Genomic DNA, 57,671 nt, shown 5'->3' with positions numbered 1-57,671 from the left:
CAGGGGGCATGCCCATCATTATTCCAGTGGGCAATAGAATAATGGCCCGGCAATGCATCGAACTTTGTGACGGATTGTTTTTAACGAGTGGAGAAGATGTTTTTCCGATGTTTTATGATGAAAAACCCACCCACTTAATAAAAATGATAAATGTGGGAAGAGATCATATGGAACGAATGTTGATTAAATATGCAATGAAAAAACGGATTCCGATTATCGGTGTGTGCCGCGGATTTGGCTCATTAAATACTGCGCTGGGTGGGTCTATGGTCCAGGATATCGAATCCGATGTACGTTATATTCAACACAATCAAATGATATCGAGAAAGGAACCGACCCACGATCTACATATCAAAGAAGGGACACTGCTTCATCGTTTAATGGGTATCTCGCATGCAAAGGTGAACAGCAAGCATCATCAGGCAGTGAAAAGAGTCGCCGACCCATGCCGGGTAGTTGCCACGGCTCCCGATGGAATAATCGAAGCGATTGAGGGGAAAGATCCCACCCATTTCATCCTTGGTCTGCAATTCCATCCAGAAGAACTCTATGAAAAGGATGATAGTATGAGACAATTGCTGAAAGGATATATTGAAGCGTGCCATCAGGCGAAGAGCAGCCAGTGTGAACAATTTGCATAAAAGAAAGGGCCTGTCGAAATAGATGACAGGTCCTTTCTTCTGCAATTGCTAATAGGAGCAACTGACATTGTCTATATTCCTGCTATCCAAGGCAATAAAGAAAGGGCGGTTTTGTACCGAATTCCATGTGAATCCTCCCACTGCGTTTTTCCCGATGGCAATTGGGAAGAACCAGAAATGGTTTCCGTTATTCAGCCATACATAGGTGTAGCGAAATAAACAAAACTGCAGCACATTGGTATCGACTAATGCCGTTGCCCCTCCTCCTCCTTGTTTTTGCGGTTTGGCCGGAATAAAGGCTGGAGGAGGGCCTTGGGGCGCTTGACTGCTTGCGGGTGGTCCCTGAACGCCTTGTCCTCCTCCTTGGAATGGAAAGCCGGGCGGAAAGGAAGTTCCAGGTCCAGTAGAAACATGAATGAATGGAGTAGGATTGCCCGGAATGATTACCGGAAAAGGAAACCCTGCAGCGGGGTTAGGCTGGGCGGGAGAAACAAAGACGGGATCGGGATATCTTTCACTGTACATAGACAGATAGGGGTGTCCGTATACAGCGTAATCACTTCTATTCATGGAATACATCTTTTTCTTCCTTTCAGGTTCTAATTCTGCGGGGAAAGAACCGTTTATTTTTGCATGTGAATATCGGTTAGCTGTCAAGCATCGATCTATACTATATGTTATTCAACCATGTATTGACCGCCACAGGAGGATTAGCCTGAAAAGAGATGCAGGAAAGCCAAGTTGCCCCATTCCTTTCTTTTGACTGTATTTCAACCATTGTCTAAACGATTTGTGAATTTCCTTTTCCATATGTTTATTTCATGTATACTGGACTTGCCTAGAAATTCAAGCTCTATAATCTGATTCCTGCCTATAGCCTGCTTAATCATCATGCGAAGGAGATGTGACAGATGGATACTAGACAATGCACCTATTGCAAAAAAAAATGTAACTGCAGCCAATTGACCCCTATGCAAGAAAAGAGAAGCTCAGATGTTCATTATTATTGCGAGCGTTGCTTAGCCATCGTCAAGAAATCAATGGGCCACCAAGCGTATAGCCATTTATTCGCATGGGGCAAAAAAGGGGACACTGCCGTTTCTCCCTTTATATACCGCAAAATGAACGATTAGATCTATACACAGATGGTCGTTAAAATGCGTCTGTTAAAGAGGGGCCNGAGCCATTTAGGGGTTACCAGCTAATTCATTGATGAGGAGGAGATATCATGAATCCAGTCATTGGTCTGGATGTCGCAAAAGGAGAAAGTCAGGTTCAAGCATTCTTGGAGAAAAAGAAACCATACAAAAAGAGCTTTAAAGTCGCACATACACTGGATGGATTACAGGAATTACACGCCTTTATCAAAGAAGTGGAAGAACAATCAGGTTCACAGCCACCCATTGTTTTGGAATCTACGGGACATTATCACCTGCCTGTCGTTCAGTATTTTGAAAAAAGAGGATACCTGTTAATCGTTGTGAATCCACTCATTTCTTACAAAGCGAAAAGTTCGAGTTTACGCAAAGTCAAAACAGACATAATTGATGCTCACCATCTCTGCGAGCTGTATTACAAAGAGGATTTAGAGCCCTATAAAAAGCGTGGCATTCAGCTTTTGAACTTGCGTAATCTGACGAGACAGCACGAGAATTTGACGGGTATGTTTGTCCAAGCTAAGCTACAATTTCAATCTGTGCTGGATCAAGTATTTCCTGAGTATGTAGGTGTGTTCGGAGAATTGTACTCGGATGTCTCTTTACGTACTTTATCAACCTTTCCAACCTCTAAAAAAGTGTTGGAAGCTGGTGAAGAGACCCTTACCGTGAAGATTCATGAACTGTGCAAGAGCCGATCTCAGAAATGGGCCAGTAATCAAGCGAATAAGCTCATACAAGCAGCTAATCGAAATCCGTTTCAGCAGACCCTGTATCATAGCCATCTGATTAGTTTAGAGATGCTTATTAACATTCTTCTTGAATATAAAAAGCATCTATCCGTACTTGAAGAAGAGATAGATGCCTTAGCAAAAAATATAGAAGAATATAAGATTATCCAATCCATTCCTGGTATCGGCGAAAAAATCGCGGCCACGATTATTTCCGAGATTGGAGAAATAGATCGGTTTAATCACCCTAAAAAGTTAGTAGCCTTTGCGGGAATTGACCCCAGTGTATTCGAGTCTGGTACCTTCAAGGGTACCAAGAATCACATCACGAAAAGGGGTTCCAGCAGGCTACGGCATGCCTTATTCACAGCTGTCCGTTGCGCCATTCGAGATGCCCGTAAAACTAGAACGACCAAAGAACTCATCCCTCGAAATAAGAGATTACGTGAGTTTTACGACAAAAAGCGAGACGAGGGAAAACCTTATCGAGTAGCCATTATTGCCTGTGCTAATAAGCTTTTACATTGGATTTACGCTCTTTTGAAAACCAAAACAACCTTCCAAGATGTTGCTTAAAATAAATTTTCACATATCTTCAAGGAACTTCCATCTTGTTGGAGGAAGTTTATTTGTCATGCCTTATTTTCAGTATAGCATGCTTACATTATATTTTTGAGTGAAATGATTGACAAACTATTAGCTGGTTTAGTTTAAGTACAATACTTCACAATACTTAGGTTTTCATTTGCGAGAACTAAATATTAATATGCCTAAAGATAGTCCTATTGCAATAGAAAAAGAAGTTAATACTTCAAAATTAGATTTAAGGAGCTTATTACTAACTAAACCAATAAGAAAAAAGATTAAAAAATTCTTTAAAAACTGATTAATGTATTTTTTCACACAATAAAACCCCTTTTTTTGTCCTTTGTAACTCTCTCTATATTTATCGATACTAACAATAATGAAAATGAAACAATAAATATATAAATAGTAATTTTCACCAAGAATTTCTCCATTTCTATCCCTTGTATTATTTTACCACGAAAGTTAGAAGCTTTCTTTCACTAAACTGCCACGTTAGCCGCATAAGAAAAAACTATCTAAATGACAGCTCTGATTTTCTGCTATGTAACTTTAGGTTAATTGAAAAAGACTGCTTATTAGCAGTCAGTTATGTTTACATTTAAAAAGACCACATCTCATCTTCTGAAATCCATTTTTTATTAATTAAGTCATATGATTTATATTCATCGTGAAAAGAGAAATAGGATGGTAATCCAGATTCTTGACCGTTGTTTGCTGTTATCCAACAATCCTCAAACCAGTCTTTTATTACTTCCTGTTCTTTAGGAACAATCGTTTCTGCATTTTCCTCATAAAATGTAGAAAAAAGATTCATTTGATTATCTGATATCTGATAATATTTAATATTATCAATTATATTCATACTACCAGAAAATAAATTAGAATCATTACCTTCATAAAAAACTTCATTAGCTTCTTTATCCATCGAGAACATAACGATTGATAAGGTATAGTGTGTCGGATCAACAAAAGTTGAAAAATCTAACAGTTCTACTTCAGAATAAAAAGTTAGGTTATCTATTTCCTTTAATTTATCAATTAGATTTTTAGAATTCAATTCAAGGACATCCTCTATATCTTGTAGATAGGCATCAATCGTAAACATATTTTTCTCCTTATAATCGTCTGTTTTAGTTTCTTCTAAACTTTCTTCTTTAATGTTACTATTTGATTCTTGACAACCACTCAACAATAGTAAAAAAAGAAAAAGGTATAGCATCTTTCTCATTCATCCAACCCCATACTCTAAGTATTTTTACCTTTTAACTCAATAGTATCAATTTAAAAGTGTGCCATTTAAGTTAATTGTATTTATTTTCTAATTATTATATCACTAACTCTTCAACTGTTCATCTTCCACTAACCTGCCACGTTAGTTGAGTAAGACAAGATAAAACAACAATCGTTACGAACCAGTATCATAACAAAAAAGACCGAACATATTTTATATGTATAATATGTTCGGTCTTTTTATTTACATAGGTTTGAGAGTTGTCACCCTTAGATAATTTACAAGCGGCCTTTTTGTTGTGTATAAGCATATTGCTTATGGGATCCTTCACAGACAGAAGTAATTCCATGATGGGTGCAGTTATTTTGCTGTCAGATATTTGGTGGAAGATTTTTTTGAAATTGATATGGTGTTCCGCCTGCATATAAGGAGCTTGATGCAGGAAGGGAAGAAATGGTACGTCCTATTTTCGGCTGTAAGGGAGCGGGTTAATAGAAAAATACAAAAAGGATAGAAAAAGCCATTTAATCGCTTTTTCTATCCTTTTTGCTATATGAAGATATTATTGAATCGGTCCGCCAATCTCTTTGATTTCAAATGATACATGATCGAATTTTAAGAAGTTGTCGCGGAATTTACCGGCAAGTTCTTTTGCTTTTTTCAGGTAAGCAGAGTGGTCACTCCATGTTTTATGCGGCTGCAGCACTTCATCCGGCACACCGGGTACATGCAAAGGAATATCCAGGCCAAAAATACTGTCTTTCACTGTTTCAATGTTATTCAGATCGCCTTCAAAAGCGGCATGGATCATCGCCCGGGTATAAGCCAGTTTCATCCGGCTGCCCACGCCATACTCTCCGCCTGTCCATCCGGTGTTGACCAAAAATACATTTGCATTATGCTCGTCAATTTTTTGTCCGAGCATTTCTGCATAGACAGTTGCCGGCAACGGAAGGAATGGCGATCCAAAACAAGTTGAAAAAGTTGCCTCCGGTGATGTGACGCCCCTCTCCGTACCGGCTAATTTAGAAGTATAGCCGCTAAGGAAATGATACATTGCCTGCTCTTTGGAAAGTTTAGAGATAGGAGGCAATACGCCAAAGGCATCAGCGGTTAAAAATATAATGGTATTCGGATGGCCGGCGATGCTTGGATTGACAATATTATCAATGGCATCAATCGGATAGGCGGCACGCGTGTTTTCTGTCAAAGATTTATCGCTGTAATCGGCAACTCTTGTTTCAGCATCCAGAACGACGTTTTCCAGAACGGCACCGAACCGGATGGCATCGAATATTTGCGGTTCTTTGTCTCGTGAAAGATCGATGCATTTTGCGTAGCAACCGCCTTCAATATTAAATACACCATTAGAAGACCAGCCATGTTCATCATCGCCGATCAATTTGCGGTTGGGATCGGCAGAAAGGGTTGTCTTCCCAGTGCCGCTCAGCCCGAAGAACAAGGCGACATCGCCTTCTTTCCCGACATTGGCTGAACAGTGCATTGGAAGGATATCTTGTTCAGGCAGTAGATAGTTCATGACGGAAAAGATTGATTTTTTCATTTCCCCCGCATATTCGGTACCACCAATCAATACCGTTTTATATTCAAATGAAATAATGATGAACGTTTCTGACTTTGTTCCATCAACAGCAGGATCCGCCTTGAAATTCGGAGCTGAAATGACGGTGAACTGGGCATCATGCTCAGCTAGTTCATCCTTATCGGGACGGATGAACAATTGATGGACAAATAGGTTATGCCATGCATATTCATTCACGATTTGGATCGGCAGGCGGGTCTTTTTGTCGGCACCGGCAAATCCTTTGAAGACAAATATTTCATCTTTTTCCTTCAGATGTTGAATGACTTTATGGTAAAGCTTCAAGAATGCATCCTGGGAAATGGGTTCGTTGACAGAGCCCCATGCAATTTTGTCTTTAGATAATTCTTCTTCCACGATATATTTGTCTTTCGGGGAACGCCCCGTATATTTCCCTGTTTCAGCTTTGACAGCACCTGTGGATGAAAGGACTCCTTCATTACGGTGCAGCACTTTTTCCACCAATTGGGGAACAGATAGTTGTACGCTTACATTATTGCCGTTTACTAATTCATGTAGCTCATTTGAAACCTCGACCGTATTCATATATGAGATACCTTCCTTTATTATAATGTGATTTTTCCATATATTGTTTAACATGTAAAATAGTATAACACATATAATTCAATAATCCATACTAATGTGAAATAAATGAAGAGAAATAATCAAAAAGCATAATTAATTACCGGGTTCCTACTTAATGAAAGGATACTCGATCTTTACAAGGAAATTATGAATTAATTTTCTTTATTTTTCAACTATTAATCTAGATATAGTTGAATGTAGAGGTAAAACGAGGCAGCCGAACCACTATCCCATTTTTTCATATACAACGGCACCCCAGAAAAAAGGAAGCAAACGCTTGATCATAGTGCTTTGCTTTTGGTATCTCTTCCAAGGGATGTTTTGCTACAATAAAAAACATCCTTTTGACGGCTGTAAAAGGACTAGATTGCTATAGGGCAATAGTAACGGCCAAAAATAGAACGAAAAGCAAGCCAGAGTTTTCGGACAGCCTTCCATTTTTAGGGCGGGGGGGTTAAAATGTTGACAATCATAGTGTTTATGTTATCATTTATTACTGAACGGATTCTCTTATCCCGAGCTGGTGGAGGGACAGGCCCTTTGAAGCCCAGCAACCTGCTGTCATTGCAGCATTATCTTGTTTATCATGCAGCGCATGGTCAAAGATTCTGCGACAGCGAAGGTGCTAACCTGATGCAAGGCATTGGTCCTTGAACGATAAGAGCGAAAGGCTAGACGTACAATAACAAGTACCCTTTCCTCACATCAAGGAGAGGTTTTTTTTATGGTTTTAATTCCTCTCATTAACCAATTTTATTCCTTTGTATAGGGAAATGAATTCCGTCGACAAAACAGGGGAAGCTGAATACAATACTATTCATAGTAGCCTCTACTATTATTGAGGAGGGTAATTTGATGTCAAAAAAACGTAGACTTTTTACTTCAGAGTCCGTTACGGAAGGTCATCCGGATAAAATTTGTGACCAAATCTCTGATTCCATATTGGATGCAATCTTAGATAAAGATCCTAATGCCCGTGTCGCTTGTGAAACAAGTGTCAATACCGGACTTGTACTGGTTGCGGGTGAAATCACTACATCGACTTATGTCGACATTCCGAAAATCGTACGCGGCACAATCAAAGACATTGGCTATACACGTGCAAAATTCGGTTTCGACTCAGAAACATGTGCAGTTCTGACTTCAATCGATGAGCAGTCTCCTGATATTGCTGCAGGGGTGGACCGTGCTCTTGAAGCAAGAGAAGGGAATATGACGGAGGAAGAGATTGATGCGATCGGTGCAGGGGACCAGGGCCTTATGTTTGGATTCGCCTGCAATGAAACGAGTGAGCTTATGCCGCTTCCGATTTCATTGGCCCACAAGCTTGCACGCCGTTTAACAGAAGTGCGCAAGAATAACACGCTTGATTATTTACGCCCGGACGGCAAAACCCAAGTAACGGTTGAATATGATGAGAATGACAAGCCTGTCCGCATTGACACAATTGTTATTTCAACTCAACATAACCCGGAAGTGACTTTGGAGCAAATCCAAAGAGACCTTAAAGAACATGTTATTAATGCGGTCGTGCCTTCTGAGTTGATCGATCAGAATACAAAATACTTTATCAATCCGACTGGACGATTCGTAATTGGAGGGCCTCAGGGGGATGCTGGGCTTACTGGCCGCAAGATCATTGTCGACACATATGGCGGTTATGCCCGCCACGGCGGCGGTGCGTTTTCCGGTAAGGATCCAACCAAAGTGGACCGTTCTGCTGCGTATGCTGCCCGCTATGTTGCCAAAAACATTGTTGCAGCTGGTTTAGCTGACAAAGTGGAAGTCCAATTGGCCTATGCCATCGGTGTAGCAGAGCCCGTATCAATCGCAATCGATACATTCGGAAGCGGAAAAGTAGACGAAGAAGTACTGGTGGATGTGGTTCGCAAACACTTCGATCTTCGACCTGCCGGCATTATCAAGATGCTTGACCTGCGCCGCCCTATCTATAAAGGGACAGCGGCTTACGGACATTTCGGACGCAATGACCTTGATCTTCCTTGGGAGCGTACGGATAAAGCGGAAGCGTTGAAGCAAGATGCATTGAATGCCTAATGCCCAAAAACACAGAAAAGCGCCATCTAAACAGATGGCGTTTTTTTTACGCCTAAAAAAAAGTTAAAATTTTATTGACAATGATAATCATTATCAATAAAATAATTTACTATATCAGTATAGTAAATTGGAGGCTGATCCGTATATGTTTTTTTGATCATACATAAATGTGCCCTCGTCATAACCATTTTGTCGGGGGCCTTTCTGTGCCGAAAGGGCAAGGTGTGGAAAAAAGGCCATTTTGCCATTGGGTTGGCGGCCGTTTTAGCTCTTTTGTTATATATGTTCACCGCCTATCCGGTGCCAACTGGCTATATAGGATATGCTCTACTGCTCTCACTTGCTTTGGGGATTGGATGGGGAGCCAGAGGCAAACCGTATTTACATATCATACTGGCCATTGTGGCGCTCGTTTGGCTAGTTTTAATCCACATTTTATAAAGAGGTGAATAGAATCGTGAAAAAAATAATACTATGCAGCCTTGGCTGGATTTCCTTTGCGCTTGGTTTGGTCGGCGTTGTTCTTCCAGTCTTGCCGACTACCCCTTTTATCCTTTTGACCGCTTGTTTATTTGCCAAAAGTTCTAAAACATGCGAAGCCTGGATTAAGAGAAGAAAAGTGTACCGAAAGTATGTGCTGGAATACAAACAAAATAAGGGATTGACGCCGAGACAGAAGGCAGAGATCTTAGGAATGGCGACAACCCTTCTTTTGGTAAGTGGCATTCTCATCGCCCATATTCATTTACGTGTGTTTCTGGCCGTCCTTGCTATTTGCAAATGGATTGTTGTATGGCGGTTCATCCCCACAGTTTCAAAGAAAGAGGTTTTACAATGATTCAGAAAGAAATGATGGTTTATGCAAAGCGATATTCTTTACGCAAAATCCTTGTATGGATTACATTCCTTCAGGCGATCAACTTAATTTTGAATATTACGATTGCCTTTGTAATCGCCGATGTTATATCTGATTTGTTCGAAGGCTCGCCGGTTTCAATCGGATGGAATACATTGGGTGCATGTATGCTGGTTCTAGTGTTGAAAGGGATTTGCCACTACTATTCTACGAAATGGACGCATTATACATCCCACGAATTAAAATCGCGGCTAAGGAGAGAGTTGTTAGAGAAGTTATTTTCGTTGTCTCCGCAGGAAATTGCAGGATTGCAAATAAGTAAAATCAGCCAGCTTAGCGTGGAAGGCATTGAGAATATTGATGTCTATTACAGCCGCTATCTGCCCCAGCTGTTTTACAGCCTAATAGCTCCTGTTTTATTGTTTATGGCATTGGCAGCCATCGATTGGAAAATTGCATTATTCCTTCTTTTCGCAATGTGCATGATTCCTGTCGCTATAGTCGCCTCTGTCAAAGTAGGAAAAAAAATCTTCCGGACTTATTGGAATAAATATTTGGATGTAGGCAAGAAATTTGTTGAAGGAATTGAAGGCATTTCTGTTTTAAAGGCGTTTGACAGCGACGAAGAATACCAGAATATCATGCGAAAAGAATCGGAATCATTTCGGGTCATGACCATGAAAGTGCTTCGCATGCAGCTCCAATCGATCACCGTCATGGATTTGGTCTCCTATCTAGGGACAGCAATTGGAATTGTCATGGCGGCAGTTGCGTTCAACAATGGCCGTATTACATTGGCAGGCTTTATCTGTTTTGCTTTATTGACAGTGGAATTTTTTGTCCCGATGCGGCTTCTGGGTTCCTATTTCCATGTTGGTTTAAACGGGGTGAGTTCTTTAAAACGCCTAACGGATATTCTAAGCCTAAAGAGTGCTGGTAAAACATCTCCCCTTTTGCCTGCAGGCGGAGATATCCGTTTTGACCATGTGTCATTGATCTATAGTGAGGAAGAAAATCGGAAGGCTGTCCAAGATATTTCCTTCGTGATCAAGAAAGGGGAATTAACCGGAATCGTCGGAATGTCAGGATCAGGGAAAACGACAGTTAGCCGGTTGATGGAAGGGTTCTTGCTTCCGACAGAGGGGACCGTCACAATTGGGCAGGATAACTTGGCCATGCTAAATCTTGAATTGGTCCATGCCTATATCGGAAGTGTATCAGCCCATACCCACCTATTTGAGGGAACTGTTTTCTCCAATCTGAAGGTAGGATCTAACAAATTGACAGAAGATAAAGCGGTTGAAGTGTTGGAAAAGGTCAAACTGCACGAATTATCCAAAGATATCCATGCGGTTGTCCGCAGCGGCGGTGCAAACCTGTCGAGCGGCCAAAGACAGAAGCTTGCCATTGCAAGGCTGTTGCTGAAGGATCCGGATGTCTATTTGTTTGATGAAGCAACAGCTAATATCGATCAGCAGAGTGAAAAGGATATTTTCAGCTTGATAGATAAATTGCGTGCATCTGGTAAAACGGTCATCGTCATTACTCATTATCTGAAGAATGTGAAGGAGGCCGATCAGATTCTTGTCTTTAAAAAAGGGCATCTGGTGGAGAGTGGAAGACATGATTCACTCATGAAAATCGATGGAGAATATGCACGCCTCAAACATGCCCAGGATACGCTGAAGGTGGAAATGCTATGAGAGATATAAATCGACTTTTGACATTGTTAAGACCATTACTGCCCCATATGGCGCTAACCGTCCTTCTTGGGACGCTTGGCTATTTATCCATAACAGGGATATCCGTCGTAGGAGGAATGGCAGTGATTCAAGGAGCGGAAGCAGGCCATTACGGCTCCATGAGGTTCTTGCTCGAAATTATTATAGTAAGCGGTATTGCGCGTGCTGTTTTTCGGCTTAGCGAACAATACTGCACGCATTATATCGCTTTTCGGCTGCTTGCTATTATACGCGACCGCATTTTTACGGTGATCCGGTCTTTAGGCCCTCAACAACTGAAGGATTTCCGTAAAGGGGAATTCATGAATATTGTGACCAAAGACGTGGAAATGCTGGAGGTATTCTATGCCCATACAGTTGCTCCTGTCTGTATCGGCCTATTGACGACAGTCGTTTATGTCAGTGCATTTTCATTTCTCCATCCTTTATATGGAGCCGCTGCACTGGCTTCCTATGTGTTTATTTCCTATTTAGTGCCGATGGCTGTGTATCGATATGGAAGGGAGGCAGCGGAAACATACAGGTCCCGATATGGCCAGGTCAGTGATTTTTTAATGGATTCTTTAAAGGGCATTAAGGAACTAGTTGTTTTTGGCCAAAAGAAAAAGACCATTGAGAGGATTGAACAGTTCAGCGCACAGTTGAATGATACCTCCAAACGATTGAAAGAGCATGAAGGCCTGTTAAAAGCATTGACCGATTGCACTCTGTATGTGGCTGTATTCAGTAACATTGCCATTTCTCTATTGTTGGTGAATCGACAATCCATTTCGGCGGCAGAGGCATTATTGTCGATCTTATTGCTGTTTTCGTCTTTTGGGCCAAGTCTCGCTCTATCCCATTTAAGCGCCAGTCTGGTGCACACATTTGCGAGTGCGAAACGTGTGCTGACGTTAATGGATCTGGAAATAGCCGAAAAACCGGAAGGCTCTGAACCTATCGGTGCTATCGATACAATTGAGTGTGCAGGTCTTTCTTTTGGATATCGTGGAAAAGAACTGCTTTATGAGGACATCCATATGAAATGGGAGAGAGGAAGAATAATCGGAATAAAAGGGAAGAATGGAACTGGAAAATCAACATTGATATCACTGATGCTAAGAGAGATGCCTGCACTATCAGGAGAAATCCTTTTCAATGGCCGCCCGGCAAGCGTCTATTCTGCTGAAAGTTTAAGGGAACAATTTAGTACAGTCGATGCCAGCACGTTTGTATTTTCGGATACTCTACGCAGGAATTTGACGATGTTCAAGCAACACTATACAGATCAAGAAATAATGGCTGCATGTTCCAAAGCGGGCTTGACCAGTTTCGTGGAATCTATGCCCGAGGGCCTTGACTCCTATGTGCAAGAGTATGCAGCCAATATTTCTAGCGGCCAGCTGCAACGGATAGCAATGGCAAGACTGTTTCTTAGAAACACCCCTGTTTATATATTAGACGAGCCGACAAGTAATCTGGATTCGTTGAATGAACGGTATATCCTGCAAAAAATCAAAGAAAACAGCAACGGTAAAATTGTTGTGATCATTAGTCATAATGATGCTGTTTTGAAGATGGCTGATCGTGTGTATCAGATCCAAAATAGACGGGTTAATTCTATATAATATCCAAAACAGGAACAAAGTCATAGTACTTGTTCCTGTTTTTTACTTTTTATTCTGCTTGCAGCGATTTGTAATATTGCGCTTTTTCTGCGTATTCCCGGCTGATCCGGAGCATATCCGCGATATCCTCTTCGTTCAGATCACGGATTACTTTTGCGGGACGTCCGAACGCCAGCGTATTCGGCGGGATGACTTTGCCTTGGGGCACCAGGCTTCCAGCTCCGATGAAGGCGCCTTCACCGATGACTGCTCCATCTAGGATGATGCTGCCCATGCCGACAAGGGCTCCTTTTTTAACCGTACAGCTATGTAAAATGACGCTGTGGCCGATTGTGACGTCGTCTTCTAGAATTAATGGATTCTTTGGGCTTTGGTGAAGGACCGAATGATCTTGGACATTCACTCGCTTGCCAATGACAGTTGGTGCTACATCGCCGCGGATGACAGTATTGAACCAGATGCTTGATTGTTCGCCGATTGTCACATCGCCTGTGACAACGGAATGGTCTGCCAGAAAAACACTCTTATCGATAGTGGGTTTTTTATGGTGATAGGGATACACTAACATAACAAAAACATCTCCTTTTGTTAAAATGTCCTTTTTTTAGTATTCTTATATTAGTTTATAAGTAAGATTTCAATCTGTACAATATCTTTAATTAAATGAACCGATGTTTTAAAATAAGAATAAACATTAAACTGCCCATGCATGATTATGAACCGGGCTGACCAGACGGTCTTTTATGTTCTGGAATATCAGCTGCATGCAAAGGGGCAGATGATGGAGAAATGGCCTCACTAATGATTGGAAACCGTATTGGAAGATCTCGAGATTAGTCTCCATCCTTTCTATAGGAATTTATCCGTACCAATGGGTGCCAAACAGTGGTGAGCCAAGATGGCGTTCTGCTGAATAAGGAGGTTTGTTGCAACATGTATAAATGGGAAGCCGAGGGCGATGCAAAAGCGGTTATTGTGATAGTACATGGAGCTATGGAGCATCAAGGCCGTTATAAATGGCTGGTTGAGATGTGGCGTTCTGCCGGCTACCATGTCATCATGGGGGATCTACCGGGCCAAGGGTTGACGACTCGGGCAAGAAGAGGGCATATTAATTCCTTCGATGAATATCTGATTGAAGTAAAAGATTGGATACAGGAAGCATATGAGTACCATTTGCCGATTTTCCTGTTGGGGCACAGTATGGGCGGTTTGATTGCAATCCGTCTGATACAGGAAGCTGAAGTAAATATAGCAGGTTTAATCCTGTCTTCTCCTTGTCTTGGACTGGCTACATATCCGCCAAAAGCCATGCAGGCGGCTTCTGCCATATTGAATTTTGCCTATCCTAAATTCAAGGCTACTACAGGGATTACAATCGATATGATTACCAGGGACCCGGAAGTAAGGGAATCCGGCCTCAATGACTCATTATATATTACAAAGGTATCCGTACGGTGGTATCATGAATTATTGACGGCTGTGAAGGAAGCTTTTGAAAATATCCCTGATTTGGGGGATCTCCCTATTTTGCTGATGCAGGCCGGGGATGACAAGATTGTCGATAAAGCGGCAGTGAGAGAATGGTTCAATTTTATTATGGTTAACGAAAAGTTATTCAAAGAATGGCAGGGCTTGTACCACGAATTATTCAGTGAGCCAGAAAAAGAAGACGTCTTTTATTACGCAGAGTCTTTTGTCAAGAATCGGCTCCGTAATTTGGGTTACGTTGTGCAATAGAGGGGGAACTTTGGTTGGCGATTCCTACTACACCGCTAGCATTGATGAACAGAGTGTATAAAGATATATTTCCGATGGTTCAGAAAGAACTGCACTATTGGAAAAACCAAGCGATGCAGATTCCAGATCCGGAATTAAGAAAACAAGCGATCGACAGTATCGAGAATAAAGAGTTTCACTGCGAGGGCGGTTCGATCCTTGCATTACTGGCCGAGGAAAGGCGGACGGAGGCCATTTCCTTCATCGTGGCTTATCAGACTATCAGCGATTATTTGGATAACCTATGTGACCGAAGCACTTCTCTTGATGATACTGATTTCCGGGCGTTGCATGAATCGATGCTGCATTCTTTGCAAAAGCAATCGCCAAAAGTAAATTATTATCGATTCCGTGATGAGCAGGATGACGGCGGCTACCTGTTTAATCTGGTGAAGACGTGCCAAACACTGATGAACCATCTTGTACATTACGATACAATTCAACCTTATCTAAACGAGTTGTGTTCGTATTATTGCGATCTGCAGGTACATAAACATGTCCGGAAGGAAGAGCGGGTTCAAAGGCTGCAAACGTGGTTTGACCAATACAAAGAGAATCTCCCGAAGATGTCCTGGTTTGAATTTTCGGCATGTTCCGGTTCAACCTTGGGGATTTTTAGCTTGATTTCATATGCCTTGCGAGAGGATTTCCAGGATGATTACGCAAAAGAAATCCGCAATGGGTATTTTCCATACATACAAGGGTTGCATATCCTCTTGGATTATTTCATTGACCAACAGGAAGATCTGGAGGGAGGAGACCTTAATTTCTGTTTCTATTATCAGGATAATGATGAATTGTATCAGCGGATGTCCCACTTTGTCACGAAGGCAGAGGAACATTTGGATAAAATTCCAAACCGTGATTTCCATAAGCTAGTGTATAGGGGGCTGCTGGGACTATATTTGTCGGACACTAAGGTTGATTATGAACCTGAAACGAAAGCATTGGCGAAAAAAATGGTCAAACTTGGGGGTTCACAGGCGAAATTCTTTTATATGAATGCTAAGCTGTACCGTAAAGTGAAAAAAATCCTCCCTGGAAAATATGCTCTTGTTACGGGCAAGTAAAAAGAAGCATCCTGTAGACGGATGCTTCTTTTTATAAGCTAGGGAGCAGCAGTCAGATATCCTTTTTCCGGATTGGATTCTCCTTCGGCTGGCGGGGCCAAATAAAGTAGGAAAGTGAATAGGCAAGGTCGGCCACGGTTACAATCGACCAGACTTTCATAAGGGAAAGAAGTGCTTCTGTCCTTGAGGGGTCATCGATCAACCAAATGACAAGCAACAAAAGCGAACAGCCGATAAGATAGGATAAAACATGCTTCAATGAATCTTTCATTGAACTGCGGGCGTGCTCATAGCCGTATTTTGGGGCCGGAAGAGATCCTTGGCGGAGAATATAATAACGGAATCGTACATCTCCCCAGGCAATCATGCTTTTCCCGTAAACAAGAGATACACCGATGTAGATGGCGGCTATCCCATGGGTCATGTCTGCTGTGGCTCCCCTATATAAATCGAAGCTTGCAGCCGCAAGCAGTATAAAATCTATGACGGGTGTCAAGGCGAGCAAAAAGAAGCCCAGCTTTTCTTTGTGAAAAATATAACGGACTATGAATCCGGCCAGGATTAACACCCAAAAACCTATTTCGCACGCAATGATTAATATACCGACGGCCCCGATAATGATCACTCCTATTGGATAAAAATGGATAATGTTATTGTAACACGCCGAGTTATCCAATACAATTGTATTATATAAAGTGAAACTTTAATCGGCGGAGGTTTTCATTCATTCCCCATCAATTAGTAGTTGAATCAATCGGATGCTTACTGGCGCTTCTGTCATTGACGAGGGGATGTGGATTAAGAGTATGCCAAAAATAGTCGACCATGAAAAAAGAAAAGAAATAATCGCTCAAGCTATGTGGAGAGTGATCAGCGAGAAAGGGATGGAAGGGGCATCAGTCCGCAATATCGCTAAGGAAGCTGGACTTTCACTGGGTTCGCTGCAACATTACTTTTCCACGCAAAACGATCTTGTACTCTATGCGCTTGAGCTGGTAAAGCAGCGTATCACTCAACGAGTAGAAACGATTTTGAAGGAAAACCTGGATCCTAAGCAGATGTTTATAGAGATTCTTATGCAACTGATGCCGACAGACCGGGAAACATTGATGGAAACACAGGTCTGGTTTGAATTCATTGTATACGGACGCCATAAAGGAGAGGCTTTCCAGATTCAGCAGGATGGTTTGCTCGAAAGTCTCAAGATGATGTTTGAATCATTAGAAGCCAAGGGATTATTGAAAGAAGGGTTGGATCTTCCTTTGGAAATAGAAAAAATGTATGCTTTAATCGATGGCTTGGCTCTTCATGCCATGCTAGAACCTGGGCGCCTCTCGCCATCTCTGCTGAAGAGCATGATTGAAAATGCTGCTTCGCCATTATTTCCTGATTAGAAAAAAAGGAGCTTCTGTAGCCCTATTATGAAGGACAGGAAGCTCCTTTTTTCTGCGGGTAAATTCCGCTTTTTAACTTATCTTTTCTCGATCGCAATGATAAAGGGCGGTGAATTGACCTGGTTCATAAAACCATAATGCAAAACATGGGCCTTATCCTGAGGCAATGCTTTTACATATGACAATAATTCATCCCGTTCCACGGCTCCTTCTGGGTGGCCATGGTAGACGACCAGAACAATAATCCCGCCGCTAGCCATGCAATCCAAAAGATGTTCGATTGCTGCAATAGTGGAATGGCCTTTAGTGACCACATGCTTATCCCCTCCAGGGAGATAACCAAGATTGAAAATGGCGCCCGCAATCGAGCCGGCACAATCAGCCGGCAGACACGATTTCAACTCGTCATGGCTTTTATGGAAAAGGGTAACCCGTTCTTGCACGCCGTTTTCCTGAAGTCTTTTCCTTGTATTTTCAATCGCTTGCTCTTGGATATCGAACGCAAATACGTGGCCGCTTTCCCCGACCAAGGAGGCAAGGAACAAGGTGTCATGCCCGTTGCCTGCTGTCGCATCCACGGCTAGATCGCCGGGGGAGACAGCTTTCTCCAATAGGATCCGCGCATAAGGCAAAATACGGTCAAGCTTCACTTGGAATCCCCCCAGCAGGAACATAATACTTTCCTTGCCAGCTGTTCCGGCGTTTCAGTTCATCGTCAATCGCATTTAAGACTTCCCATTTATTCACGCTCCACATTGGCCCAATCATTAAGTCGATCGGCCCATCGCCGGTAATACGGTGAATAATCATTTCAGGAGGAAGAATTTCCAACTGATCGACGACAAGTGAAATGTACTTCTCAAACGAAAGAAATTCCAGCAATCCTTTTTCATATTGCTTAACCATTGGTGTTCCTTTCAGTAAATGCAATAAGTGGATCTTGATTCCCTGGACATCCAGCTTGGCCACTTCTTTTGCTGTCTCAAGCATCATCTCAGGCGTTTCAAGCGGTAGGCCATTGATAATATGGGAGCAAATACGGATATTGTGCTTGCGGAGCTTTTCTACGCCATCTTTATAGGTTTGGTAATCATGGGCGCGGTTAATTATGCGGGCCGTTTTTTCATGTACGGTCTGCAGGCCGAGTTCTACCCAAAGGTAGGTGCGTTCGTTCAGCTCTGCCAGGTATTCAACCACATCATCAGGCAGGCAGTCGGGCCGTGTTGCAATGGATAGGCCGACTACGCCTTCCTGCTGGAGCGCAGGCTCGAACTTTTGGCGAAGGACTTCCACAGGGGCATGCGTGTTGGTGTAGGCTTGAAAATAGGCCATATATTTGCCTTCATGCCATTTTTTATGCATCTTGCCCTTTATATCTTCAAATTGTTTTTCGATACTTTCGGCGCGGTTGCCGGCAAAGTCCCCAGACCCCGCGGCGCTGCAGAACGTACAGCCGCCATGGGCCACGGTACCATCCCGGTTCGGGCAGTCAAAGCCGCCATCCAAGGCGATTTTGAATACTTTATGGCCGAATATATTTCGTAAGTGATAGTTCCACGTATGATACCGTTTATCGTCTTTTGCATATGGGAACGGGTTTGTCTGATTCATATCAGTTAACCTCCTTATATAGATCAATCCTAAGTAAAAATACCATTAGAACAGCATAAAAATTATTGTAACACGTTTATCTGGTGATAATCCATTACACATGATTTCCTGTATGATGCTACTTGAGCTGGTATGGCAGCTAAATAGCACGGGATAAAAATCATCCCTTTCCATAAACTAAGGTTTGTAACAGTTCAATTCTTAGGAGGTTGAAGAACGTTGGCGACTAGACAATCAGTGGATCATTGCCTGCAGAACTGCGTGGAAGCACTCAACTTTGCCAAACAGCAATATGAAGAAGCATCCCGCCAGGAGCATTACAATGACAGTACGTATATCGACAGTCAGCAATTGCTTCAGACGGCACTCAATGAGCTGCAGATGATGGCTCATAATTCGAATGATCAACAGCGTGAACAACTGAACAGGATGAAAATGCAGCTGGAGCAGATGCAGCATGATATGATTCTGCTTCGCCATTAAAAATCAGGGATTTCTGTTGCAAGGAGGCCATACGGAGAAATCTGTATACGGCCTCTTTTTTGTTGTTGAATAGATACACTCTCGGTGACAATTTGCCAGGAGGATTGCGGATGCTATCTATCAAGAAAAAAGAGTAATCGTAATTAGCGTGAAGACTTTTTTCTTTCATACAGCAAACTGCTTGTTGCTTGCAAGAATACATAAAATGTACAAAAATGGCCTGCTAAAAAAGAATATTAACTGAATATAAAAATCATTTTTTGAGTTGGGAAAACGGATAGGATACAATAAAAATAGCAATTGATTAAATTTAAGAGATTGGGGATTTGATCATGAATAACCATGAAATCGATTATAAGGTGTATGGAGATGACATGCAGTTCGTTGAAATCGAGCTTGATCCACAGGAGACAGTTGTAGCGGAAGCGGGCAGTCTGATGATGATGGAAGATGAGATTGAGATGGAGACTATTTTTGGCGATGGATCTGAAAGCCAAAGCAGTGGTCTGATGGGCAAGCTATTCTCGGCGGGACGTCGTGTCATCACAGGCGAGAGCTTATTTATGACGGCCTTCACGAATGCTGGCGCCGGCAAAAAGCATGTTTCGTTTGCTGCTCCTTATCCGGGTAAAATTATTCCATTGGATTTGAATCAACATGGAGGCAAGATCATCTGCCAGAAGGATTCATTTCTTGCTGCTGCAAAAGGTGTATCGATCGGAATCGAATTCCAGCGGAAAATCGGTGCTGGCTTTTTCGGTGGTGAAGGATTCATCATGCAAAAGCTTGAAGGCGATGGTTTAACCTTTGTACATGCTGGCGGTACTATTCATAAAAAGGAATTGAAACCAGGCGAAACCTTGAGGGTGGATACTGGCTGCCTTGTTGCCATGACCGGCAGTGTTGATTACAATATCGAAACGGTCAAAGGAATTAAGACAGCATTATTCGGCGGTGAAGGGCTGTTTTTTGCAACTTTAAGAGGACCAGGCACCGTTTGGATTCAATCTCTTCCATTCAGCAGATTAGCGAGCAGGGTATTTGCTGCCGCGCCTTCTAGGGGAGGCAGCAAGGATGAGGGAAGTTTGGCCAAGGGAGTCTTTGATTTGTTTGGCGGCGATCGTTGACCATGCCGTTTATAAAAGTGATATAACATGGTGAAGTGAAGGGCTGTTCCTGCTACAGGGACAGCTTTTTTTGGTTTGCTTCATTGATTTGCCCCTTTTAACACTTAATGTATTAAAGTATAAAAGGAAATTATTAGAAAATTACCAATATGGCGTTTTGAAGGAAAATAAATTGCAAGTTAAGCAATATGTCATTACAATCTATTTTGGATTACGAAATATGAATAAGGGGAGGGGTTATGGAATGCCTAAAAATTTATGGCTGATTATCATTGGGATGGTCATAAATGTGACGGGTTCTTCTTTCTTGTGGCCTTTAAATACGATTTACTTACACAACTATCTTGGTAAATCTCTATCGGTGGCCGGTATAGTCTTAATGGCTAATGCATTCGCCACTGTGGTCGGGAATTTATTGGGTGGTGTTTTATTTGATAAAATTGGCGGTTTTCGTTCGATATTGGTAGGGGCGGCCACTACGATGCTGGCACTTGTCGGCATAACGATCAACCATGGCTGGCCAATGTACGTAATATGGATGATTATTATCGGCTTTGGTTCAGGACTTATCTTTCCGTCCATGTATGCAATGGCCGGCTCCGTCTGGAAAGATGGCGGAAGAAAAGCGTTTAATGCGCTGTATGTTTCCCAAAACGTCGGAGTGGCTTTAGGTTCTTCGCTCGGCGGTTTCATCGCTTCATTTTCATTTGATTATATCTTCGTTGCCAATACGGTGATGTACTTGATTTTCTTCTTGCTGGTAGTGTTTACCTACAGAAACTTAGAGAGCGGAAGTATTTTGCAGGCAACTGCCCTTCCTGAGCAGAAGCCTGTCCGGGATAAGCGCAAGATATATGCGTTGATGGCCGTGTGTGCCGGTTACTTATTATGCTGGGTAGGCTACGTACAATGGCAGTCTACGATTTCGTCCTATACACAGGAGATCGGTATATCGTTGACGCAATACAGTATGCTTTGGACACTGAACGGCGCCTTGATTGTACTGGCTCAGCCGTTCATTAATAAAGCTATTCAGCGATTCCTAACAAAAGTGAAGATGCAGATGATTGTCGGTATGGTCATCTTTATCGGTTCTTTTATAATCGCCGCGTTCGCAACGGACTTTTCAGGCTTTATTACAGCGATGGTCATTTTGACAATCGGTGAAATGCTCGTATGGCCGGCCGTGCCGACGATAGCGGATGAACTGGCGCCCAAGGGCAAAGAAGGATTTTACCAAGGGGTGGTCAATTCAACAGCGACAGCAGGCAGAATGGTCGGACCGATTCTTGGCGGCTTCCTGGTGGATGTCTATGGCATGCAAGTGATGTTTATCGTATTGATGGGGCTGTTTGTAATAGCCATCGGTACGACCACGCTTTACGACAAAATCCTCCATGCGAAAAAAGTCGAAACATATTCTCCCGCCAAATGAGTATGTTGGAATATAATTTAGGAATCAGGCAATACTTAGAGTCACTTGCTTTTTGCGCTAAAATTTACTAAAATAGCATGTAACATCGTTTAAGTTGAATGAATAGGCAATGATGAGGAGCAGTAACATACAAGACCGTTGCAGAGAGCCGGCGCGTGGTGAAAGCCGGTACGGGAATTGGTGCGAACTCGCCTTTGAGCCGCAGATATGAAGTCCAGTAAGATCTGCCGTCTAAACCGCGTTATAGGTTATTGAGCGGGACGCTTATCAAAAGCGTCAACTAGGGTGGTACCGCGGGATGATTATATGAATATAGATCCTCTCGTCCCTTTTTGGGATGAGGGGATTTTTTGCATTCTTTTAGCTTAGCACGATCGGGCAATTTTACTGACTAGGAGGAATTTCTATGAGTTTTAACCATCAGGATATCGAGAAAAAATGGCAGCGGTATTGGGAAGAGAATAAAACATTCAAAACGACGGAAGACAAAGAGAAAGACAATTTTTATGCGCTTGATATGTTTCCATATCCGTCGGGTGCCGGCCTTCACGTAGGCCACCCGGAAGGATATACGGCAACGGACATCCTATCTCGCATGAAGCGAATGCAAGGATACAATGTCCTTCATCCAATGGGTTGGGACGCTTTCGGTTTGCCGGCTGAACAGTATGCGTTGGATACCGGCAATGCACCTGCCGCTTTCACTGAGCATAACATCAATACATTCAGAAGACAGATCAAATCCCTTGGTTTTTCCTATGATTGGGACCGTGAAATTAATACAACGGATCCAGAATACTACAAGTGGACGCAATGGATCTTCACCAAGCTATATGAAAAAGGATTGGCGTATGTAGATGAAGTGCCGGTCAACTGGTGCCCTGCGCTAGGAACGGTCCTTGCGAATGAAGAAGTCATTGATGGCTTGAGCGAACGCGGAGGCCATCCGGTTGAACGCCGTCCGATGAGACAATGGGTGCTTCGCATCACCGCTTATGCCGACCGTTTGATTGATGATCTGGAAGAATTGGATTGGCCGGAAAACCTGAAAGATATGCAGCGCAATTGGATCGGACGTTCTGAAGGGGCCGAGGTCCGCTTTGCGGTTGAAGGAACGGACGAAACCTTCGTGGTGTTCACTACTCGCCCTGATACATTATTTGGTGCCACTTATGCTGTGTTGGCCCCTGAACATGCTTTGGTTGAAAAGATTACAACTCCGGAGCAAAAGGCCGCAGTAGAAGCTTATTTGGATCAAGTGAAAAACAAATCCGATTTGGAAAGAACCGATTTGGCCAAGGAAAAAACAGGCGTCTTTACTGGAGCCTATGCGATTAATCCGGTCAGCGGAGAAAAAATGCCAATCTGGATTGCTGATTATGTGCTGGCAAGTTACGGAACAGGAGCCATCATGGCCGTTCCTGCACATGATGAAAGAGACTATGAATTCGCTAAAGTATTCGGTCTGCCGATTAAAGAAGTTGTAGCCGGCGGGGATGTGGAAAAAGAAGCTTATACGGGCGACGGTGTCCATGTTAACTCCGGATTCCTGGATGGCTTGAATAAAGAAGAAGGCATCAACCAAATGATTGCCTGGTTAGAGGAAAAAGGAATCGGTACGAAGAAAACGACCTACCGCCTGCGCGATTGGCTGTTCAGCCGCCAGCGCTATTGGGGAGAGCCAATCCCGGTCATCCATTGGGAAGATGGCACAAGTACAACCGTGCCATTGGAGGAACTGCCGTTAACGTTGCCTGAAACAACTAATATCAGACCTTCAGGAACAGGCGAATCACCTCTTGCTAATATTGAAGAATGGGTAAATGTGACAGATGAGAATGGCCGAAAAGGAAGACGCGAAACGAATACAATGCCTCAATGGGCGGGCAGCAGCTGGTACTTCCTGCGCTATATCGATCCGCATAACAGTGAAGCATTGGCCGATCCGGAGAAATTAAAAGAATGGCTTCCGGTTGATATGTATATCGGCGGACAGGAACATGCCGTCCTTCATTTATTGTATGCCCGCTTCTGGCATAAATTCTTGTATGACCTTGGCGTAGTTCCGACAAAAGAGCCTTTCCAACGTTTGTATAACCAAGGGATGATCTTGGGTTCAAACAATGAGAAAATGAGTAAATCAAAAGGCAATGTCGTCAATCCGGATGACATCCTATTGACACACGGAGCTGACACACTCCGCTTGTACGAAATGTTCATGGGTCCATTGGATGCAAGCATTGCTTGGTCAACCAACGGCCTTGACGGATCACGACGCTTCCTGGACCGTGTATGGCGTTTGTTGGTGGAAGAAGACGGATCAATTACTTCAAAGCTTGTAGACACTGATAATAGCGGCAAGCTGGAAAAAATCTATCATCAGACAGTCAAGAAAGTAACGGAAGATTTCGAGGGATTGCGCTTCAATACAGCGATTTCCCAACTGATGATGTTTATCAATGATGCATATAAAGCGGAAGAACTTCCGAAAGCATATGTAGAAGGCTTCGTGAAAATGCTGTCTCCAATCTGCCCTCATATTGCAGAAGAATTATGGAGCAAGCTTGGTTATCAGGAAAGCATTGCGTACCAAACATGGCCTGCTTACGATGAAGCAAAATTAATCGACGATGAAGTAGAAATCGTCGTGCAGATCAATGGTAAGGTGAAAACGAAATTAATGGTGCCTGCCGATTCCACACGTGAACAAATGCAGGAAATAGCAATGGACGATAACGACATCAAGGAACAAATTGACGGCAAGACTATCCGCAAGGTAATTGCTGTACCGGGCAAATTGGTGAATATCGTAGCGAATTAACAATAAAAGAGGCTGACATTTATGGTCAGCCTCTTTTCAGCTTGTTGAGAAACCATTTAAATAACTATCCACTTTCCTTTATATGGATATTATTTGTATCCTTGTACGGTTTGCTTTTTTTCTTCAGTTTTTAAGCCCTCCACCTCCCTTATTGGGCGAGATGGAGGGCTATTTTTTTCATATTTTGACACGCTGCCGTGAGATAAGCCTGCTCTTGGACAGACTTCACCCCTCTCATCCGGGCATATCGAAAGCCATGTAGCTCTTTTGCGTCCGCAAAGCTTCGTTCGATTGTATAGCTTCTTGCTTTATAGAGTTTCTTTCCTATTGCGGTCCGTTTATTGGCTCGGGCAACTTCTTTATATTCTTCCCAAATATGCTGGGTGATTTCCCTTTGTTTTTGTTTGGACGTCGTACATTCATTTTGTAACGGACAATTCTGGCACTGTTCCTTTGGAGCTTTATAGTGTCGATATCCTTCTCGATCGGTTGTGCTGTAAGAAAGTTTCACTCCCATCGGACAAACAAAGGCATCTAGATCCTTCACATACTTAAATTTCCGTTTGGGCAGACTCTTTTTCTGATTGCCAAAGCGACGGTATCCCATCACCATATAAATGTTTTCTTCACACAGATGCTTACAGATATGGCCCGTGAAATAGCCGGAATCCAAGGCAACCGCCTCGATTGGAAAACCAAATTTCTCTTTTTGAACGTGGAGGCGCGCCAAATAAGGTTCGCTATCAGGCAAATTGCCAGGGGTAACGAACGTATCGGTGACAATATTATATTTACTGTCTACTGTTCGATGATCCAAGTAGAAAAAGCCTCTCGGTTTGCCATCCCTCATGAGAAAACCACTTTCAGGATCCGTTTTACTGACCCTTTTGACACCATCCGTTTGCTTTGTTTTCTCTTTGCGAGGCTTTAACGCTTTTTTCCATGTTGGATCCGGTCCTCCTGCACGGCAGCTTCCAGTTCGTCCATATATGCTCTGACTTTAGGAGATTTGGCTTGTCGAATGAATTTATTTTTATTGGCATTTGCTTTTACATGGGTAGAATCGGTCATCAGAATCCGCCCATCCACCATGCGGTGCTCTTTCGCTTGAAGGACAATCTCATCGAAGATTTCCTCAAAAATGGCGGTATTCGTAAAACGGGTATGCCGATTGAAACTGATGGTGGAATGGTCTGGCACTTTATCCGTTAAGGAAAGGCCTAAAAACCAGCGATAAGCAATGTTCATCTTAATCTCTTTTTCTAACTGGCGTTCCGAACGGATGCCATAAAAATAGCCGATGAACATCATTTTAAACAATTGGATAGGCGGAATAGAAGGCCGGCCGTTATTGGAACAATAATATGGCTGGATTTTCTGATCGATAAAGGAAAAATCAATACTCTCTTCAACAAATCGCAAAAAGTGATCTTTTGGAACCAACTCTTCTACTGAGACTAAGTCCTGTTGTTGCCGATGATTTTGATATAACCCCATCATAATGAAACGCCTCCTTTTGTCTATACTTCTATTGTGAAGGAAAGCACAAAAATAAACAAAAAATAACCGTTGAGAAAAGACTTTCTCAACGGCCTGAAAAGAGGCTGACATTTATGGTCAGCCTCTTTTATTGTGCCTTTAAAAAGAAGCACGATTTTAAAATAACTTCCTTGTTTTTTTACTATTAAGGTAAATAATCGATATTATTTTGTAAAATCATTAAACATGAGGATTTTTGATTGTTGGATAGTAATCTAGGGGCGCTCTCAAGCAGGGTAGCAGAGGGGAATACGTACATCCCCGCTAAGTTAGGATGTTTAATGGGTCCAATGCCGGCAATGGACCGAATATCCCCCATGTTATTTATATCGCGTTTTGCTCTTTTTATTTATGGTTTTATCCCATTCTAACTGGCGCTAGACTCCCATTTCAACACGGGAGTGGAGACAAAGGTAGATCAAGCGCCTGTAAGTATCCGATGGTTCAACTACAATCGCTGGTTTTATTATTCAAACCATCCCTTCGACATTATAGAAGAATCGCTTATATGAATGAAGTTACATAATATTTATCCTAATATTCAGAAAAATCCATAAATATTATTGCGGATTTCGCAATTTTGGATTATTATAAACGCAACATGGTTATCCAGATAAAGACAAAAAAGGAATTGAGGAGGGAAAGGATTGAACACATACCTATTGCTGGATATCGCTGCAAGCATTATGCCTGAACAGGAAATCGTCACTTGCGGTGATAGACGGCTTTCTTATTCAGAACTAACGGAAAGGACGAATCGCTTAGCGTCTGTTCTTTCTTCTTATGGCGCACAGCCTGGCGACCGGATCGGGTTCATTGCAACCGGCGGGTCGGAAACGCTTGAGACATTCTTTGCTGCTTTTCAGCTTGGAGCATCCATCGTGCCTATTAATTACCGCGCCAAGGCTGATGAGCTCGAATACATGATCAGAGACGCAGGCGTGAAATGGCTGGTTATCGAAAAAAGATATGCGGACTTGGTGTCACCAACCCTTACAGGCACTGATATTGCTAAAGTGATTTGTATAGGGGGTCATCATCCGATCGGCCTGGAGTATGAAGAAGCCTTGGCCAGCGCAGTGATACCGATGGAAGGCTTTGCCGATGTGGATAACAGCGATTTGGCCATTCTGCTTTATACAAGCGGTACGACTAACAGGCCTAAGGGAGTGATGATTACCTATGGGCAGTTGACATCCTATGTCATGAACCATTCCGAAGCTTGCGACGGCACGCCCAAAGGGTCCTCCCTTATCTGTGTACCGAGCTATCATATCGCAGGTGCCACTAGCCTTTGCAATTGCATCTACTCTGGGCGAAGGATGATCCTTCTCAGCCAATTCGATGCCGGCAGCTGGCTGCAGGCTGTCGAAAAAGAAAAAACCACACATGCCTTTTTAGTGCCCACTATGCTAAGTCAAGTAATGAATCACCCTGCCTTCACTTCTACAGATATGAACTCCTTGGAAAGCCTTTCTTATGGGGCGGCTCCCATGCCACTGCCTGTTATCAAAAAAGCCATAGAGCTATTCCCTGACACTGTTTCCTTTGCCAATGCATTCGGCATGACCGAAACAACCTCTACTGTCTGTGTACTTGATCCCGAAGACCATAAGTTAAATGGAACTCCTGAAGAAAACCAAAAGAAATTGGAGCGGTTAGCCTCTGTCGGCCGCCCATTGCCCGATGTTGAAATCCTCATTTTGAATGAGGACAATGAACCGGCCGCCCCTAAATCAATCGGCAACGTTTATGTAAGGACAGCAAAGGCCATGAAAGGCTATTGGAATCGTCCGGAAGCTTCTGAAGAGACGCTGGTCAACGGCTGGGTGAATACAAACGATATGGGCTGGATGGATGAAGATGGTTATTTGTTTCTTTGTGGGCGAAGTTCCGACATGGTGATTAGAGGAGGGGAAAATATCTCTCCTGCCGAAATTGAAAGCGTTTTAATGGACCACCCCGGAGTAGCCGATGTAGCGGTGATCGGTGTTCCGAGCCTTGAATGGGGGGAAGAGGTGGTGGCGGTGGTCGTACCTCTCAATCCGCAAGCGCCGCCGGAAGATGAATTGATTTCTTTTTGCAGCGGAAGGCTGGCGAGTTATAAGCGTCCATCGAAAATTGAATTTGCGGCAGAACTTCCCCGTACATCAACCGGAAAAATTCTAAAAAGGCAGCTACGCGAGCAGTATGATGGCAAGTCTTCTATAAAGCAATGAAAAGAGGCAGCAATGCAAACTATTGCCTATAAAGGTTGAACTGCCATCAGGATACCGACAGGCTTGCCATGCAATAGATTGTGCAATTCCAAATCAATGAATGAGGTGATACTATGCGTTTCGATTTATCAGAAGAGCAACATCAATTAAAGCAAGAAATACGGAGCTATCTCGACAGCCATATCACTCCGGAACTTCTGGAAGAAGTGAGAGTTACCCCTGATGGAGGGCCGCTTTGGAAAGAATATATCCGCCAAATGGGGAGAGACGGATGGCTGGGCATCGGATGGCCTAAGGAATATGGCGGGCAGGGAAGAACGCCACTTGAACAGTATATTTTTCTGGAGGAAATTGACCGGACCGGTGTCAATATTCCTTTCATCACCTTGGAAACAGTCGGTCCTACCATTATGAAATTGGGGACAGAAAAGCAGAAAAAAGAGTTTCTGCCAAAAATTTTGCGAGGAGAAATCGAAATTGCTGTCGGCTATTCGGAACCGCAAGCCGGAACTGATCTTGCTTCCTTGCAGACAAGAGCGGTGAAAGATGGGGATTCGTACATTATCAATGGTCAGAAAGTTTTTACAACTAATGCCCACATATCGGATTATATCTGGCTGGCTGCGCGTACAGATCCGGAAGCTCCTAAGCATAAAGGCATTTCTATTTTCCTTGTCCCTACAAAATCACCAGGCGTTTCTGTCACGCCGATGACATTGATGGGTGAGCGGACAAATGTTAGCTATTACGAAAATGTCCGCGTTCCCCTTGATGCTCTGGTTGGGGAGGAAAATAAGGGGTGGCAATACATTACGACGCAGCTGTCCCTTGAACGCCTGATGCTTTCTACTTACTCCAAAATGAAACGGATGGTTCATGAGACCTGCGACTGGGCGAGCAAGCATGAAAGGGATGGCATGGTTGTCATTGAAAACCCTTGGGTGAAGGAAAGCCTTGCAGAACTGGAGGCCCAGATCGAAGTGCTGAGGCTTCTGAATTACAGAGCGGCCTGGTCGCATGCCAATGAAAAGGCAGCCCATTTTAGGCCGTCAATGAATAAAGTATTCGCTGCGGACTTACATCAGAAAGTTTATGACACCTGCATGCAGATCATGGGATTGTCAGGACAGTTGAAAAGAGGATCTGAATGGGCGCCGCTTAATGGAAAAGCCGAAGAATTTGCCAAAAAACATCTTGTATTCCTTTTTGGAGGGGGCGCAAATGACTCCATGCGGGATTTAGTTGCCCGGTTTGGCCTAGGGTTGCCAAAAAGTTAGGATGAAACGCTAAAAAAGAGGAGGATGGAAAATGGCCTTAAGTGAAGAAACAATTAAAAAATATATGGGCATTGATTCAGAAGTGGTGGAAGGGCCAGACGCAGTTTGCAGCCAAATGATCCGCCATTGGTGTGAGGTAATGCAGGAAACGAACCCTTTATACAGCGATGAACAGTATGCGGCGTCGTCCCGTTACGGAGAAATTATCGCCCCGCCTATGCAGGTGCAGGTATACACGATGAACCCTTTATGGCCGAAGACAGCCAGACAGCCGAATCCCATGGAACTTCTGATCGGGGAACTGAATAAAGCGGGATATACATCCATCGTGGCAACGGAGCAAGTCCAGGAATACTTCGAGCCGATGAAAATTGGAGACCGGATATCCTATACGGTTTCGGTCGATAAAGTTTCACCGGAGAAGCAGACGGTCAGGGGGCCGGGATACTTCGTTACTTTCCTCTATACGTTCACCAATCAGTGCAACCAAGTGGTATGCAAACAGAGTTTCACCATTTTGGCCTATCATGCTGTAACAAATGAACAGGGGGTCTCATGAAATGAATATTTCAAGTCCAGCTACTGTTTTATGGAGTGAATTGGAAGAAGGCTATAAGTTGCCGGTTGCAGAACGGGACATCACAGCGGCATTGATTGTCGGCGGTGCCATTTCGGCCACACATGACTATGAAGCAGTCCACCACGATTATCATGCGGCCCGTAAAGCAGCCGCAGAAGATGTATTTATGAATATTCTCACGACGAACGGCTTGATCGGCAAGTATTTGACAGATTGGACCGGACCGACAGGGGAAATAAAGAAAATCACATTGCGGCTAGCAGTGCCGAACTATCCTGGCGACAAAATGACCATGACAGGCGTCATTACAAAAAAGTATGAGGAAGATGGAAACCATTTAGTGGAAGTGGAGTTCTGCGGCAAGAATTCTCTGGGCAATCATGCTATAGGCAAAGCGATTATGGCGCTACATTCGGAAAGGGGGTAATGTCTGTGGGAAGATTTAAACAGGATGAAACGGCGATTGTGGGGATTGGCGCTACCGAGTTTAGCCGCAATTGCGGACGAAGTGAATTGCAAATGGCAGTAGAGGCGATTCTGGATGCTGTTGAGGATGCAGGTTTAAAATTGGAAGATATCGATGGAATGGTCAACTACACTCTCGACACAGCTTCTGAACAGATTGAGATTGTTCGGGCGCTTGGAATACCTAATTTAAAATTTTTCAGTAAAACGCCCTATGGAGGCGGTGGAAGCTGCGCAACAGTTACACATGCTGTAGCCGCTGTAGCAGCGGGAATCGCGGATTGCGTGGTATGTGTCCGATCAATCAGGGATGCTTCAGGCATCAAATACGGTGATTTTGATGCCAGCCGTGTATCTACGGACATCCATATGGGGATGTATCATCCTTACGGGTTGCTTACACCTGTCTCTTGGGACGGCATGTTTGCACAGCGGTACATCCATAAATATGGAATAAAGGATGGCCAATTTGGCTGGGTGGCGCTTGTTAATCGCGAGCATGCGAACCGCAACCCTAAGGCGATGTTCTACGATCGCCCGCTTACTATGGAAGAATATCTTGATTCTCCGATCAATGTTGCACCGCTGCGCCGGCATGACTGCTGCCTGAGTACAGACGGAGCCGTTGCTGTGATTGTCACGACTGCTGAACGGGCTCGCAATCTAAAGCAACGCCCTGCCTATATTTCCGGTGCTGTCCAGGGAATGGCGACGAACGGAGAAGTAATGACTAGCTATTATCGTCCTGATATCGCTGAGTTCCCAGAAATCGAAGCGTATGGAAAAGAATTGTTCAAGATGGCTGGGATCACACCGAAGGACATTGATGTTGCTCAATTGTATGATGCCTTCAGTCCATTGGTGCCTATGCAATTGGAGGCACTGGGTTTTGTCGGCAAAGGGGAAGGCGTTCCTTTTTGTGAAGGAGGGGACCGGCTTCGAGTAGGTGGAGAGCTGCCGATTAATACTGCGGGTGGCCTCATGTCTGAAGGATATCTTCATGGAATGAACTTGATTTCGGAAGGCGTTCGTCAGGTAAGAGGCACATCGACCAACCAGGTTGATCAGGTAGAGCATGTGTTAGTGACGAGCGGGCCAGGCGTTCCATCAAGCGGCCTCATTTTAAGAAGGGGGTAATTTAAATATGGTTCGATATAATAAAGAGTTTGCCTCGCCGCGTCCTATGATGGATGTAGATACAAAACCTTTTTGGGACTATCTGAAAGAAAAGAAGGATTTATATTTCCAGCGCTGTGCGAATTGCCATAGCTACATGCATCCTCCGCGTCCAATCTGCAACCAATGCAAAAGTTTTGACATGGAGTGGGTTCCCTCAAGCGGGAAAGGCACCATTTATAGCTATGTAGTTTATCATCGGCCGGTCCATCCAGGCTTTGAGGTACCATATGAGGTCGTACTTGTCGAAATGGAAGAAGGCGTACGAATCGTGTCCAATATGGTCGATTGCGAACCGGAAGATATATATATAGGAATGCCTGTTGAACTAGTGATTGATGAAGTAGCGGATGATTTGGTTCTTCCAAAATTCAAGCGGCGGAATACGTAAAGAAAGAGGTGGGGGACAATGGAATTTTCATTAAATGATATTCAAGAAGAATTCAAAAGCACAGCCGGTAAATTTTTTGCGCAAAAATGCTCAGTAGCTGAATTAAGAGCAATGGAGAACAGCGAGATGCACTATTCTCCCTCTTTATATAAAGAACTTGCAGATCTGGGGTTTCTAGGATTGGCAATCCCTGAGGAATATGGCGGGATGGAAGGGAGTATGCTGGATTTGGCCATCATAGTGGAAGAAGCCGGATGGGCTTCGCTTCCTTCGCCTTTCGTTCCCACTCTTTCATACGGGATTCTCCCCTTATTGCAATTCGGTACCGAGATGCAAAAGAAAGAGTTGCTACCCTTGGCGGGTGAAGGAAAAATCACCTTTACCGGCGGATTTTCTGAACAGCAGGCCCATTATGATATGCGATATATCACAGCAAAGGCGGAAAGGAATGGGGATAGCTTTGTGTTGTCAGGCAATAAATTATTTGTTCCTTTTGCCGCCACGGCTGATTATATGCTGACTCTCGCAAGGACGGAAAGCAATAGAGGGACGGGGGAAGAAGGATTAACCCTTTTTCTGATCGATATGAAGCGTGAGGGCATCACAGTAACCGAAACGCCATCGATTGGCCCGGATGGGTTACATGAAGTCCAGTTTAATCAAGTTATGGTTTCTGAAGCGGATGTCATCGGAACTGTAAATGGAGGTTGGGAAGCAAGCCAGCAGGTTCTTCAAATGGCCACTGCTCTCAATTGTATAGAGATGGCGGGCGTATTGCGCCGAGCGGTTGAAGTGACAAGCGATTATGTAAAAGAAAGAATCCAATTCGGCCGGCCAATCGGCAGTTTCCAATCCGTACAGCATCGCCTGGCCGATATGTATACGATTGTTGAAGGAGGCAAAATGGCTGCCTATCAGGCAATCTGGAGATTGGGGGAAGGCCTTACAGCAGCCAGGGAGATTTCGATTGCCAAGGCGTATCTCAGCAAAGAAGGGCAGCAGGTTCTGGTAGGAGCCCATCAATTGCATGGCGGCATGGGACTGGATATGGACTATCCTCTTCAATTTTGCTTCCGGAGATTTAAGAATCTGCAATTGTCCTTAGGAACGCCTTCCGTGCATTTGGCTACTATCAGCCAATCAATGGCTTCTGTGAAGGAAAATGAGATGAGCCGGGTTTGACGGTGCCCAGATCCCTTCTATCTTCTGAGCGATCCTATTCGGATGGTTCAGAAGATATCTTTCGTTGCTAATCGAGAAACTGTGATTTTCGATCCATTCTATAGGACATGAGGTGGAGTAATGGGAAACCAAGCCCTTTCCGGTTTAAAAGTGATTGATTTATCTTGGCATATCGCCGGGCCGTATTGCACGAAATTGCTGGCCGACATGGGTGCTGATGTCATTAAAGTAGAACGCCCAGAGAAGGGGGATCCCTCTAGATGGGAAGGCCCATTCCCAAATGATGAACTTGATTTGAATGCCAGCGGATTGTTCGGTTATCTCAATAATAATAAGCGCGGCCTAACGCTAAACCTACAAACGGGGCAAGGCAAAGAAATGATAAAAACATTGGTCTCTGAAGCTGATATTTTAGTTGAGAATTTCAGCCCTGGAGTGATGGAAAGGTTAGGCTTGGGCTATAAGGAGCTTAAAAGTATAAATCCCCGTTTAATCATGACTTCTATTTCAAATTTTGGGCAGCAGGGCAAGTATAGGAACATGAAAGCCACGGAGATGATCACGGCAGCAATGAGCGGACATATGGGCCAGATTGGGGAAAGCGATAGAGAGCCTGTCCGTGCGGCTGGATCACTGAGGATGCTAGAGTATATTGCCGGGACATTTGCCGCCATGTCCACCATGGCAGAGATTGTGGGCCGGAAACCAGGCGGAGCCGGAAAGCATCTCGACATCTCCATTACTGAATGCGGCGCGCTTCTTATTTCATACAGAACTGTCCAAAATTCGTATCCTACTGTTCCTGCAAAATACATTGAGAGGTATATGATGATACCAAGCGTAGAAAAATGCAAGGACGGCTATATCGGGATTTCCCTTCTGCATGGGCGCCATTGGCAGGATTTTTGCTATATGACCGAAATGTATGATTGGGCCGAAGATCCCCGTTTTATGGATTTGTTCAAAAGGATTGAGCATAAAGAAGAATTTAAGGCAAGACTCGATCCCTGGCTCATGGCGCATACAAAAGAAGAAATTTTTAAATTAGGCTCGGAATGGAGAGTGCCGATTACTGATGTCCCTAGCTTTGAAGAAATGCTTTCCATTCCCCAGTACAAGGAGCGCAATTTCTTTATACAAGTAGACCATCCTGTAATGGGCAGTGTCATGCAGCCGGGAGCTCCATACAGAATGTCGGAATCTCCTTGGAGAATCAATTATCCTGCTCCATTGCTAGGGGAGCATAATGAAGAAATCTATAAAAATAGACTTGGCTTTTCTGACGAAAAAATCGCCCTTTATCAAAAGGAAGGGATTATTTAATTCCATAAGACGGACAGGAAGAGGTGGATTAAAAAGATGTCAACCTTGCCTTTAGAAGGAATTCGCATATTAGACTTATCCATGTGGTGGTCTGGGCCGTTATGCACCTCATTTCTGGGCGCTCAGGGTGCAGAAGTCATTAAAGTAGAATCTGTGCAGTCTCCTGACGGCTTTCGATATACATTGTCGGTGCCTGGCGATCATTGGTGGGAACTGGGGCCACAATTTGTTTCGGCCAACCATAATAAAAAAGGAATAACATTAAATCTCAATGATGAAGAAGGATTAACGCTTTTCAAAGAACTTGTCGCCAAAAGCGATGTAGTCATTGAAAATTTCACTCCCCGTGTTATGAAGAATTTTGGGCTTACCTATGATGTCCTTAAGGAAATCAATCCTGAAATTATTATGTTCAGTATGCCGGCATATGGAAATGAGGGGCCCTATAAAGACCAGCCAGGCTTTGCCTTTACCTTCGAGATGCTATCGGGTATTGCCCAGTTGAATGGTTATAAAGACGAAAATCCTATGATTGTTGCCGGTGTGGCGGATGTGATTTCAGGATTTCATACCACTTTTGCCGTATTGGCGGCTTTGGAATACAGGAACCGGACAGGTAAGGGGCAGTTCGTTGAAGTGCCTCAGGTAGAAAGTTGCGTCAATCTGATGGGCCAGCCGATCTCTGATGTTTCGTTAAACGGGAGAAGCTGGGGAAGAAACGGAAACAGACAGCCTAATTATGCGCCCCATGGCGCATATCGAAGCAAGGGAAACAACTCCTGGATTGCGATTGCTGTATCCACAGAAGAAGAATGGACAAAATTCAAGGAAGCCATCGGCAATCCTGATTGGGCATCCAGGGATGAATTCAGTACTTTCCAGAAAAGATATGCCCACCAGGATGAGTTGGATTCGCTGATTGAAAGTTGGACGTCCGCCCTCGAGCACTATGAAGCTGCCAATCTTCTTCAAGAAGCCGGCATCAGTGCAGGTCCTGTCCTCCATGTGAACGAAATGGAGAAGGATCCTTATCTGGCTGATCTGTTCCAGGAGTTGGACCGGAAATACGTTGGAAAACATGCTTACCCAAGTTGGCCTTTAAAAGTATCAGGTGAACGTTTAAAGCATCGATTCCCGGCACCTACAATCGGTGAGCATAACGAGGAGGTACTCAAGCATCTGCTTGGACTTTCTGATGAGAAGATTGGAGATTTGGAGAATAAGGGAATCATAGGCAGCGAGCCTCAAAGCCAATGAGAATGCCCGAAAAATATCTGCGGGAAGGGGGGACTGTCCATGACTCTCAAAATCGGTTCGAAATTTAAGTGCTCCGTGTGTGAAAGTGAGTTCATTATTACGAAGCTAGGCAAAGCGGAACTGAAATGCTGCGGCAAGGAAATGGAACAAAAGCAATAGTTTAGCCATGATCAAGTATGCAATAAAGGGGTGACATAGATGTCTAATAAACTTGGCAAGCGGATGGAATGCAAGGAATGCGGAGCTGAAGTTTTATGCATAAAAGCAGGAGACGGTGTGATCCAGTGCTGCAATACAGACATGCAATTGAAGAAACCTGTTGCATTGCCGACTGCAGATTAACTATTTCTGTTTAGAGTGAAGCAGGGCCTGTGCAGCATAGGTAAAAATGAGAATAGGGAGGGTGGACTGTATGCCAAAGCCATTGGAACACCAGATGTTAACGGCAAGGATATTGGAAGTCGCAAGCAGTCCATCTGCAGGTTATGCAGGGCGGCTGTTTGCCGAAAGCGGAGCAAAGGTGACGAAGGTTTGCGGTGCAGATGATATTTCTTTGTACAGAGACAGAAAGAAAAACATCGTGATTGCAGACGGTGAGAGAGATGGTGTAAAAACTGTCCATTCCCTCCTGAGCCAGCAATGGGATATCATCCTATGGGATAGCCATGTAGAACCTGGCATTCAAATGTTGATTCAGGGATTTTTAGACGGAGCAGCCTCTGATACCATTGGTGTCTTTATACAGTTTTCGGCCGGCATATTCAGCGACGCGGAGGAATATGGATTGCAAAAGGCGGCAGGGTGGATGGAACTTACGGGAGATCCTTTTAAAGAGCCGCTTATGGTCGGCGGCTCTCCTGCTACTTCTATCGTTGGAGCGCACGCTGCCTGCGCCGGACAATTCGCACTGCTGGAGAGAATATGGAGCGGTAGAGGCAGAAAGATTCAAATTGAAGCACTTTCAATCGCGGTAAGCGCCTTGGAAGGTGCTTTTTCAGATTTTGCCGCAACAGGAACCATTCGGACTCGCCCTGGAAACCGGCACCATGCCCTTGCGCCCATGGCTATTTTGCCGGCAGCGGATGGCTGGGTATTCATCGGGGCGCCGGTGGATGAAAAGTGGGAGCTACTTGAAAGATGGGCCGGCCTGGAAGCTAAAACCCAGTGGGCGGACAGTGCTGGACGATTGTTGAATTGCATGGAACTTGAGAGAGAACTTGCAGCTTGGTCGGCAGCAATGCCAGGAGACGAATTGTTCAATCTCGGCCAGATGCTCCGCTTTCCATTCGCTAAAGTGCAAACGCCGGAAGTAACAAAACAGTGCCCTCAGCTTGCTTCGAGAGGGTTTTGGGAAAAAGCAAACGGAAAGATGTATGCTGGCCTTCCATGGAAGACCGAATCAAACAACATGGTGCAGGGAACCAAATATAAGCGCAGCCGCTCATGGAATCAGTTAAGGATTATCGATTTGACTGGAATGTGGTCCGGCCCTTATTGCACTAGGCTGTATGCAGATATGGGGGTGGAAGTCCTAAAAGTGGAATCAGCCGTCCGCCCAGATGGAACGAGAGCCGAACAAGGAGTGTCTTCCCCTTTCTTTCGTGAACTGAATCGGAATAAGCTGGGGCTGCAATTAGACTTGCGCCTGGACAGCGACCGAGCAGCGCTTTTGGAATTGGTTTCACAAAGCGATATGCTCATTGAAAATTTCAGCCCGCGCGTTATGAAGAATTTTGGTTTAGATAGCGAAGTGCTTTGGCAACACAACCCCCATTTGATCATCGGTTCTCTGTCCGCTTTTGGCCAAACTGGTCCTTACCGTGATTATATTGGCTATGGCCCTACCCTGGAATGCATGTCTGGTTTGGCGAGCCTGACATACTACGAGAAAGGTGAACCTTGGCTTCCAGGGTTTGCAGTCAGTGATATCGGCGCTGGCATACATGGTGCGTTTGCCCTGGCTCTAGCCTTGTTAAAGCGTGAACAAGACCAATGTGGTTTTCGGGTGGATGTATCTCAGTATGAAACAGTGTGCCAGTTTGTGAATGAAGAGAATGAGAATAGGAGATTTAGCCGTTCCTTCTCTTCCGGAACAGGAGGGATTGAATCTTGTTTTGAAAACTATCTGAACATCTATCCAGGACCGACTTTTGGCAATCAGCTGCCGGGGATGCCGTGGAAAAGCGAAGGCTGGCAAAATCCTTGCAACCCGCCCCCCCATCTTGGCGAGCATACGGACAAAATCTTTAGCGCTCTCTGTCCCGCGAGAGCAAAAATTCATACATAAAAAGGAGGATGAATGATGATTAATCAATTTATCGAAGAATGGGTGGAGGATGGCGTTCTCCATGTTCTTCTGAATATGCCGGAAACCTTCAACCAGATGGAACCCGGGCTGGCCGCAGAATTGAGCCAGTCGGCAAGGAGTGTGTGGGATAGGGAGGAAATCAGAGCAGTTGTCCTTGGCGGAAGGGGACCCCATTTTTCATCCGGAATAGACCGTCATTTGGAGGCGGATGATGAGTGTTTTAACGCCCTTACACTAGCATGCCAAGCAATAGAGGATTGGGCGAGAATACCTTGTCCGGTCGTTATGGCTTTACATGGCCACACGTCTTCGCTGGGATTCAGCCTGGCATGTGTAGCGGATATTCGTTTCGCAGAAAAGGATGTACAGTTTTTAGTTCCTGAAATCCAAGCCGGCCTTGTTCCGGCGGGTGGGATTACGCAAAGGCTGCCAAGATTGATCGGCAAAGGACCGGCGATGGGGATTTTGTTGGGTGGAGAAACGTTTTATGGGCCTGAAGCTATCGAACTTGGTTTCATCAATAAGCCATTCAGTAAAGAAACATTATGGCATGAAGCCTGCAAAGAGGCTAAGAAATTAGCCGCCAATTCTTCTCTCGCTATGCGCTTTGCCAAGGAATGTCTTTTGAGGGGAAGCGAATTATCGCTGGAGCAGGCATTGCGCCTTGAATTAGATATGTATATGCTCCTTCAGACAAGTGAAGATCGAATGGAAGGGGTCGATGCCTTTTTGAATAAAAGGCATCCGGTTTTCAAAGGAAGATAGTTTAGCAAAGGAGGGGAAGGACATGAAGGAAGCGCCAGCTGTTTTGTTGGACAGGGAAGGTTCGATCGCAGTCATTACGCTGAACCGGCCCGATAAATTGAATTCATTCAGTGCAGAGATGCGCGATCAATTATATGAAGCGATACAGGTAATCCGTGATGACCCGACAATGGAGGGGGCGATTTTGCATGGCAATGGAAGAGGGTTTTGTGCGGGAGCTGATTTGACCGAATTTGGAACAGAGCCATCTGTATTGACAAAGCGGCAAATCAGATTGCGAGTGGACCTATGGGAAGAATTGCGCCGTCTTCCCAAGCCGATTGCAGCATGCCTGCATGGATTTGCTGTAGGTTCGGGATTAGAGATGGCCATGTTGTGCGATTTTCGTTTTGCAGCGCCGGGAACGCGGCTTGCCCTTCCGGAAGCCCAACTAGGCATGGTGCCAGCCGCGGGAGGGACACAGAGCCTCCCACGGCTTGTACTGGAAGGCCATGCGATGGAAATGATGTTGACAGGCAAGCAGATCAATGCTGAAGAGGGATGCCGCCTGCGAATCATCCACAAAATCGTGCCCAAGGAAAATCTGCTGTCAAATGCCCTTCGTTTCATGGATCAACTAACAGAAAAAAAGGCGCAAACTGCCCAGTGGACGAAAACGTTGGTTGCACATGGAATGGATTTGTCCCTTTCCGATGCATTAGCGAAGGAAAGGGCAGTGGTAGGTCGATCTTGGGCAGCGAAGCGGTGACATAAGGTATTATTGGTGTCTGTTTTTGATCTCTTTGCCTATTCTTTTGCTGAATGTCAAAGCAAGGTCGATAAATCTCTGTTCAAGTGTAGATGTAAGCCTTGAGGTGGGAAGATAAATGCCAATAGTTGCTGCAGGTTCTTCCCCCATTCCCCATATAGGAGTGACGATTCCGGATGATTCAGCATAGCTTTCGCCAAGGCTTAGGGAATAGCCGCGTTGCTTGATTGCTTCCAGTTGATTGCGGAAGTGATCGGTATTCTTTCCGCCAAGGGTCCCTATATTATTGCGCTTAAAATAGGTGTCAATATCGCTATCGGCCATATAGGCCATATGCAGTTTGCCCGCAGCGCCGAAATGCAGGTCGAGTTCATCACCGCATGGAATCGATACCTTTAAAAACTGATTGCTGTCGATACCTGACAAATAGATATATTTATTGCCGGATCTGATTGATAAATAGACGGATTCCTTCGTTATTTCGGCGAGTTCCTGCAGATAGGATTGGGCAATGGTGACGATATCGTTCGTTTGGGATCTTCTGACGATCTGCAGGAGAAGCGGACCTGGGCTGTACAGCTTTGTTTTTGCATCTTTTATAAGTATTCCGCGGTCGGCTAGTGTCACAGCCAGGCGGAATGCCGCTGTCTTGCTGATGCCGGTTTCCTTTTCGATATCCATAAGGCCGATCGTGTCATACTTCAGGAATAATGATAAAAGGGAAATGGCATTATCAACTGTGTTCAAGCGGTGTACGGTTTTATTTTCAGCCATGTTTTCTACCTCGCAGCGCTGTTTTTTTTTACTCTTAAGCTTATGTGCCGGTGAAAGGATAAGAGGTAAAAAGTACTTCTATTATAAATTATCAGTTATTTTTTTACAATTTCAGCAAGGTATGGATGCTTATATACTTCTTCTCCGGCGATCCATGTTGTAAGGATGGCCATTTCCTTTAATTCTTCTTTCGGGCAGGTCAATGGGTTGCGGTCAAGGGAAATGATGTCTGCGATATATCCTGCCTTCAGCATCCCTCTTTCTTTTTCCCATCCTGCTGCTTTTGCAGCAGCGGTTGTATACATGGTTAATGCCTGCATGCGGCTGATTTTTTCGGCCGGCGCCAATGTATGGCCGCTTTCAGTTTTGCGTGTGCATGCTGAATAGATGCCGATCCAAGGATTATAAGAAGCGACAGGGGCGTCGGAACCAGCTGCCAAAGCAATGCCTGCGCGGCAAAGGCTTCCCATCCGGTATAACCAGCTGTGTTCCTCTGGCGGGACATCTTTTCGGTATCTGTCTCCGTGAGCATAAAGCAGTCCAGGATTCGTCACGATGATGGCACCCGATTGTTTGAGGCCTTCCAGCAGGACATCCGGACACAAACTTAAATGCTCTATCCTGAAAAGGGTTCTTGTTTCGGGATGCTTTGCCTTGGCAGCCTGGATTGCTTCCAAGGCAGCACATATCATTTCGGGATCTACTGCATGCATGGCAAGAGGGAGATCGTTCGCAGCTGCCTGGATGGCCATTTTTGTTAGCTTGTCGAGCGTTGGAAAAAGATCTGGATTGGCTTCCATCACTATTTTTATGCCTCCTATCCCGAGTAAATGCGATTGTTCAGCTGAGATAAGTGGGTTGGCTTTTGAAACCAATTGCTGATGGTTTTCTTGGCAGGCCATAAGCTGAATATTGATTTGCCAGCCGTCCTGTAAGCAGGCTGACCAGAATGACAGATCAAACAGATTATTGGTAGGGGTCGCATCCTGTACAGCTGTTATGCCCGCTGCGAGCAGGTTGGTGTGGAGTTGCGCGGCGCCCTTATGAAGATCTTCTGTTGATAGGGGAGGGATGACATTTTCGGAGAGCCAGGCATCTGCTCCATAAATGACACCGGTCGGGATGCCAGAAGGGTCTCTTTCAATGGATGAACCGGGAAGTGCGAGTGTTTCCGTCCCTATGCCTGCCAATGTCAGCGCTGCACTGTTCAGGACGGAAGCATGGCGGGTAATATGGCGCAAGCGGATAGGGTGGTCCTGTGAAACCTTATCCAAATCCCACCGGGTTGGATGCCTTTTTTCCTTCAGATAAAATGGATTATAGCCGCTACCCCGTACCCAGTTTCCTTTAGGTGTTTGGTCTGCTTCCTGTTTTAAGGCTCTAATGATGTCTTCTAAGCAGCCGACATGATCCTTATCGCATGGCACGGATGATTGTTGGGTGATCTGGGCGCGCAGATGGCAATGGGCATCTATTAATCCTGGCATCAGGACAGACCCTTTGGCGTCCACAGCCTTACCGCGGGTTGAAAGCGGCCAAGTTACGTCATGATGGTCCAGCAAGCCGATCACTTTTCCCTTCGCGACAGCAACTCCGTAGGCATAGGGATGGAGCGGATCCATGGTAAGAACAGTGGCATTGTATATGACCAAATCAGCAAGCGGGGCAAAGTCCATACTATAACCTCCAAATAAGTAGTATATAAAAGTATAAATAAAATTCCGAATATTAACAATAAAGATGAGGCAATAGTATTTCTCTATCGAAGCAAGAGGAGGAAAATAAATGAGATTAGCGAATAAAATAGCCTTGATCACCGGAGGGTCATCCGGTATAGGCAGAGGGATTTGCCATGCGTTCGCCAAAGAAGGAGCCTCGATTGCTTTTGTCGGCTTGAATGAAGAGAAGGGCAGAAAAACAGAGCAGGAATTACTGGATTTAGGTTGCGATGCTTTCTTTATCCGTTCAGATCTGACGGATAGGAAGGAGGTTGTTTCCATCATTCCCAAGGTGATTGGACGTTATGGCAAACTGGATGTATTAGTGAACAATGCCCATGCATCGAAAAATGTCCCCATAGAAGAAACAACGGAGGACATCATGGACTTATCTTTAAATACAGGAATATGGGCAACTTTTTTACTGATGAAGAATGCCCTTCCCTATTTGAAAGAAACGAAAGGGAAAGTAGTGAATTTTGCATCGGGGGCAGGAATGGAAGGATTGGGCAACCAAGCATCCTACGCCGCTTCTAAAGAAGCCATCCGAGCCCTATCGCGCGTCGCATCCAATGAATGGGGGAAATACGGCATTAATGTCAACGTTGTATGCCCGCTCGCCGACTCGCCGGGAGTCCAGGAATGGCAGGACAAACATCCTCATTCCTACCAAAAGATGGTTGATCTTATTCCCATGCGCCGTCTTGGCGATAGCGAAAAAGATATTGGAAAATCGGTCGTTTTTCTTGCAAGCGACGATGCTTCGTATATTACAGGCCATACATTGATGGTGGATGGAGGAGCCGTTAAAGCAAGGTGAAAGCTGTTTAAAAAAGGGAGAAATGAAACAGAGGGGGAGCGTGGCGAAGATAAATACTAAAATTACAGATGGTGTACACAAGTTCACATTGCCTATTCCCTACGATACAGGGAGTGCAAATTGCTATTTGATTGAAGGAGATAAAGGCTACACGATCATCGATACCGGCGCCAATACGGAAGAAGCAAAATGGCTGTGGAAAATGGAACTCGAAGGGAAGCTTCCAGTTGAAAAAGTGATTATCACTCACATCCATCCCGACCATATGGGCCTCGCTTCCTGGTTTCAGGAAAGGTATGGAACACCTGTCTGGATTTCCACCCAAGGATACGAAGAATTGCTGAAAATGAGATCTCTTTTTAAGGATGGCCAGTATGAAGATCCAATTCGTGCGCTCAGTCCCTATCATGGCGGCCCGGTTTTGCCGAAGAGAAAGGATCTTTATTTTTTATACCATGATTTCTTGTTTGAGCCAGACAGGCTATTCTCTAACCATGAGAAAATCCCAATCGGGAATGACTTCTATGAAGCAATCTGGACGCCGGGGCATTCGCCAGATCATTATTGTTTCTACCAGCATGACAAGCACATTTTATTTGTCGGCGACCACATTCTAAATGACATGAACCCAATCATATTGACAAAACAGCAGGGCGAAAATCCGTTGAAACAGTATTTTGCTACGCTTGATCCTTTAGAGCGGCTTGCCGCAGACTACGTGCTGCCGGGCCACGGCCAGCTGATTGACGATCTTCGCGGGCGGATCGGCAAAATGCGTGCACATTATCGAAAAAGATTGGATCAAACCTTCCAATCTGTTGATAGGAAAGGCAAAACGGCCTATGAGGTCGCTAAATCTGTCTATGGATCTATTCAATCCCACGACCGGGCAATGTCTGCCTTTATCCAGGTGATCACCAATTTGGAATATCTTGAATCACTCGGCTGCATCAAGAAAGAGGAAGAGCTGGGAAAGGCTTTTTTTATCTTGGCGATAGAAGAAGAGTAAAAGGGCGATCATAAAAAATTAAGATGTCCAGTTGTATGATTATACTTTTCTGAATTTTGCCTATACTAGGTAAAAAAGGAAAAGGGAGATGGCCTTTTTGATAAAAGTGAAGGTATTCGATTATGAGCATGAAAAAGACCTAGAAAAGGAAATGAACCATTTTCTGCAAAAGGTGGACGAAGACCAGTTGGTGGATATTAAATACAATGTGGCAGCCATTGGAGAGGATGAAGATGAACAGATCTATTGTTTTACTGCCATGATTGTCTATAAGTCATAAGAATATAAGCCAAACAAAAAAGGAGGACAAATGTCTCTCCTTTTTGTTTGGCCGGTGGTATAAAATAATTACTTTAAATTTCGGCTGTAGGCAGCAGCGTTTACGCCTGCCAACCGCCCTGTCACTAGTGCGGAAGTAATGTTATATCCCCCGGTATATCCGTGGATATCAAGAATTTCGCCGCAGAAGTACAATCCTTGCATCAGTTTTGAGCCCATTTCCTTTGGCTGGATTTCTTTGACGGATACGCCCCCTCCTGTCACGAAGGCCTTTTCTATAGAAAGCGAACCGTTCACAGTGAAGGTAAATCCTTTGCAGAGCCCGGCAAATGTGCGCAGTTTGTCATGTGATAAAGAAGCGCCTTGCTCATTTTCATCCATTTCCGCTTTTTTAAATAGAAATTGAAGATAGCGTTCCGGCATGAGCCCCTTAAAAATATTTTTGATTGCTTTTTTAGGGTCTTCTTTTATTTTCTTGATGAATAGCTGGAATAGCTGTTCTTGGTTTATATCCGGGAAATGATCGATTTTCATCGTTACGTTTTTCTGCTTGCCTTTTTTCAATTCTTTAACTACGAATTGGCTGCATCTCAAGACAGCAGGGCCGCTTATGCCAAAATGCGTAAAAATCATATCCATCCGGTGAGCAATGATTGTTTTCCCTTTCGGATTGACTACGCTTAATTCTACGTCACGCAATGATAAACCCTGCAGTGTTTTGGTTCGGATAAAAGGTTCATCCGATGTTAGTGGCACTTCGGTTGGGTATAGATCGGTGATAGTGTGCCCGGCTTTTTGGGCCCAGGCATAGCCGTCGCCTGTAGAGCCAGTCCTTGGGACCGATTTCCCCCCGACTGCTATAATGACGGCATCGCTCTCAAATTCCTGCCCGTCTTTCAATATAACAGAATGGACATGGCCATCCTTGTACATAACATCTTTTACCGCTGTATTCTGCATAACCTTGACGCGATAGCGGCTTAGCTGGTCAATCATCGCATTGACGACGCTCGCGGATTGGTTGGATGCGGGGAACATCCGGCCATGGTCTTCTTCTTTTAAGGCAACACCCAGATTTTCGAAGAAAGCAATTATATCTTGATTGTTGAACACGGAAAAAGCACTGTATAAAAAACGGCCGTTCCCAGGTATATGCTTAATGATTTCATCAATTGGCAAGTTGTTGGTTACGTTACAGCGCCCTCCGCCGGATATAGCCAATTTGCGCCCTAGCTTGTCCCCTTTTTCAATCAGGAGAACTTTAGCCCCTTTTTCTCCAGCGGCAATGGCCGCCATTAACCCTGATGGCCCTCCGCCTATTACGATTACATCATATTTCATTATTTCACCAACTATTATTTTTTTCGTCTATTCATTATAATGTAAGTTGGCTAATTATAAAAATACTTGATAGAATAGATGGGGTACTGACCGCTTCAAGGTTTTTTTTCGTTCTTTGGAGCATTTCAGTGCTTTATTATTGTTTGGTCAATGCTAATGTAGAGTAGCCGTTTTTTGTTAAAATGAAGTGCAGCATGAACATACATTCAGGCAATCATTTACTTAAAGCGATGGGGCAGATGGATCACCGAAACCGTATGCCTACAGCAATCAAAGATATGGCAGCATAGAGTGTGTGTGCATAATGGACTGACAGTAGGAAGGGATTATATGTCATCAAAATTGTTGAAAGGTACCTTCATCCTGACAATCGGAATGGTATTGTCCAAGGTACTTGGTTTGTTATATGTAATTCCGTTCGAAGCGATCGTTGGCACAAAGGGTACACAGCTATATTCATATGGCTATGTGCCGTATACTATTTTTATTTCGATTGCGACCGGCGGTATCCCGATGGCTGTCTCCAAATTCGTGGCAAAGTATAATGCCATGGGAGAATACGGCGTCGGACAAAAGCTTTTTCGTTCGAGCATGAAGGTCATGCTCCTTTCAGGTGTTGTTTCATTTCTGATTCTATTCTTTGCAGCTCCTGGCCTTGGGGAAGTAATGGGGGAAGGGCAGAATAACTTCACGCCCTCCCAGATTGCGACAGTGATCAGGGCTGTAAGTTTTGCTTTAATCGTAGTGCCATTCATGAGTTTGATCCGCGGATTCTTCCAAGGAAATGAATCGATGGGGCCTACATCTGTTTCGATGGTCGTCGAACAGATAGTGAGAGTTGTTGTCCTGTTAGGCGGGGCATTTGTGATTATGTACCTTATGGATGGAAGTGTGGTCACTGCTATTTCGGTAGCCACTTTTGCTGCCTTTGTCGGCGCGATTGGCAGTTTGGCAGTATTGCTATGGAGTTGGAAAAAACGGAAGCCCTATCTTGACCGGATGCTTCTGCAGGACAAGGGGGCTGTTTCGATTTCCATGCTGGAAATGTATAAGGAAATCATCCTGTACAGCATTCCTTTCGTTTTTGTCGGTATTGCGATGCCGTTGTTCCAATTTGTCGATACGCTGACATTCAATAACGCAATGGCCTCAATCGGCTTGAAATCGATCGCCGGGGATGCTTTCGGCATATTGAATTTCAATACGCAAAAGCTTGTAATCATTCCGATGTCATTGGCGACAGCCTTTGCCATGTCGATTGTGCCTTCTGTCACAAAAGCGTATGTTGAACAAAAAAAAGATTTGTTCACAAGTCAATTGAATCAGGCCTTTCAGGTCCTCCTTTTCTTGACGTTGCCTGCCGCTATCGGTATGTCATTACTTTCAAAACCAATTTATACGGTGTTCTATGGATATGATAAAATGGGGGTCGAAGTATTGCAGACGTATGCGCCTACCGCCATCTTGTTTGCATTCTTCTCGGTTACGGCAGCTGTGTTGCAAGGGATCAACCAACAAAAATACACGGTTTTGAGTTTACTGGTTGGTTTTCTGGTCAAGCTGGCGTTAAATATACCTTTAATCCGGATGTTTGAAACAGAAGGAGCTATTTATGCAACAACGTTGGGCTATTTGGCGGCTACACTCATTAATTTTTATGTAATCCACTATTTCACCGGATACAAATACAATTTGGTCATTAAACGTACCATTCTGATGTGCGTGTTTACAGCTGTTATGGCAGTGGTTGTTATTTTATCGACTAAGCTATTGGCGTTGTTCCTAAACCCGGAACATCCTTGGCCGGCAATGCTGACAATTGCCATTGGAGCAGGTATTGGAGCGTTTGTTTATTTCGTCTTAGCGATGAAATCAAAATTGGCATACAAGCTGTTCGGTGACAGAATCGGCCGGTTAAAGGCCAAAATAGGTTTATAATGCAATAGATAAGAAACCTTGCCCATTTAGGCAAGGTTTCTTCATACAAAAGAGCAAGAAGGTGCTATGAAGATGAGAATCGATAAGATGCTTGCCAACAGCGGGTTTGGCAGCAGAAAAGAAGTAAAGAAAATGCTGAAATCCGGAGCCGTAAAGGTGGATGGAGCGGTTATAAAGGATGCAAAATTTCATGTTGACCCGGACAGCCAGCAGGTAACCGTCCAAGGGATGGAAGTGGAATACAGAGAATTCATCTATCTGATGATGAATAAGCCGCCGGGCATTTTGTCGGCCACAGAAGATGACCGTCAAGAAACGGTGGTGGATATTCTAGAGGATGAAGACCGGGCATTCGAACCTTTTCCGGTCGGAAGGTTGGATAAAGATACCGAAGGCCTTTTGCTATTGACGAATGACGGCCAATTATCCCATAAATTATTATCGCCGAAAAAACATGTGCCCAAGAAGTATTTTGCTGTTATTGAAGGCGAAGTGACTGAAGAAGACGGAAAGGCTTTTCAGCGCGGTGTCACTCTTGACGACGGCTATCATACCAAACCGGGGCATTTGACGATCCTGTCATCCGGGCCCATATCAGAAATTGAACTTACCATTACGGAAGGTAAATTTCATCAAGTGAAACGGATGTTTGAAGCTGTCGGGAAGAAAGTCACGTATCTGAAAAGGCTGACGATGGCCGATCTGGTCTTGGATGAAACCCTTGAATTGGGGGAATACAGAGAATTGACCGAGGAAGAACTGGAAAGTCTTGTGAATTACGAGAAGAAAGCCGAACTGTAACCAGTCCGGCTTTTTTTTATTAAGAGGATAATCTAATTTTTTTGCTAGTGGTCTGCCAATGCCCACGGCTTGGGCTGACGACTAAATCGTTGTATTCGAGCACATTCAGGTCACGTTGAATAGTGCGAGGAGTGATGCCAAATTCTTCGACAAGATCTTGCGTAGTTACAGTCCCGTTTTCTCTGATGTACATATATACGGATTTAATACGGGTTAGCATCCTATTTGTTGAAGGTTTCAAAAAACCACTCCTTATTTCTTAATAAGCCTACAGGGATGAAGTTTCACTTTTCTAAAAAATGCGCGTATACATCTCTAAATGAATCAGATTTGTACACGGAGACAAGTGACATAACTACAACTACAAACTGTTAAGAATAAAGCTGTGTGATTTTAGGGAGCATACATCTCCTTCTTCCTATTACGGAATAGAATGAAGAGCATCAACTGCGGTTAGGGCAGCCGATTCTCTTATGTACATCTTCTATTTTAAAGGTAAGTGCAGGAAAAAGCTATTAAATTGACAGAACTGTCACAAAAAAAGCCTTCCTTAGTTGTTATAATATGGTGCACAGGCTACGAAATATACCATTAAAACTATATTTTTCCTATATATTAAGTCTCTTCCATCCTGTATACTAAGAATTTGATTATTTAATATAAAGGAGATTTGAATGGAAAAACAACTTGAAACACAATTAAGGCACAAGAAGGAAAAAGGATACCTCATTCTATCCATAATAGTCAGCACAGTTTTTTACTTAATGATCCTCTTTTCACTTATAGGCATTGTTATATGCTTTATTATTGGAATTATATCTGCTTTTATACATGCATTAAGCATGGCCCATATCCGCCGAAATGCGGTCAGAATATCAGATAAGCAATTTCCGGACCTTTATGGAAAAGTGGCGGCGCTATCCGAAGAGATGGAGCTGAAAAAAATGCCTGCTATATATGTTATGCAAAGCAACGGCATATTGAACGCCTTTGCCACACGTTTTTTCGGTAAAAATATGGTCGTCCTGTATTCAGAAATTTTCGACCTTATCGAAGAAGGACGGGAGGATGAAGTGCTTTTCGTCCTGGCGCATGAGTTGGCTCATATCAAAAAAAGGCATTTGTCTATGCATGCCTTTATTCTCCCGGCAATGTGGATTCCTTTCCTCGGGGAGGCTTATTTGCGCGCCTGCGAATATTCGTGCGACCGCTACGCCGCCTATTACACCGGCAATCTACAAGCTGCGCAAGATGCCCTAATGACACTGGCAATCGGCAAAAAAATGCAATACCGCGTTGATAAGGAAGTCTATATGGCTCAATTGGAGGAAGAAAAAGGGTTCTTTTTATGGTTGAGTGAAAAGCTGTCCACGCACCCCCATCTTCCAAAACGCATGAACGCATTATTGCATTGGCATTCGCCTGAAAGGACCAGATTGATCAAAGAGCGTAAGCGTTATGGATGGATTCTGATGGCATTTACCGTATCTCTTTTTGCAGCTTTTTTGTATGTCGTATTCCTTGGCCTTCCTTCTCTCGTGTCCAATTGGTTGGATGAAGCAGATTCATTTTTGTCAGAAGATATAGATTATACAGATGAATCGTTTACAGAACTGATGGATGCCGCTTCGCAGAATGATATTGAACGGATGAAGGCGGAATTGGAAGCTGGGGCGGATCCGAACGAAGGTGATAGCGAAGATTCTTCTCCCCTTCTGTATGCAGTCTGGAACGGTCATTTAGATGCAGCAAAATTATTGATCGAAAGCGGCAGTGATTTGAATAAAAGCGATCAAGATGGAAGCATCCCTTTAATAGAGGCTGCTTACAACGATGATACGGAAATGGTGAAGCTTTTACTGAAGCTTGGTGCAGACCCAACAGTTAAAGACAGCGAAGGCATGACTGCATATGAGTGGGCAAAAGAAAACCGAAACAAACACATGATGGATTTACTTAAGTGAATAGCAATCAGGCCGGGTTGAGAAGATTGACCAGGCCTTTTTTCTGCCTAAGCCTAGCAGACTGCTTTCGAAAAATCGGCTAAAAGCCCCTGCATGCATGGCTCTGTATTTTAGAGTATGATAGGAAGTAAGTGAAACCGTTTCTTTCGCCTTCGTTTTCGGTTATGGATTGCCGGGAAAGGGAAGCATGAAAAGGAACTTACAAATCTGCAATCAAAAGGAGTGTTGTCGTTTTGACTACAATCAATTGGACAGAAGAAGTAAATAAAAGAAAAGAACAGTTCATAAAAGATACGCAGGCTTTTTTGCGGATAAAAAGCGTGATGGATGAAGAGAATGCAACACCCGAGGCTCCGCTTGGAAAAGGTGTACAGGAAGCGTTGCAGTTCCTGCTCAAGAAAGGAGAAAAAGATGGCTATAAGGTAAAGGATGTGGAACATCTTGCCGGCCATATCGAAATGGGCGAGGGGGAAGATATCCTGGGGATCCTTTGCCATGTGGATGTAGTGCCTGAAGGAGATGGCTGGAGCAGCGATCCATTCGGAGCGGAAATCAGAGATGGAAAAATCTACGCCCGGGGTGCGCTGGATGACAAAGGACCGACAATGGCGGCCTATTATGCTATGAATATCGTCAAAGAGCTGGGCTTGCCTTTATCCAAACGCGTCCGCATGATCATTGGGACAGATGAAGAGTCCGATTGGCGCTGTGTTGATACATATTTTGAAAAAGAAGAAATGCCTACTTTAGGCTTCGCTCCGGATGCTGATTTCCCGATTATATTCGCGGAGAAGGGGATTTGGGATTATTATATTAATCAAAGACCGGATGTGAAAAATGCGGAGCAAAAGGGCATTATTGTCGATGAGTTCACCTCTGGCAGACGTTTTAATATGGTGCCTGACTATGCTAAAGTCGTTCTGGCCGTGGGCGATGAAGGCCGGGAAGTAGAAAACCAATTTGCGGCTTTTCTTGAAAAGTATCAGGTGAAAGGCAATTCTGCCTTAGCGGGTGCATCCCTTGCTCTCGAGATTGAAGGTGTTTCAGCACATGGGATGGAGCCAAAGAACGGAAAGAATGCCGGCTTGTATATGGCCCACTTTTTGAATAGCCTTTCTTTAACTCCGCATGCTGCTGCCTTCTTCTCATTTGTGGATCAGTATCTGTGGGAAGATTCAAGAGGAAATGCATTCGGATTGGCGCACCATGACGAATCAACGGGGGACGTTACCCTAAATGTCGGCCGTTTAAGCTATTCCCCGGAACAAGGCGGCCAGATTGGCATCAATCAGCGCTATCCGGTTACCTATGAACAAAAAGCGGCGGAGGAACAGTTGCTGTCCATATTGGATGAAAATTCATTCGAACTGAAGACTGATTCCCATTCCGGCCCTCACCACGTCGATAAAGACAGCTTCTTGGTTAAAACATTATCTTCCATTTATGAATCGCAAATGGGAGAGAAGGCAGAATTACTTGCAATCGGCGGCGGCACCTATGCCCGTTCGCTAGAGGCGGGCGTTGCATTTGGTCCATTATTCCCGGGAAGAGAAGACATAGCCCATCAAAAAGACGAGTATATGTATATAGAGGATTTGTTGAAGGCGACGGCTATGTATGCGGAAGCTATTTACCGTTTAGCAAAGTAAGGGGCTGTGGCGCTAAAAGGCACAGGATAGGATGAGCAGGACAAGATGCAATGAAGGAGTGGCATTTATGGGGGAAATGATTATTTGTAAGGGAAAATTAGTCCCATCGACAGAAGCGGCAATTGATCTAGAAGACCGCGGCTATCAATTCGGCGATGGAGTATATGAAGTGATTCGAGTGTACAACGGTGTTATGTTCACGCTTGATGAACATCTTGACCGCTTAGCCGGCAGCTTGGAAAAGATTAAGATATCGCTTCCTTGCCCACTCGAAGAATTGAAGGGATTGCTCGTTCAATTGGTAGATATAAATCAAATAAAAACGGGTACAGTCTATCTTCAGGTTACGCGAGGATCAGCTCCAAGAAATCATGCATTTCCCGGGAAAAATGTCGAACCAGTGATTACTGCTTATACGAAAGAAGTGCCATTGCCGGTGGAAACGACGGACAACGGGGTGTCTGCTATCGTAGTTGAAGATATACGATGGCTGAAGTGTGATATAAAAAGCCTGAATCTTCTTGGGAGTGTATTGGCTAAAGAAACGGCTGTAGAGAATGGCTGCTATGAAGCAATCCAGCATAGAGGGAATCTTGTCACCGAAGGGAGTTCTTCCAATATTAGCATAGTTTTTGATGGCAAAGTGATTACCCATCCAGCCAATCATCTGATTTTGAACGGTATCGTCAGACAAGTAATCCTGAAATTGTGCGCGAAACAAGGTATACCAGTTGAAGAACGGCCTTTTGCGATTGAAGAGATGATGGGAGCAGATGAAGTTTTTTTATCCAGTACCACCTCTGAAATTACGCCTATTATCAAGATCGAAAAGGAAACAATCGGCAACGGCAGTCCAGGAAAAATCACTAAGCTCCTTCAGTCTCTTTACAGGAATGAAATTGACCTACATTGCGGAAAATAAGGTATAAAAAAGGTAACTGTTCCATTGGTTACGGAATAGAAAGCCGGCACATGTATTATTTGGTGTCGGCTTTTTGAATCTGAAAGGTGGAAGACAAGATGAAAGTGACCCATTATTTTATTGCAATGGCATTGCCCGAAGAAGCAAAATCTTTTCTGTGGAACACATCCAATAGGATAAAAGATCAATTTCCTTTCAAAAAATGGGTATTCAAAGAAGATTATCATATGACGCTGGCTTTTTTAGGGGCAAGCGAATCTGCAACAAGCACGGATTGTATGAAAGATATTGCCGATATGTTGAAGGGTCAGCAACCTTTTTCGCTCGACATTCATTCCATTGGCATATTTGGGCGCAGAGAAAAACCGAGAATCCTCTGGGCTAAACCGGAATTGGATGAGAGCATATATAAACTTCAGCGGAAAATTGCCGATATTTGTCGTGGACATGGCTATCAGATCAGCGGACAGCCGTTTACCCCTCATATAACAATTGCCAAGAATTATATAGGAGAGCCGGCTTTTGGGGACAGGCAGCTTGAAGAATGTTCACAGGAAATGGGGGAAGGGATTACCTGCATGGCAGAGCGGATATCTCTTTTTGAGATTGACCCGGATAAAACGCCGAAATATAAAGAAGCCATACAGATATCCCTAACAGGGGAATAAAGCGGGCCTTAAATCAAATATAAAAGGGGATAGGGAATAATGGCTCAACTTATTAAAGTGCAAGATTACATATCACGCTACGAGTTGGATATTTTCCGTTATCCAACCCAATTTTTTCGTTTGAAAAAACAACAATGGGATCATATTGAAGATGCTTTTTATAGCGGCACCTTGAAAAGTGCAAATAATGATGAAGAAACAGATGGATGGATAGAGGAACCGTCTTCTGTCTTTGGCAGGGTAAAAAACGCCTTCAAGAAAAAAAAGGAAAGGCCAGAAGATCATTTGTCCGAACCGGCCCAGCCGTCTCCAGGTTTTAAATTGGAGATTCCGTTTGTGCCGGATACAGTGGAAGAGTTAAAAATATCTTTCCTCAACCAATTGTTTCTTTTTCAAATGAAATGGGCAACATCGACAATCAGAGAACGTTCCTATGTGGATAAGAGCCTGTATTTGGATGAAAAGCTGAAGTTCTTGCTGCAGCGTTTTCCCGATACGTATCTTATGCTGTACAAGCCGATCTTTCTGTTAAAAAAAGCTCCGGTTGAGACAGAGACCATTATTTGTACGCCGACTGAGACTTGGTGCGTCTCTTTTCTGGAACATGAAGACCAGGCGGTTTATCTGGGCGGCAAAAACGCCTTTTGGATCCGTAAGCACCATCAACGGCCGGATAAAAAAGTCCTGAGTCCAATGATGGGATTGCAAAGGACTGAATCAATCGTCAAAAAGTTATATTCTTTGGCTGGTGTTGATTTGCCTGTCAAAAAAGCAATCATTTCAAGGGAAGGATATATAAACTTTCCTGCCGCCCCTCATGACATCCACATCCTGGACAAGAAAAGCTTTCCCGAATGGTTCCAATCCATGAGAAACAGCAGCGCTCCACTTAAACATCAACAACTGAAAGGTGGGGAAGCTCTGTTGGATTACTGCCAAACGACTTCTACCATGCGAATGGATTGGACTGAGGAAATTGACCACTCAATGGATCGAGAAGAGGAATAGTGAACAAAGGCATTTATATATCATCAAGAATGGCAATATGCATACAGCAAAAAAGCAAGAGGATTTAAAGCTGGGCGGAATGTTTTCCCAGCAAGAGCGCATTCCTAATACATTGTATGAAACAGAATACCCTGAGCATGCGATCGAATTCGCAAAACGGATAGCGAAAGAACATCAGAGACCGGCCACCATTGCGGTAGGCGACGGCACCATACATGAGTAGCAAATGGTGCCAGTATAAATCCTTCAGCACCGGTGGCCTTTCAATCATTTCTGGACCGCTGACAGACGCATATCTTTAACATTGAAAAACAGTAGCAATCCATGTTATATTAATTTTTATTGCAACTCGACAGCGGTTATCTAAACCATTCTTTTTTCCTTTTAAAAGCATATACTTGACGTGCTAATCTATTTTCTCTAATATTTATAATAGATGGCTATTGTTATGTTAAAAAGGATCAATAGCTGTCTTTTTTATTGGAAAGAAAAAAGGTATAAATAGAGTGCGACAGTTCGTACATATTATAAATTTAGTGATTGAATGAAATTGAAGGTGACCACATTGGAACAGATATTTGGTCAGGATTGGGAAATAACTCCTGCAGGTGGAGCGACTGGTGAAGCTTTCATAGCCCGAAACGAAGATCAACAACTTTTTCTGAAGCGAAACTCCTCGCCTTTTCTGGCGGTATTGTCAGCTGAAGGCATTGTTCCGAAACTGATCTGGACAAAGCGTTTGGAAAGTGGGGATGTCATAACGGCGCAGCGCTGGATGGACGGCAGAGAATTAACCCATGATGAAATGAACCAAGAAAAGGTAGCCCACTTATTAAGGAAGATTCATCAATCCCGGCCTTTATTGACGATGCTGAAACGGTTGGGGAAGGCACCTTTAAAGCCGGAACAGATTTTTGAACATACAAAAGCTATATTGGATGGGGAAGTACTCAGCGATGAGCGGGTGCAAAAAGCGCTGGCCATTTTACAGGAGATGCTTCCTGACGTTTATTGCGATGAGGCAGTCGTATGCCATTGTGATGTCAATCATAATAATTGGCTGCTATCCGAAGACGGGCATCTCTATCTGATCGACTGGGATGGAGCCATGATTGCCGATCCTGCTATTGACCTCGGCATGCTCCTTCATTCCTATATAGCAAAAAATGAATGGAGCTCATGGCTCGAAAAGTATGGTATTGGTGACAGTGAATCCCTGCGTAAACGAATGGAATGGTATGTGATTTCCCAATGCCTATCCTTTATCCAATGGCATAAACTAAAAAAACGATTTGAAGAAATGAACCATTGGTACAGAAAACTTGAAAAAATGCTGGAAAATCATCAGGAGTAGTACTGGTCCACACCATCAATCCACTGGGATAACTGCTCCTGGTGTGCAGTTATATGTGTATTCAAATCTTCCGTGCTGGCACCGGTATGGCTGTATTGCTGGATTTCGTTCAGGATGGGGATGAGCTGTTCATTCAACTCCCCTTTAGCCAACAATGCTTCAACAAGCCTTTCCACTTGTTCGCATTCTGAAACAGAACCGCAAGCATCGCTTTGATGGTTATTCAGAATATCACGCAAGACAGCTATCTGATGCTGTTGTGTTAATGGCATACGTTATTCCATCCTTTCATAAGTAAAGTAATGCAAGAGCTCCGGGAAGGGGCTTTTCTTTTGTAGGTTGTCACGTTAGGAAGCAATATATGCAATGTTGACGATAATTAAATGCAACTTGCGTGCGCATCATTTACATGATATGTTTTCTACGTAAATTAAATGGGGAGTGTCAATATGCGTTTAAGAAATAAGCCTTGGGCTAAAGATAAATTAAATGAATATCCACAATATGTTGTAGCTGAACCGGCAAACCATAAAGGAAAATGGAACGAGCTTTTCGGCAATGACCATCCTCTGCATATCGAGGTGGGCACTGGGAAAGGCCGTTTCATAACAGAGATGGCCCGGACAAATCCAGAGATTAATTATATTGGCATTGAAGCGTATGAGAGCGTGATTGTACATGCGCTGGACCGTCTATTGGAGGCAGAGCTTCCTAATCTGAAGCTCCTTGCGGTGAATGCTGCCGATTTAAGGGATTACTTTGAAAAAGGGGATGTTTCTAGAGTCTATCTGAACTTCTCTGATCCATGGCCGAAAACCCGCCATGAGAAACGCCGTTTAACATACTCCTCTTTCCTGAATGTATATGAAGATATTCTTCCGGAAGCGGGCGAAATCCATTTCAAGACCGATAATCGCGGCCTGTTCCAATATTCCTTAATCAGTATGTCCCAATATGGGATGATCCTAAAGGATGTTAACCTTCATTTGCATGATAGCGCCCAAAATGAGGGGAACATTATGACAGAGTATGAAGAGAAATTCAGTAAAAAAGGCAGCCGCATTTACCGAGTAGAGGCGCAGTTCCTGGCTAATAAATAAGCAAAAAATACCCGCACACGGACAAGCATCCATTGTCCCAGTGGCGGGTATTTTTTAATGGCTTTCTCTGCGAATGTTCAGTTTGATTTTGGAGAATCCGCTTCATGGCCTCCGAGTATATCGGGGTTTTCCACATACAGTGATAAAATATGTCCACACTTGCTGCAATAGCGGGCTCCCACGGGAGATGATTTACTGTGCAGTTGCCCTTTTTTATGGAGCTGGAGCGCAGAAAATCCTGCTGAAAGCACTCCTTTTTCAATTTGGCGGTTTCCGCATGATGGGCATGCTTGATCCATAAGATGTAACCTCCTGTCTTTTCGTTTATAATTCCCTTTTATGTAAGAATAGTAACCCTTATCTGATAAAAGATGACGAAGCCTGGAAATATCTGATAAACTGGTGGGGAGGAGGGATTTTTATGGATACAATCCAATTTGGAGAACTGACGCTTACCTGGCTTGATGGAGGCATAACCAATCTGGATGGCGGAGCTATGTTCGGCGTGGTGCCAAAGCCATTATGGTCAAAAAAATATCCTCATAATGACAACAACCAGATTGAACTGCCCACTGAC

At 44.0% G+C, this 57,671-nt stretch carries 57 protein-coding genes, 1 riboswitch and 1 other annotated feature (2 of these 59 only partly in view); of the genes, 43 read left to right on the top strand and 14 right to left on the bottom strand.

Annotated features, from left to right (window positions below; genetic code table 11):
* Positions 1-641: the 3' portion of a gamma-glutamyl-gamma-aminobutyrate hydrolase family protein gene (locus BN1765_RS16335; protein ID WP_050616139.1), read on the top strand. The gene continues 118 nt to the left of window position 1, outside the view; the window shows 641 of its 759 coding nt (coding positions 119-759); the start codon falls outside the window, past its left edge; its stop codon occupies positions 639-641.
* 48 nt (positions 642-689) lie between these two features.
* Here BN1765_RS16335 and BN1765_RS16330 read toward each other — a convergent pair whose 3' ends face one another.
* Positions 690-1,211, bottom strand: a complete 522-nt coding sequence (locus BN1765_RS16330; protein ID WP_147554219.1) for a hypothetical protein — start codon at positions 1,209-1,211, stop codon at positions 690-692.
* Positions 1,212-1,552: 341 nt separating this feature from the next.
* Between BN1765_RS16330 and BN1765_RS16325 the strand changes: the two genes are divergently transcribed.
* Complete coding sequence (locus BN1765_RS16325) at positions 1,553-1,774, top strand: hypothetical protein (protein ID WP_050616137.1); 222 nt, start codon at positions 1,553-1,555, stop codon at positions 1,772-1,774.
* A 95-nt stretch (positions 1,775-1,869) separates the two neighbouring features.
* Positions 1,870-3,105, top strand: a complete 1,236-nt coding sequence (locus tag BN1765_RS16320) for an IS110 family RNA-guided transposase (protein WP_050613344.1) — start codon at positions 1,870-1,872, stop codon at positions 3,103-3,105.
* A gap of 610 nt (positions 3,106-3,715) precedes the next feature.
* Here BN1765_RS16320 and BN1765_RS16315 read toward each other — a convergent pair.
* Both BN1765_RS16315 and pckA read right to left on the bottom strand, forming a co-directional pair.
* Positions 3,716-4,345, bottom strand: a complete 630-nt coding sequence (locus BN1765_RS16315; protein ID WP_050613279.1) for a lipoprotein — start codon at positions 4,343-4,345, stop codon at positions 3,716-3,718.
* Between the two features lie 565 nt (positions 4,346-4,910).
* Entirely contained in the window at positions 4,911-6,497 is a 1,587-nt protein-coding gene (gene pckA / locus BN1765_RS16310; protein ID WP_050616136.1) for a phosphoenolpyruvate carboxykinase (ATP), read from the bottom strand.
* A gap of 546 nt (positions 6,498-7,043) precedes the next feature.
* Positions 7,044-7,200: riboswitch (SAM riboswitch) on the top strand.
* Positions 7,201-7,391: 191 nt separating this feature from the next.
* On the opposite strand from pckA, the gene metK reads away from it, so the two are divergent.
* The 5 genes from metK to BN1765_RS16280 all read left to right on the top strand — a co-directional run bounded on the left by metK (position 7,392) and on the right by BN1765_RS16280 (position 12,799).
* A complete protein-coding gene (gene metK, locus BN1765_RS16300) occupies positions 7,392-8,594 on the top strand; it encodes a methionine adenosyltransferase (RefSeq protein ID WP_050616134.1) in 1,203 nt (400 codons plus the stop codon).
* A gap of 222 nt (positions 8,595-8,816) precedes the next feature.
* On the top strand, positions 8,817-9,035 hold the full coding sequence (locus tag BN1765_RS16295) for a hypothetical protein (RefSeq protein ID WP_147554218.1): 219 nt from the start codon (positions 8,817-8,819) through the stop codon (positions 9,033-9,035).
* A gap of 16 nt (positions 9,036-9,051) precedes the next feature.
* Positions 9,052-9,432: a YbaN family protein gene (locus BN1765_RS16290; protein ID WP_050616132.1), complete on the top strand. Its 381-nt coding sequence runs from the start codon at positions 9,052-9,054 to the stop codon at positions 9,430-9,432.
* A complete protein-coding gene (locus BN1765_RS16285) occupies positions 9,429-11,153 on the top strand; it encodes an ABC transporter ATP-binding protein/permease (RefSeq protein ID WP_050616131.1) in 1,725 nt (574 codons plus the stop codon). The genes BN1765_RS16290 and BN1765_RS16285 overlap by 4 nt, the downstream gene beginning before the upstream one ends.
* Positions 11,150-12,799 (top strand): amino acid ABC transporter ATP-binding/permease protein, encoded by a 1,650-nt coding sequence (locus BN1765_RS16280; RefSeq protein WP_050616130.1) that lies wholly within the window; start codon positions 11,150-11,152, stop codon positions 12,797-12,799. The genes BN1765_RS16285 and BN1765_RS16280 overlap by 4 nt, the downstream gene beginning before the upstream one ends.
* A 49-nt stretch (positions 12,800-12,848) precedes the next feature.
* Here BN1765_RS16280 and BN1765_RS16275 read toward each other — a convergent pair whose 3' ends face one another.
* Positions 12,849-13,367: a gamma carbonic anhydrase gene (locus BN1765_RS16275; protein WP_050616129.1), complete on the bottom strand. Its 519-nt coding sequence runs from the start codon at positions 13,365-13,367 to the stop codon at positions 12,849-12,851.
* Positions 13,368-13,732: 365 nt separating this feature from the next.
* On the opposite strand from BN1765_RS16275, the gene BN1765_RS16270 reads away from it, so the two are divergent.
* The gene (locus BN1765_RS16270; protein ID WP_050616128.1) at positions 13,733-14,539 is read left to right on the top strand and encodes an alpha/beta hydrolase; all 807 of its coding nucleotides are present in this window, start codon (positions 13,733-13,735) and stop codon (positions 14,537-14,539) included.
* 14 nt (positions 14,540-14,553) lie between these two features.
* Positions 14,554-15,648, top strand: a complete 1,095-nt coding sequence (locus BN1765_RS16265) for a tetraprenyl-beta-curcumene synthase family protein (RefSeq protein ID WP_050616127.1) — start codon at positions 14,554-14,556, stop codon at positions 15,646-15,648.
* 52 nt (positions 15,649-15,700) lie between these two features.
* Here BN1765_RS16265 and BN1765_RS16260 read toward each other — a convergent pair whose 3' ends face one another.
* Positions 15,701-16,264, bottom strand: a complete 564-nt coding sequence (locus BN1765_RS16260) for a hypothetical protein (protein ID WP_050616816.1) — start codon at positions 16,262-16,264, stop codon at positions 15,701-15,703.
* A gap of 190 nt (positions 16,265-16,454) precedes the next feature.
* On the opposite strand from BN1765_RS16260, the gene BN1765_RS16255 reads away from it, so the two are divergent.
* Positions 16,455-17,042, top strand: coding sequence for a TetR/AcrR family transcriptional regulator (locus BN1765_RS16255; RefSeq protein ID WP_050616126.1), 588 nt, complete (start codon positions 16,455-16,457; stop codon positions 17,040-17,042).
* Positions 17,043-17,119: 77 nt separating this feature from the next.
* Here the strand turns inward: BN1765_RS16255 and BN1765_RS16250 are convergent, their stop codons facing one another.
* Together BN1765_RS16250 and BN1765_RS16245 are read right to left on the bottom strand one after the other, a co-directional pair.
* Complete coding sequence (locus tag BN1765_RS16250) at positions 17,120-17,692, bottom strand: tRNA 5-(aminomethyl)-2-thiouridylate-methyltransferase MnmM (RefSeq protein ID WP_050616125.1); 573 nt, start codon at positions 17,690-17,692, stop codon at positions 17,120-17,122.
* Entirely contained in the window at positions 17,682-18,653 is a 972-nt protein-coding gene (locus BN1765_RS16245) for a tRNA modification radical SAM protein MnmL/YtqA (protein ID WP_050616124.1), read from the bottom strand. The genes BN1765_RS16250 and BN1765_RS16245 overlap by 11 nt, the downstream gene beginning before the upstream one ends.
* A 219-nt stretch (positions 18,654-18,872) precedes the next feature.
* On the opposite strand from BN1765_RS16245, the gene BN1765_RS16240 reads away from it, so the two are divergent.
* From BN1765_RS16240 to leuS, 4 genes are all read left to right on the top strand, one after another.
* On the top strand, positions 18,873-19,136 hold the full coding sequence (locus tag BN1765_RS16240; protein ID WP_050616123.1) for a DUF2524 family protein: 264 nt from the start codon (positions 18,873-18,875) through the stop codon (positions 19,134-19,136).
* 332 nt (positions 19,137-19,468) lie between these two features.
* Positions 19,469-20,263 carry a TIGR00266 family protein gene (locus BN1765_RS16235; protein WP_050616122.1) on the top strand — a complete coding sequence of 265 codons (795 nt, stop codon included), beginning with the start codon at positions 19,469-19,471 and terminating at the stop codon, positions 20,261-20,263.
* A 244-nt stretch (positions 20,264-20,507) separates the two neighbouring features.
* A complete protein-coding gene (locus BN1765_RS16230; protein ID WP_050616815.1) occupies positions 20,508-21,698 on the top strand; it encodes an MDR family MFS transporter in 1,191 nt (396 codons plus the stop codon).
* Positions 21,699-21,798: 100 nt separating this feature from the next.
* Positions 21,799-22,031: a binding site (T-box leader), on the top strand.
* A 73-nt stretch (positions 22,032-22,104) separates the two neighbouring features.
* Positions 22,105-24,519, top strand: a complete 2,415-nt coding sequence (gene leuS, locus BN1765_RS16225) for a leucine--tRNA ligase (RefSeq protein ID WP_050616121.1) — start codon at positions 22,105-22,107, stop codon at positions 24,517-24,519.
* 148 nt (positions 24,520-24,667) lie between these two features.
* Here the strand turns inward: leuS and BN1765_RS19850 are convergent.
* Positions 24,668-26,019 (bottom strand): IS1182 family transposase gene (locus BN1765_RS19850; RefSeq protein ID WP_147554217.1). Its coding sequence is split into 2 segments (ribosomal slippage): positions 24,668-25,452 and positions 25,452-26,019, totalling 1,353 coding nucleotides; the frame shifts between segments, so codons are not numbered across the junction.
* 686 nt (positions 26,020-26,705) lie between these two features.
* Between BN1765_RS19850 and BN1765_RS16215 the strand changes: the two genes are divergently transcribed.
* The 14 genes from BN1765_RS16215 (at position 26,706) to BN1765_RS16160 (ending at position 39,749) form a co-directional block, all read left to right on the top strand.
* Complete coding sequence (locus BN1765_RS16215; RefSeq protein WP_050616120.1) at positions 26,706-28,277, top strand: class I adenylate-forming enzyme family protein; 1,572 nt, start codon at positions 26,706-26,708, stop codon at positions 28,275-28,277.
* A 113-nt stretch (positions 28,278-28,390) separates the two neighbouring features.
* Positions 28,391-29,554: an acyl-CoA dehydrogenase family protein gene (locus tag BN1765_RS16210; protein ID WP_050616119.1), complete on the top strand. Its 1,164-nt coding sequence runs from the start codon at positions 28,391-28,393 to the stop codon at positions 29,552-29,554.
* Between the two features lie 31 nt (positions 29,555-29,585).
* Positions 29,586-30,113, top strand: a complete 528-nt coding sequence (locus tag BN1765_RS16205) for an FAS1-like dehydratase domain-containing protein (RefSeq protein WP_050616118.1) — start codon at positions 29,586-29,588, stop codon at positions 30,111-30,113.
* Between the two features lies 1 nt (position 30,114).
* A complete protein-coding gene (locus BN1765_RS16200) occupies positions 30,115-30,561 on the top strand; it encodes a hotdog family protein (RefSeq protein WP_050616117.1) in 447 nt (148 codons plus the stop codon).
* A 5-nt stretch (positions 30,562-30,566) separates the two neighbouring features.
* Positions 30,567-31,736, top strand: coding sequence for a thiolase C-terminal domain-containing protein (locus BN1765_RS16195; RefSeq protein WP_222705401.1), 1,170 nt, complete (start codon positions 30,567-30,569; stop codon positions 31,734-31,736).
* Positions 31,737-31,743: 7 nt separating this feature from the next.
* Positions 31,744-32,166 carry a Zn-ribbon domain-containing OB-fold protein gene (locus BN1765_RS16190; protein WP_050616115.1) on the top strand — a complete coding sequence of 141 codons (423 nt, stop codon included), beginning with the start codon at positions 31,744-31,746 and terminating at the stop codon, positions 32,164-32,166.
* An 18-nt stretch (positions 32,167-32,184) separates the two neighbouring features.
* A complete protein-coding gene (locus BN1765_RS16185; protein ID WP_050616114.1) occupies positions 32,185-33,348 on the top strand; it encodes an acyl-CoA dehydrogenase family protein in 1,164 nt (387 codons plus the stop codon).
* Between the two features lie 120 nt (positions 33,349-33,468).
* Complete coding sequence (locus BN1765_RS16180; RefSeq protein ID WP_050616113.1) at positions 33,469-34,671, top strand: CaiB/BaiF CoA transferase family protein; 1,203 nt, start codon at positions 33,469-33,471, stop codon at positions 34,669-34,671.
* 36 nt (positions 34,672-34,707) lie between these two features.
* Complete coding sequence (locus BN1765_RS16175; protein ID WP_050616112.1) at positions 34,708-35,928, top strand: CaiB/BaiF CoA transferase family protein; 1,221 nt, start codon at positions 34,708-34,710, stop codon at positions 35,926-35,928.
* 39 nt (positions 35,929-35,967) lie between these two features.
* Entirely contained in the window at positions 35,968-36,087 is a 120-nt protein-coding gene (locus BN1765_RS19660; protein WP_075050819.1) for a hypothetical protein, read from the top strand.
* A 39-nt stretch (positions 36,088-36,126) separates the two neighbouring features.
* A complete protein-coding gene (locus BN1765_RS20300) occupies positions 36,127-36,270 on the top strand; it encodes a hypothetical protein (protein ID WP_187119460.1) in 144 nt (47 codons plus the stop codon).
* Between the two features lie 70 nt (positions 36,271-36,340).
* Positions 36,341-38,215, top strand: a complete 1,875-nt coding sequence (locus tag BN1765_RS16170) for a CoA transferase (RefSeq protein ID WP_050616111.1) — start codon at positions 36,341-36,343, stop codon at positions 38,213-38,215.
* 12 nt (positions 38,216-38,227) lie between these two features.
* Complete coding sequence (locus BN1765_RS16165) at positions 38,228-39,001, top strand: enoyl-CoA hydratase/isomerase family protein (RefSeq protein ID WP_082195505.1); 774 nt, start codon at positions 38,228-38,230, stop codon at positions 38,999-39,001.
* 22 nt (positions 39,002-39,023) lie between these two features.
* Entirely contained in the window at positions 39,024-39,749 is a 726-nt protein-coding gene (locus BN1765_RS16160) for an enoyl-CoA hydratase/isomerase family protein (protein ID WP_050616109.1), read from the top strand.
* Positions 39,750-39,758: 9 nt separating this feature from the next.
* On the opposite strand, the gene BN1765_RS16155 is transcribed toward BN1765_RS16160, so the two are convergent.
* Together BN1765_RS16155 and BN1765_RS16150 are read right to left on the bottom strand one after the other, a co-directional pair.
* Entirely contained in the window at positions 39,759-40,523 is a 765-nt protein-coding gene (locus BN1765_RS16155) for an IclR family transcriptional regulator (protein WP_050616108.1), read from the bottom strand.
* A gap of 95 nt (positions 40,524-40,618) precedes the next feature.
* Entirely contained in the window at positions 40,619-42,199 is a 1,581-nt protein-coding gene (locus BN1765_RS16150) for an amidohydrolase (protein WP_050616107.1), read from the bottom strand.
* 109 nt (positions 42,200-42,308) lie between these two features.
* Here BN1765_RS16150 and BN1765_RS16145 point away from each other — a divergent pair, with 109 nt between their 5' ends.
* The 3 genes from BN1765_RS16145 to BN1765_RS16135 all read left to right on the top strand — a co-directional run bounded on the left by BN1765_RS16145 (position 42,309) and on the right by BN1765_RS16135 (position 44,350).
* Positions 42,309-43,061, top strand: coding sequence for an SDR family NAD(P)-dependent oxidoreductase (locus tag BN1765_RS16145; protein WP_050616106.1), 753 nt, complete (start codon positions 42,309-42,311; stop codon positions 43,059-43,061).
* Between the two features lie 40 nt (positions 43,062-43,101).
* Positions 43,102-44,070 (top strand): MBL fold metallo-hydrolase, encoded by a 969-nt coding sequence (locus BN1765_RS16140; RefSeq protein WP_187119459.1) that lies wholly within the window; start codon positions 43,102-43,104, stop codon positions 44,068-44,070.
* 97 nt (positions 44,071-44,167) lie between these two features.
* Entirely contained in the window at positions 44,168-44,350 is a 183-nt protein-coding gene (locus BN1765_RS16135) for a sporulation protein Cse60 (RefSeq protein WP_050616814.1), read from the top strand.
* A gap of 68 nt (positions 44,351-44,418) precedes the next feature.
* Here the strand turns inward: BN1765_RS16135 and BN1765_RS16130 are convergent, their stop codons facing one another.
* Positions 44,419-45,690: a BaiN/RdsA family NAD(P)/FAD-dependent oxidoreductase gene (locus BN1765_RS16130; protein WP_050616104.1), complete on the bottom strand. Its 1,272-nt coding sequence runs from the start codon at positions 45,688-45,690 to the stop codon at positions 44,419-44,421.
* A 330-nt stretch (positions 45,691-46,020) separates the two neighbouring features.
* Here BN1765_RS16130 and BN1765_RS16125 point away from each other — a divergent pair, with 330 nt between their 5' ends.
* Together BN1765_RS16125 and BN1765_RS16120 are read left to right on the top strand one after the other, a co-directional pair.
* Entirely contained in the window at positions 46,021-47,628 is a 1,608-nt protein-coding gene (locus BN1765_RS16125) for a putative polysaccharide biosynthesis protein (protein WP_050616103.1), read from the top strand.
* Positions 47,629-47,700: 72 nt separating this feature from the next.
* Positions 47,701-48,429 (top strand): pseudouridine synthase, encoded by a 729-nt coding sequence (locus BN1765_RS16120; protein WP_050616102.1) that lies wholly within the window; start codon positions 47,701-47,703, stop codon positions 48,427-48,429.
* 19 nt (positions 48,430-48,448) lie between these two features.
* On the opposite strand, the gene BN1765_RS19655 is transcribed toward BN1765_RS16120, so the two are convergent.
* Positions 48,449-48,670 carry a DeoR family transcriptional regulator gene (locus BN1765_RS19655; protein ID WP_075050818.1) on the bottom strand — a complete coding sequence of 74 codons (222 nt, stop codon included), beginning with the start codon at positions 48,668-48,670 and terminating at the stop codon, positions 48,449-48,451.
* 433 nt (positions 48,671-49,103) lie between these two features.
* Here BN1765_RS19655 and BN1765_RS16115 point away from each other — a divergent pair, with 433 nt between their 5' ends.
* The 7 genes from BN1765_RS16115 (at position 49,104) to BN1765_RS16085 (ending at position 55,994) form a co-directional block, all read left to right on the top strand.
* Complete coding sequence (locus tag BN1765_RS16115) at positions 49,104-50,393, top strand: M48 family metallopeptidase (RefSeq protein ID WP_050616101.1); 1,290 nt, start codon at positions 49,104-49,106, stop codon at positions 50,391-50,393.
* Between the two features lie 233 nt (positions 50,394-50,626).
* Positions 50,627-52,042, top strand: coding sequence for a dipeptidase PepV (pepV, locus tag BN1765_RS16110; RefSeq protein ID WP_050616100.1), 1,416 nt, complete (start codon positions 50,627-50,629; stop codon positions 52,040-52,042).
* 67 nt (positions 52,043-52,109) lie between these two features.
* The gene (dat, locus tag BN1765_RS16105; protein ID WP_050616099.1) at positions 52,110-52,964 is read left to right on the top strand and encodes a D-amino-acid transaminase; all 855 of its coding nucleotides are present in this window, start codon (positions 52,110-52,112) and stop codon (positions 52,962-52,964) included.
* 98 nt (positions 52,965-53,062) lie between these two features.
* Positions 53,063-53,632, top strand: coding sequence for an RNA 2',3'-cyclic phosphodiesterase (gene thpR, locus BN1765_RS16100; protein ID WP_050616098.1), 570 nt, complete (start codon positions 53,063-53,065; stop codon positions 53,630-53,632).
* A gap of 39 nt (positions 53,633-53,671) precedes the next feature.
* The gene (locus BN1765_RS16095) at positions 53,672-54,640 is read left to right on the top strand and encodes a hypothetical protein (RefSeq protein ID WP_069203044.1); all 969 of its coding nucleotides are present in this window, start codon (positions 53,672-53,674) and stop codon (positions 54,638-54,640) included.
* Between the two features lie 37 nt (positions 54,641-54,677).
* A complete protein-coding gene (locus BN1765_RS16090) occupies positions 54,678-54,863 on the top strand; it encodes a diacylglycerol kinase catalytic domain-containing protein (RefSeq protein WP_050616096.1) in 186 nt (61 codons plus the stop codon).
* A gap of 342 nt (positions 54,864-55,205) precedes the next feature.
* Complete coding sequence (locus tag BN1765_RS16085) at positions 55,206-55,994, top strand: phosphotransferase family protein (RefSeq protein ID WP_050616095.1); 789 nt, start codon at positions 55,206-55,208, stop codon at positions 55,992-55,994.
* On the opposite strand, the gene BN1765_RS16080 is transcribed toward BN1765_RS16085, so the two are convergent.
* Positions 55,985-56,266 (bottom strand): YtzH-like family protein, encoded by a 282-nt coding sequence (locus tag BN1765_RS16080; RefSeq protein WP_050616094.1) that lies wholly within the window; start codon positions 56,264-56,266, stop codon positions 55,985-55,987. The two genes, BN1765_RS16085 and BN1765_RS16080, sit on opposite strands and share 10 nt — an antisense overlap.
* Positions 56,267-56,443: 177 nt before the next feature.
* Here BN1765_RS16080 and trmB point away from each other — a divergent pair, with 177 nt between their 5' ends.
* Positions 56,444-57,094, top strand: coding sequence for a tRNA (guanosine(46)-N7)-methyltransferase TrmB (gene trmB / locus BN1765_RS16075; protein ID WP_050616093.1), 651 nt, complete (start codon positions 56,444-56,446; stop codon positions 57,092-57,094).
* Positions 57,095-57,171: 77 nt separating this feature from the next.
* On the opposite strand, the gene BN1765_RS16070 is transcribed toward trmB, so the two are convergent.
* Positions 57,172-57,393: a hypothetical protein gene (locus BN1765_RS16070; RefSeq protein WP_050616092.1), complete on the bottom strand. Its 222-nt coding sequence runs from the start codon at positions 57,391-57,393 to the stop codon at positions 57,172-57,174.
* Between the two features lie 122 nt (positions 57,394-57,515).
* Here BN1765_RS16070 and BN1765_RS16065 point away from each other — a divergent pair, with 122 nt between their 5' ends.
* Positions 57,516-57,671, top strand: the 5' end (the start) of a protein-coding gene (locus tag BN1765_RS16065; RefSeq protein ID WP_050616091.1) for a YtnP family quorum-quenching lactonase. The gene runs 690 nt beyond the window's last position; 156 of the gene's 846 nt are visible here — the first part of the coding sequence; it begins with the start codon at positions 57,516-57,518; its stop codon lies off the right edge, out of view.

Source organism: Bacillus testis (genome assembly GCF_001243895.1).
GTDB lineage: Bacteria > Bacillota > Bacilli > Bacillales > DSM-1321 > Bacillus_AD > Bacillus_AD testis.
The sequence above is the reverse complement of the archived record's forward strand: the minus strand, read 5'-3'. Positions and strand labels throughout refer to the sequence as shown.

Excerpts from the sequence above, each read along its gene's own strand:
- BN1765_RS16120 (WP_050616102.1), top strand. The coding sequence starts at position 47,701 with ATGAGAATCGATAAGATGCTTGCCAACAGCGGGTTTGGCAGCAGAAAA.
- pckA (WP_050616136.1), bottom strand. The coding sequence starts at position 6,497 with ATGAATACGGTCGAGGTTTCAAATGAGCTACATGAATTAGTAAACGGC.
- BN1765_RS16230 (WP_050616815.1), top strand. The coding sequence starts at position 20,508 with ATGCCTAAAAATTTATGGCTGATTATCATTGGGATGGTCATAAATGTG.
- BN1765_RS16090 (WP_050616096.1), top strand. The coding sequence starts at position 54,678 with ATGCATACAGCAAAAAAGCAAGAGGATTTAAAGCTGGGCGGAATGTTT.
- metK (WP_050616134.1), top strand. The coding sequence starts at position 7,392 with ATGTCAAAAAAACGTAGACTTTTTACTTCAGAGTCCGTTACGGAAGGT.
- BN1765_RS16145 (WP_050616106.1), top strand. The coding sequence starts at position 42,309 with ATGAGATTAGCGAATAAAATAGCCTTGATCACCGGAGGGTCATCCGGT.
- BN1765_RS19660 (WP_075050819.1), top strand. The coding sequence starts at position 35,968 with ATGACTCTCAAAATCGGTTCGAAATTTAAGTGCTCCGTGTGTGAAAGT.
- BN1765_RS16285 (WP_050616131.1), top strand. The coding sequence starts at position 9,429 with ATGATTCAGAAAGAAATGATGGTTTATGCAAAGCGATATTCTTTACGC.
- BN1765_RS20300 (WP_187119460.1), top strand. The coding sequence starts at position 36,127 with ATGTCTAATAAACTTGGCAAGCGGATGGAATGCAAGGAATGCGGAGCT.
- trmB (WP_050616093.1), top strand. The coding sequence starts at position 56,444 with ATGCGTTTAAGAAATAAGCCTTGGGCTAAAGATAAATTAAATGAATAT.
- BN1765_RS16185 (WP_050616114.1), top strand. The coding sequence starts at position 32,185 with ATGGAATTTTCATTAAATGATATTCAAGAAGAATTCAAAAGCACAGCC.
- BN1765_RS16115 (WP_050616101.1), top strand. The coding sequence starts at position 49,104 with ATGGAAAAACAACTTGAAACACAATTAAGGCACAAGAAGGAAAAAGGA.
- BN1765_RS16130 (WP_050616104.1), bottom strand. The coding sequence starts at position 45,690 with ATGAAATATGATGTAATCGTAATAGGCGGAGGGCCATCAGGGTTAATG.
- leuS (WP_050616121.1), top strand. The coding sequence starts at position 22,105 with ATGAGTTTTAACCATCAGGATATCGAGAAAAAATGGCAGCGGTATTGG.
- BN1765_RS16160 (WP_050616109.1), top strand. The coding sequence starts at position 39,024 with ATGAAGGAAGCGCCAGCTGTTTTGTTGGACAGGGAAGGTTCGATCGCA.
- BN1765_RS16270 (WP_050616128.1), top strand. The coding sequence starts at position 13,733 with ATGTATAAATGGGAAGCCGAGGGCGATGCAAAAGCGGTTATTGTGATA.
- BN1765_RS16280 (WP_050616130.1), top strand. The coding sequence starts at position 11,150 with ATGAGAGATATAAATCGACTTTTGACATTGTTAAGACCATTACTGCCC.
- BN1765_RS16210 (WP_050616119.1), top strand. The coding sequence starts at position 28,391 with ATGCGTTTCGATTTATCAGAAGAGCAACATCAATTAAAGCAAGAAATA.
- BN1765_RS16125 (WP_050616103.1), top strand. The coding sequence starts at position 46,021 with ATGTCATCAAAATTGTTGAAAGGTACCTTCATCCTGACAATCGGAATG.
- BN1765_RS16070 (WP_050616092.1), bottom strand. The coding sequence starts at position 57,393 with ATGGATCAAGCATGCCCATCATGCGGAAACCGCCAAATTGAAAAAGGA.
- BN1765_RS16200 (WP_050616117.1), top strand. The coding sequence starts at position 30,115 with ATGAATATTTCAAGTCCAGCTACTGTTTTATGGAGTGAATTGGAAGAA.
- BN1765_RS16180 (WP_050616113.1), top strand. The coding sequence starts at position 33,469 with ATGGGAAACCAAGCCCTTTCCGGTTTAAAAGTGATTGATTTATCTTGG.
- BN1765_RS16190 (WP_050616115.1), top strand. The coding sequence starts at position 31,744 with ATGGTTCGATATAATAAAGAGTTTGCCTCGCCGCGTCCTATGATGGAT.
- BN1765_RS16155 (WP_050616108.1), bottom strand. The coding sequence starts at position 40,523 with ATGGCTGAAAATAAAACCGTACACCGCTTGAACACAGTTGATAATGCC.
- BN1765_RS16165 (WP_082195505.1), top strand. The coding sequence starts at position 38,228 with ATGATGATTAATCAATTTATCGAAGAATGGGTGGAGGATGGCGTTCTC.
- BN1765_RS16150 (WP_050616107.1), bottom strand. The coding sequence starts at position 42,199 with ATGGACTTTGCCCCGCTTGCTGATTTGGTCATATACAATGCCACTGTT.
- BN1765_RS16235 (WP_050616122.1), top strand. The coding sequence starts at position 19,469 with ATGAATAACCATGAAATCGATTATAAGGTGTATGGAGATGACATGCAG.
- dat (WP_050616099.1), top strand. The coding sequence starts at position 52,110 with ATGGGGGAAATGATTATTTGTAAGGGAAAATTAGTCCCATCGACAGAA.
- BN1765_RS16315 (WP_050613279.1), bottom strand. The coding sequence starts at position 4,345 with ATGAGAAAGATGCTATACCTTTTTCTTTTTTTACTATTGTTGAGTGGT.
- BN1765_RS16080 (WP_050616094.1), bottom strand. The coding sequence starts at position 56,266 with ATGCCATTAACACAACAGCATCAGATAGCTGTCTTGCGTGATATTCTG.
- BN1765_RS16275 (WP_050616129.1), bottom strand. The coding sequence starts at position 13,367 with ATGTTAGTGTATCCCTATCACCATAAAAAACCCACTATCGATAAGAGT.
- BN1765_RS16330 (WP_147554219.1), bottom strand. The coding sequence starts at position 1,211 with ATGAATAGAAGTGATTACGCTGTATACGGACACCCCTATCTGTCTATG.
- BN1765_RS16325 (WP_050616137.1), top strand. The coding sequence starts at position 1,553 with ATGGATACTAGACAATGCACCTATTGCAAAAAAAAATGTAACTGCAGC.
- BN1765_RS16255 (WP_050616126.1), top strand. The coding sequence starts at position 16,455 with ATGCCAAAAATAGTCGACCATGAAAAAAGAAAAGAAATAATCGCTCAA.
- thpR (WP_050616098.1), top strand. The coding sequence starts at position 53,063 with ATGAAAGTGACCCATTATTTTATTGCAATGGCATTGCCCGAAGAAGCA.
- BN1765_RS16095 (WP_069203044.1), top strand. The coding sequence starts at position 53,672 with ATGGCTCAACTTATTAAAGTGCAAGATTACATATCACGCTACGAGTTG.
- BN1765_RS16170 (WP_050616111.1), top strand. The coding sequence starts at position 36,341 with ATGCCAAAGCCATTGGAACACCAGATGTTAACGGCAAGGATATTGGAA.
- BN1765_RS16175 (WP_050616112.1), top strand. The coding sequence starts at position 34,708 with ATGTCAACCTTGCCTTTAGAAGGAATTCGCATATTAGACTTATCCATG.
- BN1765_RS16245 (WP_050616124.1), bottom strand. The coding sequence starts at position 18,653 with ATGAATCAGACAAACCCGTTCCCATATGCAAAAGACGATAAACGGTAT.
- BN1765_RS16205 (WP_050616118.1), top strand. The coding sequence starts at position 29,586 with ATGGCCTTAAGTGAAGAAACAATTAAAAAATATATGGGCATTGATTCA.
- BN1765_RS16320 (WP_050613344.1), top strand. The coding sequence starts at position 1,870 with ATGAATCCAGTCATTGGTCTGGATGTCGCAAAAGGAGAAAGTCAGGTT.